The following is a 57,671-nucleotide window of genomic DNA, read 5'->3' as shown; positions in this document are numbered from 1 at the left end:
TGGCCTACTTTGACCCCCATCAGTCCCTCACCCGGGAGGAATTTCTGGTGCTGGCCATGGACGTGACCCAGACCCAGCCCCTGGACGGGGTTTCCACCACCGGCTTTTATGACGATGGAGACATCTCCGCCTGGGCCAAAGGATATGTCTCCGCCGCTGTGATGCAAGGGGCCGGGCTGGGAGAACAAAATGAGGACGGCCAAGTGGTGTTCTCCCCCTCGGACTCCATCACCCAGTTGGAGGCCGCGGTGATGCTGGAAGAGCTTCTGTGCACCACCGACATCCCCATCCACACCACCTCGGTGAGCCAAGAGATTCCCGCCTGGGCCAGCCAGTCGGTGGCCAACCTGGAGGCGCTGGACGTGGTGGCCCCTGGGGCCACGCTCTCCGACACTCTCACCCGGGGGGAAGCCGCCCAGATGCTCTCCGCCGCCCTGGACGTGGTGGGCAGCCGGGAGACCAGCTGGTTTCAATAAGTAGAAGAGCTGGACAGAACCCAAGTTCTGTCCAGCTCTTTCGTCTTAAAATGGCGGTAAATCCCGGCTCTGTTCCACGGCGTCCCCCTCAAAGGGGAACTCCTCAGGAACAGGCTCAGAAGGCTCGGGCACAGCGTCCACCATGTTCTGGCGGTACTGCATCTCCTGCCACTGTTCCTTGGTGATGAGCAGCTGGCGGGGCTTGGAGCCCTCAAAGGGGCCCACCACGCCCTTCTCCTCCATCTGGTCCACCAGGCGGGCGGCTCGGCCGTAGCCCAGCTTCAGGCGGCGCTGGAGCATGGACACCGAGGCCTGTCCCACCTCCAGCACCACGTCGATGGCAGCGGGGAGCAGCTCGTCATAGTCCCCGCCCTGGTTGGGATCGGACCCGCCCACACCCTTGGCGCCCTTCTCCTTCTCCTCGGCGTGCTTTTCGATTTCATGCATCACCGACTCGTCGTACTGGGCGGTACCGCTCTGCTTGATGAAGTCCACCACCTGGGCCACCTCCTCCTCAGAGATAAAGCAGCCCTGGACACGCTGGGGCTTGCCCTGGCCCAGAGGGGCATAGAGCATGTCACCCTTGCCCACCAGCTTCTCGGCACCGGTGGTGTCCAGAATGATGCGGGACTCCAAGCTGGAGGCCACGGCAAAGGCAATGCGGCTGGGGATGTTGGCCTTCATCAGGCCCGTGATGACGTCGGCAGAGGGACGCTGGGTGGCAATGACCAGGTGCATGCCCGAGGCACGGCCCATCTGGGCCACCCGGCAGATGGACTCTTCCACCTCTTTGGCAGCCACCAGCATCAGGTCGGCCAGCTCGTCGATGACCACCACGATCTGGGGCATGGTGTCCCGCCCGCTCTTGCGGGCGTGGTTGTTGTAGGAAGCCAGATCCTTGGCTCCCACCTCAGAGAAAGCCTTGTACCGCTTCATCATCTCGCACACCGCCCATTGCAGAGCACCGGCGGCCTTCTTGGGGTCGGTGACCACGGGGATGAGCAGATGGGGGATGCCGTTGTACACCCCCAACTCCACCATCTTGGGGTCCACCATGATGAGGCGCACCTCGTCGGGGGTGGCCTTGTACAGCAGAGAGATGATGAGGGAGTTGGTGCACACCGACTTACCGGAACCGGTGGTACCGGCAATGAGCATATGGGGCAGCTTGGCGATGTTGCCCACCACACAGTTGCCCCCGATGTCCTTGCCCACGGCAAAGGACACCTTGGAGGGGCTGTCGGTAAAGGCCCGATCACTGATGACGTCCCGAATGGCCACAGGGCTGACCTGGCGGTTGGGCACCTCAATGCCCACGGTGGAAATCTTATCGGGGATGGGGGCCACACGCACCGCGGAGGCGCCCAGAGCCAGGGCGATGTCGTCGGAGAGGTTGGTAATCTTGTTCAGCTTCACGCCCTGCTCCAGCTCCAGCTCGTACCGGGTCACCGAGGGACCCCTGGTGACGTTGACGATATGGGCATCCACGCCGAAGGAGATGAGGGCGTCTTGGAGTCGCTGCTGGTTGGTCTGGAGCTCTCCAGCGGCAGCGGCGGCCATGCCGCTGCCTTCCGCCAGCAGAGACACAGGGGGATAGCGGTACACCCCGGTGTTGCTCTGTTCCATGCCTGCCTCGATCTCCTGGGCCACCTGGGCGTGGGCCTGTTGAGCCTCCTGGCGGGTGACCTTCTCCACCGGGGGCTGGGCCGGTGCGGGGACGGGCTGAGCCACAGCCGGCTCAGGCTCTGGCTCCACCTGGGGTGCGGGGAAAATCTCGGGCAGCTCCTCCTCCACCGCCACCTCACCCGTGGGCTCCTCCGAAACTGCGGCGGGCGGCGTAGGCTCGGATTCCTTCCCCCACAGGTCGAACAGCTTCTTCTTTCGGGGGGCAGGCTGAGGGGCGGGGGTGTCGTCTACGGGAATATCAATGGCGGGTTTCCGCTCCCTTCTCCGAGGGGCGGGCGGCTGAGGCTCCTCATAGGTCTGAGGCTCTTCCGCTTCCTCCTCTTCCCACCGGGCTTGCCGGGCCTCTTCCCGCTCCTCCATCCAGCCCCGCATGTCCTGGTAGAACTCCACCGGGGTGCGGTTGAAGGAGAAGAGCAAGGTGAGCAGAGTCACCACCAGGAGCACCACCATAGCTCCCACCGCACTGAAGGCGTAGCGGAAGGAGATGGCCAGGATGCCACCCAGCACACCGCCGGAGTTGCTGCGCAGACCAGCCATCCACAGCTGGCCCATGAGATTCATCCCCCATGTAAAGCGGTTGCCGCTGAGCATGAGGTGGAGTATAGCCCCGGCCAGCACCGGCAGCAGCAGTGCACAGGTCAGGCGCAGCCGCACCGGGCGGCGGCGGTGAAAGATCAAGATGTAGGCGCACAGCACCAAAATGGGCGGCGCCAGGTAGTAGCCGTAGCCACACAGGCCCCGGAGCAAGTCGCAAAACAGGTCGATGAATGCGGCCTTGACACCAAAGTAGCCAAAAGAGCCAAAGAAGGCCAACACCAGGCATACCACGCCGCCAATCTCTCGGTGGTAGGAAGGAGCGGCAGGGGCCGCCTTCTTTCTGGGCTTGGCGGTGGAGGTCGTCTTCTTTTTGGTACTTTTGGGAGCGGCAGACTTGCTCTGGGTCCGTTTCCCGCCGCTTTTGGTGGTTTTCTTTTGCGTTGAAGCCATAGCTTCCTCCTCACATTAGAGTACGATAAAACTGGCAACCAGGGAAACTACGCCCACGATCCAGCAGTAGTATGCAAAATTGCCGAACTTGCCCTTGCTGGCCAGCAGGCGCACCAGCTGGATGGAGAAATACCCCACCACGCCGGCCACCACCATGCCCGCCAGATAGTTGGGCAGCAAACTGGTGTCCACACCTTCGCCCACGGCTTTGACCACCTTGAGCAAGGTAGCCCCCAGCACCGCAGGCAGGGACAGCAGGAAAGAATAGCGCACGGCAAACTTCCGGTCAAAGCCCAGGAGCATACCGGCGGAAATGGTGCTGCCGGAACGAGAGATGCCGGGGATGGTAGCCACCCCCTGGGCAATGCCCACCAACAGAGCATCCTTCACGGTGGCGGTGCGGGCGTTCTTACGTCCGCCGCCCATGCGGTCGGAGAAAAACAGAATAAAGCCGGTGAGAATGAGCATCACAGACACAGCCGCGGGATAGTTACCCAGCTGCTCCACCACCCCCTCCAAGGGCAGGACCACAAACAGAGGCAGAGTGCCCACGATGACCATCAGCACCAGGCGGCGGGCCGTGGGGGGCCGGGACTCCCGGCTGCCGTGGCCGGAGAACAGAGAGGCGAAGCCGCGGAAGAACTCCACCACCATCTCCACAATGTCCTTCCAGTATACCACGCACACAGCGAGAAGCGTGGCAAAATGCAGCAGGATGTTAAAGAGGTTATCCACCTCTTTCATCCCAAAGAAGTGCTGCAACAGGGTCAAATGCCCGGAACTGGAGATGGGCAGAAATTCCGCCACGCCCTGGACAAAGCCCATAAACATTGACATGAGCAAGGACAAGATTATCACCTCATTTTTCTTGATTGCCCAGGACTGAAATCCGGTGCATCATAGTATATTACCACATCCCATAGTCAAATTCCAGCGTTTTTCTCCCTTCCATCGAAAATCTCGTCAAAATACTTCATATCAATGCAAAAAAGCCAGATGATATTGCATCGTCAAAAAGCCCTCGGCAGAATTTTCCCGCCTAAGGGCGGGAAAATAAATCAAAATCTGTTTTTCCCGGGGACATGCGCATCGGGAAAAACACTTCTCAGCCCGCCAGTGTGGAATCGGATCGCCCTTTGACCCGATTCTGCATGCAGCGGGCTGCATCTCCTCTCAAAAATGCTGGCATTTTTGAGAAGCGTGTCGAACTGGTTCGACACGCGAAATACCCCGGACCGGGAGAACCCGGTCCGGGGTATTTGGTGCAAAGAGATCAGCGGACTCGCTTGCGGGCCGCCGCAACCACAGCCAGGCAAGCAGCACAGACCAAGAGGGTCAGAACGGGCACCATCACCCAGTTCCCATCTCCGGTCTGAGGCACACTCTCCGGCTTCTGGGTGGCATCCGGCTTGTCCGTGGTTTCGGGCTTGTCGGTGGCGTTGGGGGTCTCACCGCTCTCGGTGGTCAGACCACGGATGGCGGTGTCCAACTGAGCCACAGCGGCGTCCACCGTCTTCTGGTCGTCCTCGGTGAGGCTGTTGTCCGCCATCACGGTCTGAGCGTTGGCCAGAGCGGTGCGGAAGGTGGCCACGCTCTCGGCGGTGTAGCCGGACAGGTCCAAGCTCTCAGCCTTGCCGATGAGGTCTTCCAGGATGGACTTGTCCGCCTTGAAACGCTGGGCCAGGATGGCATTGAGCAACACCTGAGCGGCGGGCTGCACGTCCTCCTCCATGGCGTCGCCGTCGGCCATCACGTCCTTGGCAGCCGCCAGGGCGTCCACCAACTCCTGCCAGTGGTCGGCCACATATTTGTCAGCGTTGGCAGTCATGTCCTCCGCCTTGGCAATCAGCTGCTCCAGCGTGGACTTATCCCCCTGGGTGAGGCCCAGGCCCCAGATCCCCTCCAGCAGGGCGTCCCAAGCGGCGTTGACATCCTCCTGAGAGGCGTTTTCATACGCCAGAACCGCCTTGGCATTGGCCAGCGCCTTCTCAAAGGCAGCCTTGGCAGTGTCGGTGACACCCTCGGTGGAGAGCGTCATGGCATAGTCATAGGTCTTTTGCAGCAGGGTCTTGTCCACCTGGCTGGGCTCGGGGGTGGGCTCCGGCGTAGGCTCGGGAGTGGGAGTAGGTGTAGGCTCCACAGGCAGATTCTCCATGGCCTCGGTGAGGGCTGCGGCGCTGTTCTCCACCTCGCTGCGAGTAGCCAAGGGGCTGCCTTGGAGGGCACGGGCCAGCACCACGGCCTCAAACAGCGCCTGCTCCTCCTGGGTGCCCTGGGATGTAAAGGTCAGGCCCTTTTCGGCCACGATTTCCTCGGCCTGGGCCAACAGCGCCTGGAGCTCTGTCTTGTCCACCTGCTCGTAGACCAGCATCTCCTGGAGCTTGTACACACCGCTGGACTGGTTGCCCTGCATCTTCACAAAGCGGGCCTCCACCGCCTGGTCCAGCTTCACGGTCTGGCGGGCGGCGGTGTTGCCGGAGACCACCTTGGCCTCGGTCCAGGTCTCCCCGTCCAGAGAGGTCATGAGCTTGATGTCACGGCCCACGCCGTCGGCTCTCCACTGGAGGTCCACCTGGGAGATGGTGCGCACCTGGCCCAGGTCCACGGTGAGGGAGCTGTCCCCGTGGTCGCCCTGCCAGTAGGAGTAGATCTCCGAAGAGGCATCGTTGTCGCTGGTGAAGGTCTCGCCGTCCACCGCCTTCATGGCGATGCGGGTGCGCTGCACTCCGTTGTCCTGGCCGGAGGCGTCGCTGCTCTGGTAGGAGTCGCCGCCGGCGTAGGCGTCCTGGGCCACGTTCACCAGGCCGTCATCGGTCCCTGCCACCTCCTGGGCAGACAGGGCCTTGTTGTACACCTTCAGGTTGGCCATCTGGCCGTGGAAGTCCTGACCGATCTTCTCCAGGGGCAGCAGCACCGAGGAGTAGAGGGTGGACACCGCATTGGGGGTCACGCCGTCCTGGTCCTGCTTCTGGGACAGGAAGGTCACCAGCTGGCCGTTGACATAGAGTCGGGTGGCCTGGAAGGTGCCCACGATGGTGATGTTCACCGCGGTGCCGTCGGTGGGCACCTGGTAGCCGAAGTCACGGGTGAAGTAGTTCACATCGGCACTGAGGTTGCCGTTGTGTCCTGCCACCTGGATGCGGCCGTCATAGCCGGAGAACAGGGAGGATTCGGCGGTGTTTGCCTCACCGTCCTGGGCGGAGAGCTTCAAATCAAAGGAGACGGTGTAGGGGTAGGACAGGGTCTTCAGCGGGGTCTCCAAGAGGGTGGAGCCGTCGAAGGTGAGCCAGCCGTCCTCCACAGCGCCGCCGGTGAGGGTGGCATCATAGCCGTTGCCGCTGGCGTCATACACCTTATCTCCGTCCTTGGAGACATTCTGGAAGTTGTAGTCCAGCACCAGGGAGCTGGCGCTGTCCACCTCCATGGCAATCTGGGTGCCGGGGCCCTCGGCCAGACGGGCAGAACGCAGCTCGTACTCAGGGAAGGTATCCTCCTCGTCGGTGCCGCCCCAGGTCTTTTCGCTGAGGATGGACACGGTGCGCAGCACCCGCTGGTGGATGTCCTGCTCGGTCATGCCCTCCTGGCTCTGGTCGCCCCAGACCACGCCCTTGGCGCCCACCAGGTTGGGCTCACCCACCAGGGGATTGTTGCCGCCGAACATGGTGGGGTTCCAGTCGTAGAACAGGTACTCGGCGTTGGGCACGTCTCGGTTGGTACGGCCGGGGTTGGCGTACAGGAAGGCGTCCCGGCAGTTGATGACCTGATACCCTTCGGCCACACGCTGGGCGGCCTGGTCATAGGCGGTGCTCCAGATGTCCAGCTGGTAGTCCTCCGCCAGCTCCTGGGCGGTCTTGCCCAGGGCGGTCTGAGCGGTGGCAAAGCTGCCGGTGCTGGCGCCCCACATGCGGATTTTGGTGTCCTCACCCAGGTTGTTCTGGATGGTCTGGCGCATGGTGTCGGCAAACTTGGCAAAGGCATCGTTGGTGGCCTGGTTGTGCACCCAGTACTCATCGGCGCCGATGTGCACCACGTCCGCGTTCACCACCGGGTCCTCCCCACGGGTGTACTCGTCCCACAGGGTGGAGGCAAAGCGCAGGGCCCGCTGGCTGTTGGGGCCGGTCAAGTCCAGCAGCTCCAGCTGCTGGCCCAGGCTGGTGGTGCTGGGGGCCAGCATGGTGCCCCCGGCCAGCCACTCAATGTTGTCCGGGTTCTCAGCGGCGTACTTATTGTACAGCAGGGAGTGACCGGGCATGTCCAGCTCGGTGAGCACATACATGCCCATGTCCTCGCACATCTGGGTCAGCGCCCGCCACTGGTCCTTGGTGTAGGTGGGGTTGCCCTGATAGTCCTCGTTGTTGTTGTAGTAGTCGGAGTTGATGAGATCGGCAGGAATGCCTGCATGCTTGGTCTCCGAGGTAAGGCTGGGGAACTCCTCGCTCTCCAGGCGGTGGAAGCCGGAGTGGGTCTCAAAGGAGGAGGAGCTGATGTTGGCGTTGTCGTTGTCATTGACATGCAGGTGGAACTCGTTCATCTTGTACCACAGCATGATCTTGGCGTAGTCCTGGAGCAGCTCATAGCGGTAGGGGGTACGGGCCACGTCCAGCATGATGCCCCGCACCTCATAGGCGGGATAGTCCCGCATGATGCCCTGGGGAATGGACACATGGTCCTGGGTCTGCCACAGAATCTGCTCGGCGGTAATGGTGCCATACAGGCAACCAGTATAGGTGGGGGCATAAATGTGCAGCCCCTGCTCATTGGTCACCATCAGGTAGCCCTCCTCCCCCAGGTCATAGGCGGCGGGGTCGGTGAGGGACTCCAAATAGATGTCGTGGGGCCCGGTGGGGGCGGTGCCCGTCTCCACCGTCAGGGTGAGGCCGGAGATCTCCTCCACATCGGTCACCAGGTTCTGGGCCACCTTGTCCAGGCCCACATTGGCCTTGTCGTTGAGGATGACCTTGGAGTCGGCGGTGAGGGTAAAGCTGCCCTCATAGCCGTACCACTCCTGGACGGTGGGAATGACCTCTGGCTTGGGGTTGGGGTCGGTCACCGTGGGGAACCACTCAGCGGGATAGTTGGAGGAGTGGTCGGGCACGGTGACGGTGACATTCTTCTGGGCATAGCTGGTCTCGTCTCCCCGGTCGGTAAGGCGCAGCAGCAGCGTCACGTCCCGAGCGCCAATGTTCCACGAGCTGAGGGTGCCGTCATTGGCCACCACGTTCTCCAGTTCGCTGCCCCGCACCACCAGGTCCGCCCCGGAGATGGTGGGCAAAGTGATCTGGGTATCTCCCAGGCTGGGATTGGACACAGTGACTTTATTCAGTTCTCCATCCACGTCCACAGGGGGGTGAACGTCGGGATTGGTGCCCATGAGCGCAACCTCGGCAATGTTCACATTGTTGCCGCCGGGGGCCTGGGCGTTGGTCTTGTGGATGTACAGCCGCACATACCGGCCCAGCTGGGTCTGACCCAGAGCGGGCTGGGACGTGGTGGTGATGGTGTCGGTATAGCTGGCAGGGTCTGCGATGTTCTGCCCCTCTCCGTTGACCAGAGTGGAATTAGCCGAAGCTCGGCTGACATAGGCCACCCGCTGCCAGGAATCGGCATCCTCCGGGGTGTCGGTGGTCTGGAGCTCATATTCCATGGCCCACACCTTGTTGCTGGCATAGGTGATCTTCACGGTCTGAAGCTTCGAGCCGGTGGCTCCCAGGTCCATCTGGAGCCACTGAGGGGTCTGGAGCTCCTGGTCCTTGGAGTTGTCGGTGACCTTGAAGTCCTTCAGGTCCGGGGAGTTCCACTGGGTGGTCTTGGAGCCGTCCACCGCATTGGATGCGGAGGTCCCCTCCACGGCCCCGCTGGCCGTCACCGGGCGGTTGAGGGCCAGGTTCCAGGGCTCCTCGGTGGGTTCTTCCGCCTCTTTGGCATACACCTGAATCTCCCGCAGGCACACGTTGTTGCCGGGAGCGGCGGTGTTCACCTTTTCCACATAGAAGCGCACATACCGCTCCACTGAGGCCCCCTCTGCCAGGGCGGGGGTGGTGTCCGAGGTGATGGTGTCGGTGTTGGCCGCGGAGGCGGGGGTGGTGTTCCCCGTCTCGTCGGCGATGTTCTGGCCGCTGCCGTTTTTCACCGCTCCGTCAAAGGGGGAGCGCTCCACCCGCACCAGGGTGGTCCAGGCGTCCTCTGTCCCGTTGTCCGAAGAGGTCTGAATCTCGTACACCATGGGCCACACCTTCATGTTGTACCACAGCTGAACCCCCGCCACCTCCACGGGCTGGGTCACGCTCTCCCCCAGGTCTACAGTGAGCCATTGGGGGGTCTGAGCGTCCGTGGGAGACGCTCCGCTGGTCTTCATGTCGTCCGAGGCCCACTGATAGGTCTCCTGGGTGATGCCATCCACGGCATAGTGGGCGGTGGACGCCCCCGAGGACACGAACACCGGACTGTCCGGGGTAATCATGGCGGTACCCTCTACGGCACGGGCCGCCGCCTTGGTATCTCCACCTGTGTCTGCCGCAATGGCCTGCAGGGGCAGACTGCTGGCCAGGAAGAGGGCGGACAGCGCCAGGCTGAGCACCTGTTTTTTCTTCATTACCTTCATTTCCTTTCCTCCCTTGTCAAATTTCGCTTCCACTTGTCTGTTTTAGTTTAGCACATTTTACAATAAACGCAAGGTTTTCTTTTCGTTCTCTGTCATTTTGCGGTGGATGTTTCATCCACATACATACAACTTCGGATTTCATTGACACAGGCCCCCAGGTCGGGTATCATTACAGGAAAGGACATGGGACGGTGCGTCTCCCCTGTCCCTGATACTTTTTGGGGTGAATCAACATGAAACAAAAGAAAACACACAACCAGCCGCAGGCGAAGTCTTCGGGCTTTCTCTTCAACTTCATCCTGTTTATGGGCTTCGTATTTGCCGTCAGCGCCGTTGGCATCTTCATCTCCGGCTATTCCAACTTCCAGACCCAGTGGGACCAGACCGAGTGGACCGTTGCCACTGCCCAGGTGGTGGAGGTCACTGACTCCCAGGTGAATGGTACCACGGTGTATGAGGTGGAGTACCAATATGAGGCAGGAGACACCACCTACACCGGCACCGCTCAGCGCTCCAGCGACGATCTCAAGGCCGGGGACTCCCTGACCATCAAATACAATCCCGACAGTCCCGATGCCTCCACTGCCGATTTGACCGTGGACATGGCCTTTATCATTCAGGCCAGCATATCCGCCGTGCTGGCAGTAATCTTCCTCTACGGCCCCTCTCTCTACCAAAAGAAAAAGCAGGGCGGCCCCGTTCGCCGTCTTCCCCTGCGCTAAATGAAAATCCCGCTCTGGATAACCAGAGCGGGATTTTCACTTCTTACGATATTTCTTCATGCGCTTGCGCAGGCAGGCCATGGCATCGGACAGGCCACCCAGGTGGTCAATGAGCCCCAGCTCCACTGCCTGCTGGCCGTAGACGATGCTGCCCATGTCGGCGGCCATCTCCTGGGTGTTGAGCATCAGCTTCTCCAGTCGCTCCCGGGTGATGGAGCTGTTGTGGGTGACAAAGTCCAAAATCCGCTCCTGCACCCGCTGGAAGTAGTGGAAGGTCTGGCTGACCCCGATGACCATCCCGTTGAGCCGCACCGGGTGGATGGTCATGGCCCCGGAGGGCACAATGAAGGACTCCTTGGCGGACACCGCCAAAGGCACCCCGATGGAGTGGCCGCCCCCCAGCACCAGGGACACCGTGGGCTTAGACATCCCGGCGATCATCTCCGCAATGGCCAGCCCCGCCTCGATGTCGCCCCCCATGGTGTTGAGCAGGATGAGCAGCCCGTCCACCTCATCGCTCTCCTCCACCGCTGTGAGCAGGGGCAGCACGTGCTCATACTTGGTGGTCTTGGCCCCCTCCGGGGCCTCCTGGTGCCCCTCGATCTGGCCGATGATGGTGAGGGTCTGAATGGTCCCGCACCCGGTCTTCACCGTGGAGGCCCCCAGCTCGGTGAGCTGTTGCTGCTGTTCCTCCGCAGGCTGTGTTCCCCCGCTGTTATCCTCTTTTTTCATGCAAAAGCACCCCCTTCCCGGATAGTATTTCCAGGAATGGGGTGCTTTATCCAACACACGGCCAAAAAGCCTCGCAGCGTTCGCACCCGCAGGTGCGAAACATCAGAATCCGTTTTTCCCGGGGACATGCGCATCGGGAAAAACACCTCTCAGCCTGCAAGTGTGAGTTTTGCCCGCCCCTGGTGGGCAAAATCTTGCGCGCAGCAGGCTGCAACTTCTCCGTTTAAAAGGCTTTGCCTTTTGAACGGAACTCTTAGCCCTCGTACAGAGCCCGGCAGGCTGCGTAGGTCATGTAGCAGTCCAGCTTGGACACGGTCTCAAAGGGAGAGTGCATGGACAGCACGGGCACGCCGGCGTCCAGGGTGTCGATGTTGCGGTTGGCCATATAGCAGGCCACGGTGCCGCCGCCGCCCTGGTCGGTCTTGCCCAGCTCGGCCATCTGCCACAGCACCCCACGGTCATCCAGCAGGCGGCGGATATAGCCCACAGCTTCAGCGCCAGCGTCGGAGCAGCCGCCCTTACCACGGGCTCCGGTGTACTTGCTCAGACCCACGCCGTAGTTGACGAAGGCGGAGTTGTTGCGCTCATAGACCTCAGCAAAGTTGGGGTCGAAGGCGGCGGTGACGTCGGAGGACAGGCAGAAGGACTTCTCATAGCAGGCCCGCAGAGGCACGTTCTGGCTGTCGCACAGGTCCTCCATGAAGGTATCGAAGAAGGCGGACTGCATGCCGGACACGCCCTCGGAGCCGATCTCCTCCTTGTCAGCCAGCACGCACACGGCGGTACGGCAGGGAGTTCCCTCCAGGTCCAGCATGGCCTTCAGGCCAGCGTAGGCGCACACCCGGTCGTCGTGGCCGTAAGCGCCCAGCAGGGTGCGGTCAAAGCCGATGTCGGTGGCGTTGAAGGCGGGGACCGCCTCGATCTCGGCGGAGATGAAGTCAGCCTCGGTGATGCCGTACTTCTCGTTGAGAATCTGCATCACCGCCAGCTTCACCCGGCCGTCGCCCTCGTCGTCCTTCAGGGGGCGGCTGCCCACCACCAGGTTCAGGCTCTCGGCGGGAATGGCCTCGCCCAGGGGCTTCTTGGACTGGTCCGCACCCAGGTGGGGCAGCAGATCGTTGATGGTGAACTGAGGATCGCCGGGGTTGCCGCCCACGGACACATTCACCACAGAGCCGTCCTTGAGCACCACAACGCCCCGCAGCTCCAGGGGGATGGTCACCCACTGGTACTTGCGGATGCCGCCATAGTAGTGGGTCTTGAGAAAGGCGATCTCGCTGTCCTCATAGAGGGGGGTGGGCTTCAGGTCCAGACGAGGGGCGTCGATGTGGGCAGCCACGATGGACACGCCCTGGTCCAGGGGGGCAGAGCCGATGACAGCCAGGTTGATGCCGCGGCCCCGGTTGACCCGGTAGACCTTCATGCCGGGAACCAGCTCCATGCCCCGCTCCAGGGGCACAAAACCGGCAGCCTCAATGAGCTCCACGGTGTAGTCCACACAGGTGCGCTCGGTCTTGCCCTTGTCCAGGTAGACCTTGTAGCCCTCGCAGTAATCAAAAATGGCGTGCTCGGTGGCCTCGTCCACCTTGTCCCAGCCGTTCTTCTTCTGGTTGAGCAGCTGCTCCCGGAGCAGCTTTCCCTTGTTGTTCTCTTCCATGGGTATAACCTCCTATATGTTTATCTGTGCAATATATGGGCAAACAACGCCGTGGCCTGCTGTTCCAGCTGCCCCGGGTCGTCTCCGTCGTTGTGTAAGGCGTACTGACAGTGGGTTTCGAAAAACTCCGCTGGCTTCTGAGCCTCCACCCGCTTGCGGGCATAGACCTCATCGATGCCGTCCCGGGCCATGATGCGCCCGATGCGGGTCTCCGCCTTGGCCACCACCGCCACGGTGATGTGGCAGATGTCCGCCACTCCGCTCTCAATGAGGGCTATGGCATCCACCACCGCCACCTGCTTTCCCTCCGCCTGGGCCTGGTCCAAACGGCGCTGGATTTCCAGCTGGATATAGCGGTGGGTGATGGCGTTCAAATCCTCCAGGGCCTGGGAGTCCCCAAACACCCTGGCCCCCAACTGCTTTCGAAGCAGCACCCCCTGGTCATCGTAGATGTCCGGGCCGAACCGCTCTTGCAGCGCCTGGCGCATGGGCTGACTGGACACGGTGAGGTCATGGTAGATGGCGTCGGCGTCCAACACAGCCGCCCCCATGCCCTCCAGCACGTGGAGCACGGTGGTCTTGCCCGCCCCTGTGGGCCCGGTGAGGCCAATGATGGTGAAGCTCATCCCTCCACCTCACATCCCAGGGCCTGCTCAATGGCCTCGCGGCTCAGGCCGCCCTGGCGGAGGATGCGGAAGGGTTTTACAGTCAGGTTCACAATGGTGGACTCCACCCCCACCGAGCAGGGGCCGCCGTCCAGCACAGCCCCAATGCGGCCGTCTAGCTGTTCCAGCACCTGCTGGGCGTTCTTGGGGCTGGGGTGTCCGGAGATGTTGGCGGAAGGACAGGCCAGCGGATGGCCCAGCGCCCGGATAACCCCCAGGGTGTCCGGGTGGTCGGGGCAGCGCACCCCCTGGGTTGCACCTCCGGCGGGAACGATGGAGGGCAGGGTGCCCTTGCCCCACAAAATCATGGTCAGAGGACCTGGCCAGAAAGCTTTGGCCAAGATATAGGCCTCAGTGGGAATGTCCCGGCACACCCCTTCCACCATGTCCATGCCGTCCACCAGCACGTTCAGGGGCTTCTCCTCCGGGCGGCCCTTGGCCTCATAGTTGGCCCGCACCGACTCCTCGATGTAGGCGTCCGAGGCCAGTCCGTACACCGTCTCGGTGGGCACCGCCACCAGCTCCCCCGCTGCCAACAGCTGGGCAGCCTTGGCCACCTCGTGGGGGGCCAGGGTCTGGGTCTCAGGACGGCCCAGCACCAGGGAGAGCAGCTGTCCGGGCCGCTCCACCAAGTGGTGGGCCCCCTCCTGCTCCAGCTCGGCACGGCTGCGGAAGCCCCACAGCACCCCACAGGTGTCCAGCGAGCCGTTTTTCCCGGTACGGATGTCCACGTTGCTGTCCCCCACAAAGAGGGTGGTGTCTGGCTTGGCTCCCATCTGCTCCATGAGGGCATAGAGCAAGGTGGGGTCGGGCTTGGTGGGCTGGTCGGGCAGGGCTCCTTGGATGTGGGTGAACACCCCGGGGTAGTACCGCTCCATCACCGCCCCAGCCAGAGAGTGGGCCTTGTTGGTGAGCACGCCGATGCCCACCCCCGCCTGCTTCAAAGCGTCCAGCACCTGGGCCATCCCCCAGTAGGGGGCGGTGAAGTCCTCTTTGTGGGCCCCGTAGTACTCCATAAACTGGGCCAGAGCCTCCTCCAGCTCCTGCTGGGATGTGCCTTGGGGGGCAAACCGCTCCACCAGCTTGGGGATGCCGTTGCCCACCTTGGTCTTGTAGGCCTCCACGGTGTGGGTGGGCCAGCCCCGCTGGATGCACACCCAGTTTCCGGCGTTGGCCAGGTCGTCAATGGTGTTGAGGAGGGTTCCATCTAAGTCAAAAATCACATGGGTATACATTTGTCTAGCCCTCTCCTTGTTTCAGCCGCTGGGCCCGGTCGGCGGTGATGAGCCCGTCGATGATCTCGTCCAGATCTCCGTCCATGACAGCGTCCAATTTGTATATGGTCAGCCCGATGCGGTGCTCGGTGAGCCGCCCCTGGGGGAAGTTGTAGGTGCGGATGCGCTCGTTGCGCATGCCCGAGCCCACCTGGCTGCGCCGCTGGTCTCCGTATTCCTCCGAAATGCGCTGCTGCTCCTGGTCGTAGAGCATGGAGGCCAAAATGCGCATGGCCTTCTCCCGGTTCTGGAACTGGCTGCGCTCCTGCTGGCACTCCACCACCGTGCCCGTGGGCTTGTGGATGAGGCGCACCGCCGAAGAGGTCTTGTTCACGTGCTGACCTCCGGCACCGGAGGCCCGGTAGACCTGCATTTCCACATCGGCGGGATTAAGCTGCACGTCCACCTGCTCCATTTCCGGCAGCACCGCCACGGTGGCGGTGGAGGTGTGCACCCGGCCCCCGGATTCCGTCTCCGGCACCCGCTGCACCCGGTGCACGCCACTCTCAAATTTCAGACGGGAGTAGGCCCCGTCCCCGGAGATGGTCAGAGAGATGTCCTTGACGCCTCCCAATTCGGTCTCGCTGACGCTGTTGACCTCCACCTTCCACCCCCGCTTCTCCGCGTACATGGTGTACATGCGGGTGAGGGAGTGGGCAAAGAGGGCGGACTCTTCCCCGCCCACCCCGGCCCGAATCTCCACAATGACATTTTTGTCGTCGTTGGGGTCCCGGGGCAGCAGCAGCTCCCGGATGAGCTGCTCCAGGCGCTCCAGTTCTTCCTTGGCTTGGGCCATTTCCTCCTGGGCCAGGTCCTTCAAGTCCGGATCGGAGAGCAGTTCCTCCGCTCCCGCCAGGTCCTCCCCTGCCTTGCACCAGCTGCGGTAGGCGGTGACCAGGGGCTCCAGCTCCCGCTGCTCCTTGTTGAGCCGGGACACCAGGTCCGGGTCTTCATAGGTCTCGTTGGCAGCCAGACGGGCCTCAATCTCCCCGTACCGCTGCTCAATGCCTCTGAGTTTGTCCGTCATGTTCTCACCCCTTGGCCTCTTCCAGCTGGGCAGCCAGAGTCTCCCACTGGGTATACAGGTGGGCCAGTTCGTCCTCCAGGCGGCTGCGCTCCTCGTAGAGCTCCTGGGCCTTGAGGTAGTCGCTGGCGGCGGCCTCCAGCTCGCTCGTGAGCTCGTCCAGGCGGATTTCCGCCTTTTCCACCGCCCGCTCGGCACTCCGCACCTGCTTTTCCAGCTCCTTGGTGCCGCCGGAACGGCGGGGCCTCTCCTCCGCCTTGGGCTTTTCCGGCTGCACCTGGGCCTTGGCGGCGTTTTTCAGCTGGGCCTGCCGCTCCCGCCAGGCCCGGAACTCCCCGTAGGTGCCCCGGAAGTCCTGGATCTTGCCGTCTTCCAGCATCCACACACGGGTGGCAAACTTCTCGATAAAATAGCGGTCGTGGGAGACAAAGAGCAGGTTGCCCCCGTACTCCGCCACCGCCTCCTCCATCCACTCCCGGGAGTCAATGTCCAGGTGGTTGGTGGGCTCGTCCAGCACCAGGAGGTTGATTTTGCTGTCCATGAGCATGCACAGCCGCAGCCGGGACTGCTCACCGCCGGACAGGGTGGACACGGACTTAAACACGTCGTCCCCCCGGAATCGGAAGGAGGCCAGACGGTCCCGGGCCTCCTGGGTGGTGCAGTTCTGGGCATAGAGCATGGTGTCCACTAAGTTGCGCTCCGGGTGATCGAAGTGGATGATCTGGGGCAGGTACCCCACCCGGATGGAGGGGCCCAGGTAGATGCTGCCCTGGTCCGGGGCCTCCTCCTCCATGAGGATTTTCAGGAAGGTGGACTTTCCAGTGCCGTTGTCTCCCAACAGGGCGATGCGCTCGCCCCCCGCCACCTCCAGATTCAAATCCGAGAAGAGGGTGCGGTCCCCGAAGCGCTTGGACAGCCCGGTGACCACCATGGCCTCGTCTCCGTGGAACTCCCGCTCCCCAAACCGGGTGGTCATCTTCTTCTCCCGGGTGGGCTTGGCGGTGGTGTTCATGCGCTCAATGCGCCGCTCCATGTTGATGGCCCGCTTGTACTGCTTATCGTTGCCCTGGAAGGCCCACAGGCGCATCTGCTGTGCGGCCTGCTCCAACTGGGCGATCTTGGCCTGCTCCTTCTCATACTGGCGCAGCCGCTCCTGGTACCGCCGCTCCTTCTCCTCCACGTAGAAGGTGTAGTTGCCGGAGTACAACTCCGCTTTGCCGTCCTGAAGCTCCACCACCCGGCGCACCACCTTGTCCAGGAACCATCGGTCGTGGGAGATGGCCAGGACGGTGCCGGGGAAGTGCTCCAGATACTCCTCCAGCCATTCGGTGGCGTTGAGGTCCAAGTGGTTGGTGGGCTCGTCCAGCAGGAGGATATCCGTATCCTCCAAGATGAGACGGGCCAGGTTGATGCGGGTCTTCTCGCCGCCGGACAGGGCGGAAAAGAGCCGTCCTCGCATATCCTGGTCAATGGCCAGGCCGTTGCACACCTTGTTGAGCTGAGTCTTGGTGTGGTACCCTCCCCCTGCCTCAAAGGCGGCGGTGAGCTTGTCGTAGCGCTCCATGACGCTCTGGGTGGGATGGTCCCCCATCTTCATCCCCAGCTCGGCCAGCTCCCGCTCGATGTTGTGCAGGCGTTCAAAGGCGGTGTCCAGCACGTCCTCCACGGTGTACCCCTCGGGGTAGACGGGAATCTGGGAGATGAGGCCCACCCGCTTACCGGGGGCGATGGTAACAGTGCCCTCGTCCGCCTCCACCTCGCCGGTGATAATGCGGAAGATGGTGGTCTTGCCGGCGCCGTTGCGGCCCAGCAGGCCCACCCGCTCCCCGGTATCCACCTGGAGGGAAAACCCGTCCAGGATTTTTCTGCCCACTTCAAATTCTTTGACCAGGCCGGTCAACTGTATATCAATCATTCCGTTCTCCTCGTCCACCGGCCTCTAACCCAGTCGTTACTTCTGGGTCTGGGCCGTCAGATAGTCTACAATCTTCTCAAAAGCCATGGACCGGGAGGCCTTGACCAGGATGGTCACCCCCGCCCGGATTTCCCGGCTCAGTGCCTCCTTGGCCTCCTCCAGGTCATGGAAATAGGAGACCTGCTCCTGGCTCATGCCCGCCTGGACGGCTCCCTGGGCCATGTGCTTGGCCAGATCGCCAATGGCGATGAGCCGCTCCACTCCGGCCTGGGCGAAGTAGCCGCCCACCGCCTGGTGGAACATGGCGCTATTGGCGCCCAGCTCCTTCATGTCTCCCACCACGGCCACACGGCGACGGTCCTTGGCGTCGCCCAGCACGGCGGCAGCTGCCCGCATGGACTGGGGATTGGCGTTGTAGGCGTCGTTCAAAATCACCACGTCCCCAGGGCAGTTGACCACATTCATCCGCATCTTGGTGGGAAGGAAGGCCCGGATGCCCCGGGTGATCTCGTCGGCCTCCATGCCGAACAGCTCGCCCACCGCGGTGGCCATGAGGGTGGGATAGATCATATGGGTGCCCAGGGCGGGGATATCCGCCTGGAACTTGCTGTGGGGGGTCTTCACCTGGCAGGAGATGTGGCTGGCTCCGTCGCTGTCAATGTCAAAGGCGGTGTAGTCCAGCCCCTCCCCGCTGCCCACCATGTAGGTGGTCTGGGGCAGCTTGCCCTTGAGGGTGGAGAGCATGGGGTCGTCCCCGTTGAGAATGGCGGTGCCATCCGCCTTGAGATGGTTGAAGATTTCACACTTGGCGGCAAAGATGGCCTCCCGGCTGCCCAGGTTCTCAATGTGGGAGTCCCCCACATTGGTGATGAGGGCCACATCTGGCTCCACCAGCTCACTGAGGTAGTCGATCTCCCCGGCGTGGTCCATGCCCATCTCCAACACACAGATCTGGTGGGTGTGGTCCAGGCGCAGCAGGGTGAGGGGCAGGCCGATGTCATTGTTGAAGTTGCCCTCGGTTTTCAGCACCTTGTACTTGGCCCCCAGCACCGCCGCCACCATGTCCTTGGTGGTGGTCTTGCCCACCGAACCGGTCACCGCCACAAAGGGGATGTGGAACATCTCCTTATAGTACCGGGCCAGGTCCCGCAGGGCCCGCTGGGTGGAACGCACCTTGATGTAGAACTTCCCCGGCAGGTAGCTCTCCCGCTCCCGAGCGGTGATGCATCCCACCGCCCCCTGCTCCAGGGCGCTGTTGATGAAGGAGTGGCCGTCAAACCGCTCCCCCTCCAGAGGAAGGAACAGGCAGCCCTGGGGGACACTGCGGCTGTCGGTACACACCTCGGTGACCGTCTGATTCAGGTCGGCCTCCCCTCCGATGAGGGTGCCGCCCACTGCCTGGAGTAGCTGCGCCAATGTCAAAGCTTCCATCTCTTCTTCTCCTTTACTGGTCCTCAGTGTCCCGCCTTGCGGGCCTGCAAGGATGCCTCAATGATGCGCTCGCACAAGGTGCCGTAGTCGATGCCCACCACAGCCGCCTCCTGGGGCAGCAGGCTGGTGGGAGTCATGCCGGGCAGGGTGTTGATCTCCAAGAACCAGGGGGTGCCATCCTCGGTGACAATGAAGTCCGCCCGGGAGTACACCGCCAAGCCCACCCCGTGGAACACCTTCAAAGCGGCCTCGGCCAGCCGCTGCTCCCACTGCTGGGGAATCTGGGCGGGACAGATCTCGTCCGCCGCCCCGGGCTGGTACTTGTTCTCATAGTCATAGAATCCCTCTTTGGGGATGATCTCAATGGAGGGAAGGGCCTTTCCTTCCAGAATGCCCACCTGGATTTCCCGGCCGGACACATACTGCTCCACCACACAGCGGCCGCCCAGCTCCAGCCCCTCTTCCAGAGCAGCCTGCAGCTCCTCCTTGGTGCGGGGGATGGACACGCCGATGGAAGAGCCGTAGTCCACGGGCTTGACCACGCAGGGCACTTCCAGACGCTCCACCAGGCCGGGGATGTCCGCTGCGGTATAGTCCACCAGCTCCCAGCTGGGGGTCTGCACCCCCAGAGGGGCCACGATGCGCTTGGTCAGGTCCTTATCCATGGCGATGGCAGAGCCCAGGTAGTTGGACCCGGTGTAGGGGATGCCCATGAGGTCCAGAGCGGCCTGCACCCGGCCGTCCTCGCCACAGGCCCCGTGGAGGGCCAGGAATACCACGTCCGCCTGAGCGCACAGCTCCAGCACTCCGGGGCCAAACTGGCTGGCGCCCCCGTCGGTGCGAGAGGCCTTTACCTGCTCCAGGTCGGGGGCCACCCGGCCCACCCGGGTCAGCTCCTCATCCAGAGGTGCGTCAAACAGGGTCTCCACCGGGGCGTGGGTGCCCAGGAACATATCCACAAAGGCCACCTGGTGCCCCCGCTGGCGCAGGGCGGTACACACCTTGCAGCCGCTGGACAGCGAGACATTCCGCTCCGGGCTCAGTCCGCCCGCCAATACCACAATCTTCATGACCATTCTCCTTTATCGGTGGAATCACTCCATGGAACATTCGGTCCCTACAAAGCATTCACTCTTCTCTTCATAGGTATGACTCCCAGGCCTCGTTTATCCCGGGGATACCCACATTAGCAAATTATTATATCACTTTGCCCCGGTCCAGGCAAGAGGTGGGTTTTCCTGAGAAAAAGAAAAACGGACATGACCTTGGTCATGTCCGTTTGGCAGCGGATGAAGGATTCGAACCCTCACGAACAGAGTCAGAGTCTGGTGTGCTACCATTACACTAATCCGCTATGTTTGTTCGTTTGTCTTGCGTTTTGTTTTGCGCCGCTCGCTTGAGCCTTGCTTAGTATAGCACGTATATGAAAAATGTCAACCCCCTTTTTTCGATTTTTTGAAAAAAATTTTGTGCCCCCCAAATTGGGGGGCACAGGACACTCGTTAGGCATAGAAGGAGTGGCCGCCAATGGTGGCCACATAGGCACGGTTCCGGGAGGCATAGCAGTCCAGGCCTGCCCGGTTGAAGAACAGCGCGTTATCCAGCACCACCGCTCCGTCCAGCACCAGCTTGGCAGCCACCACGCTCTCCCAGTTGGGGTCGCGGTGGATGGAGCCGCTGGAGGCAGGGCTAAACTGATTCTTCTGGAAAATCACGCCCTCCACCGTGTTGGGGAACTTGTAGCTGGCCACGCGGTTCATCACCACGTTGCCCACTGCAATCTTCCCCGCCATAGGTTGATTGCCGCTCTCCGAATAGATGATGTGGGAGAGCCAATAGAGATCATTGCTGTTGTAATAGGCACTGCCAGGGGTGATATAGCCCTGGCCCTCCTGGGTGTACAGGCGGATGTACCCGGTGGCATCGTCCCGAACCAGCTTCAGGTTCAGAATCTCAGCCAGGGTATCCACGGGAATCGCCAGATCCCCGTTCAGGTTCACCACACCCTGGTCCAGATAGAGATAGCGGTCGTTGGCCACCACATAACAGGCGCCGTCGTACACCGACATCTGCAGAGTCTCCTGGGTCGCCGGGTCGGTGGCGGACACAGACACACCGCCGTCCACCTGCTCCACCACAGCCTGGGGCTGGGCGGCGGCCAGGAAAGATTTCACGGTTACGTAACACTCTCCCCCGATCATCTCACGCCCCACGTTCAACAGTGCGACGGAGTCAAGATACAGGCCAATGCCCTGGGGGTGCTGGATGTTCTCTGCGGCCTGCCGGGCCACGATCGCCTCGGCAGAAACCACGGCCATCAGTTCATCTGCGCTGCCCAGCTGCTCGACGACAGCGGGCTCAGAAACCTGAGGCTGAACTGCTTTACTGGGCTGGATCAATGTGCATGCCATGAGTGTCGCCAGCATTGCGCTGGTCACCTTCACATTCATTCAATCGCTCCTTGTTTCAATTTGTTGTCAAATTGTAACCGTATTGTAACCCATTTTAAACCGCTTTGCAACCCTTTTGCTCCGTCATTTTGACTAAACATCTCGCCCCTTTCAGGCAGCATACACACAGTTCATCTAAATTTTGACCATATTTTCCCGTTTTTGTGCGTTTTGCACACAAAAATATAGAGAACGATTTTCCGGGTCAGGACCCGCTCCAGGCTGGTCTCGAGCCACAAAACGAAACGGTGGAAGCAGCCAAGAAAAGACTGCTTCCACCAGGGGCCCCGTTCCGTTCCATCCCGGTGACCTTTGAGGTAGTCCGTGTCGAAAAAAAGGAAAACCCCGAACGTAAAACGTTCGGGGTTTTGGCGGAGTGGGAGGGATTCGAACCCTCGGACGGTTTTTGGCCGTCACACGATTTCCAATCGTGCTCGTTATGACCTCTTCGATACCACTCCGTGTGGCCTCTGTCGGGTCAACGAAGGTCATTATACCAGATTCTCCGCCAATGTCAACACCTTTTTTCAAATTCTTTTTATTTTTTCTTCAGCCACTCGTTTAGGGTGCGCAGCACCACCGGAGACAGCAGCAACAGGGTGGCCAGATTGGGGATGGCCAACAGGCCATTACACAGGTCCACCAGCTCCCACACCGCCGCCAGGTCTCCCACAGCCCCCGCCACCACACACAGGGGGAACACCACATGGTACACCCCCAACACCAGGGGCGACTTGGTGAGGGTCTCCACCCCCCGACGCCCGTAGTAGCCCGCCCCCACCAGAGACGTGAAGGCAAAGAGGGTCAGGCTCACCGTCACCATCCACTCCCCTGCCTTTCCCCACAGAGAGGCAAAGGCGGAAGCGGCCAGGTTGCTGCCCAGCATTTCCCGGGGAATCTCCCCGGCGGCTATCATCTCCTGGGCCGCCAGCGGGTCATACACCCCAGACGTAAGGATGACCAGGGATGTCACCGTGCAAATGACCAGGGTGGCAAAGAACACCTCGAAGATGCCCCACATCCCCTGCTTGCCTGGGTGCTCCACCTGGGCGCAGGCGTGGGCCATGGCGGACATTCCCACCCCGGCCTCGTTGCTAAACACGCCTCGGGCCACACCGTAACGCAGGGCAAGGCCTATGGAGTAGCCCCCCACCACTGCCTTGGGGGCAAAGGCATAGGTGACAATCTGCTCCATCACCTGGGGGAGCTTCTGGGCGTTGACGGCAATCACCCCTACCCCGCCGCCGATGAAGATCACCGCCATCACCGGCACCAGTAGCTGGCTGAGCCGGGACACCCGGCGGATGCCCCCCATGAGCACCACCGACACCACCACTGCCAGCACCACTCCTACCACTTTCGGGGAAAGCCCCACGGACCGCTCCAGCGCGGTGGCGATGGAATTGGCCTGGGCCAGGTTGCCCCCCACCAGAGTCTCTGCCACGCACAGCAGAGCATACACACCCCCCAGCCACCGCAGTTTCAGTCCCAGTTGGATGTAGGTCATGGGCCCGCCCCGCCACTGGCCCTTCTCGTCCTTCTCCCGGTATTGAATGGCCAGGATTTTCTCTGCGCACCCGGTCATCATCCCCAGCAGGGCGGACATCCACATCCAAAACACTGTCCCCGGACCGCCGAAGAAGATGGCCGCCGCCACCCCTGCCACCGAGCCGGTGCCGATGGTGGCCGCCAAGGCCGTGGACAGAGCTTGCAGCTGGGTGACGCCCCCCTGCTCCGCCTTTTGCCGTTGAAACAGTGCCCCCACCGTGTGCTTCCACCACACCGGCAGACCGAAGATCTGGAAGAACCCTGTGCGCAGGGAGTAGTACAGCCCCACCGCCAGAAAGCCCACCAACAGCGGACCGCCCCAGAGCACACCGCTGATTTGGGATAAAAAAGCCATGTCCACACACCTCCTATCCAAGAAGGTATGCGGACATGGTATCCATTATGAAATTAGTGATTACGCCACGCCACGTCTGTGGGACAGGTCGGCGTACCGCTCCACCGGGCGCTGCATGAGCCGGATGATGATAAACTGTACCGGAGCCATCACTGCAGCCTGCACCACACGGGCGCCCGCCACGGCCCAATAGGGGTTATCCGTGAGCATGTGTCCCCACAGGGCCGCCAGGAAGATTCCAATGACCACGTGGTTGAACACCAGTGCCAGGGCCAGCTGCCACCACTTTCTCCGTCCCTCTTTCAGGGCCATACCCAGAGCCACACCGTGGAGGGCATTATTTAAGGTGTAGCCGGGAAAATAGGGCCCGATGGGAAAGAGGATGGCGCCCAGCAGGTCCGCCAAGGCTCCCATGACGCCGCCCCAGACCGGGCCAAACAGGGCGCCGCAAACCGCCAGAGGCACAAAGGCAAAGCTAAACTTGGTGATGGGGGTGGCGATGGAGAAGAAGCGGGACAGCACCACCTCCATGGCCAGCAAAACGGCCACTTGGGCCAAGATCAGAACCGAAAACTTTTTATTCATGACAAATCTCCCTTTTTCGACAATACACAGGTGCGAATCTCTCCCACAGAGTACAGAGAGCCCAGGGCGCACACCAGCCCGTCCGCTCCAGCCAGTTCCATGGCTCGCTCCACCCCCTGGGAGATGGAGGCGGCAGCATAGGCGGGGGTTCCATAGGCAGACAGCTCTCGGGCCAGGGTCTCCGCGTCCAGGGCCCGGGGGCTGGGGGGCGTGATGGTGACAAAGGCCTGGGCCAACGGGGCCACCAGCTCACACAGCCCTGTCCGGTCCTTGTCCTCCAGCACTCCCATGAGGAGCACCGGGGCTTTTCCCGGGAAATAGCGCTTGAGGTTGTCCGCCACGGTGGCGGCGCACTGGGGGTTGTGCCCCCCGTCCACCACAAACCAGGGGTTACGGGACAGGACTTCAAATCGGCCAGGCCAGCGCACCCGCTCCAGCCCCTGGGCCAAAGCCTGGGCCGAGACGGGATACTTGGCGGAAATGGCCTCCAGAGTTGCGAGCACCACAGCGCCGTTGTGGCGCTGGTTGTCCCCCAGCAGAGGGACAAAGAGGGACTGCCCCTTCCAGCTCCACCACTGCCCCTCCGGGCTCTCCCGGTTCAGGACCACATCCTGGGCGTGGGCAATGGTGAGGGAGGCCCCGTGGGCCTGACAGACCTCACGCACCACCTGGGTGACGCTCTCCTTCTGCTCATAGAGGATGACGGGGCAACCATCTTTGATAACCGCCGCCTTCTCGGCGGCAATGGCCTCCACGGTATTGCCCAGCTGGGCGGTGTGGTCCAGGCCGATGTTGGTGATGACCACCGCCTGTGGGGCGGGGATGACATTGGTGGAGTCCAGGCGGCCACCCATTCCGGCCTCCAGCACCACGATGTCACAGCCCCGGCGACGGAAGAACTCCAGGGCCACACAGGTGACCAGCTCAAACTCGGTGGGGTGCTCCTCCATTTGGTCGGCCAGCTCTCCCACCCAGGACGTGATGGCGGCCAGTTCATCTCCCGTAATCTCCTCTCCGTTCACCGTCATCCGCTCTTCAAAGTGGTGGATGTAGGGGGAAGTGTACAGGCCTGTGGTGTAGCCAGCGGCGGTGAGCACCGAGGCCAGCATGGCCGCCGTGGAGCCCTTACCGTTGGTGCCCACAATGTGAATAAACTGGAGCTTCTGCTCCGGGTTGCCCATGGCAGCCAGCAGCTGCCGGGTACGAGAAAGGCCGGGGCGGCTGCCCAGCCAGGAAAAGGAGTGGATATACTCCACTGCCTGTGCCCCTGTGGTCAGGGGCGGGTGTTTGTCCATAAAAATACCTCCTTTGCACGGGCAGCCCGGAAACGGGAACGCCGCACAAAGGAGGGACAATGGCTCCGCTATGCGGCAGCGGGATGCGGTGGGCACACTGCAAGCCTGGGGGGATTTCCCCTCGTGCTATTCGTCCGGCGGACAACTCCCCGTCCCGCCGGCACTGTCTCCCCCATCAGGGGAAGCACAACACGTGCGCACCTACTCTGCCTGTTTGACTGTCAGTGTACTCCTATCCTGACGAAATTGCAAGAGAAAAAACCGACCCCCGCCCTGGGGGCGGGAGTCGGTGAAATGGCTCAGCGATCGGAGACTTGACTGTCAATGTGGGCATCAATCTGGCGGGTGAACTCCAGCGCCGCATTGTGGCCCATCTTCTTATTACGGTTGTTCATGGCCGCCACCTCCAGGATGACCGCCAGATTCCGTCCCGGCTTGACGGGGATGGTGAGGGTGGGCAGCTGCACACCCATCAGCTCGGTGAAAAATTCGTCAGCACCCAGGCGGTCGTACATGGCCCCGTCCTGCCAGTTCTCCAGCTTCACCAGCATGTCGATGTTGGTCTCGAACTTGACGGCGGACATACCGAACAGACGGCGCACATCCACCACACCGATGCCTCGCAGCTCCATATAGTGGCGGATGAGCTCGGGGGCGGTGCCCACCAGGCGGTTGTTGAAGCCCCGGCGAATTTCCACCGCATCGTCGGCAATGAGGCGGTGGCCACGCTTGATGAGCTCAATGGCGGTCTCGCTCTTGCCCACGCCGGACTCGCCCATGAGCAGCACGCCCTCGCCGTACACCTCCACCAGCACGCCGTGGCGGGTGATGGTGGGAGACAGCGCCACCCGCAGGTAGGCGATGAGGGTGCTCATGAAATCCGCCGTATTCTCCTTGGTGCGCAACAGAACCTGGTCGTACTTCTTGGCCGACCCCATGCACTCCGGGTACGGCTCCAGGCCCCGGGCGATAATCACCGCCGGGGTGTGATAGGAAAACAGCTGGTCAAAGCGCTCCATGCGCTCCTCTGCCGTGCGCTCCTGCAAGTAAGACCACTCCACCAGGCCCAGCAGCTGCATACGCTCCCGGTCAAAGTAGTCGAAATAACCCGTCATCTGGAGGCCGGGACGGTTCACGTCCTGGATGGAGATTTGGCGGTCCCGGTAGCCCTCCGGGCCGTACAGCACCTCAAGATGAAACTGGTCAATGATGGTGCCCAAACGAATGGTAGGCCCTTTTCCCATGATTTCACGCCCTTTCCTCGCGTTTTGTTCCTTTATTTTACCACAAAGCCCCAACGAAAAAAATACTTCTTTTTGAAAAATGCCCCTTGATTTTCTCTTAAGTTTCTGGTAAGATATCGTAGTTATCGTATGAATGTAATTCCAACCAGCGAGGAGGTTTGTAGATATGGCCAAATGTGAGTTTTGTGGTAAGGGCGTGAACTTCGGCATCCAGGTTTCTCACTCCCACCGCCGCTCCAACCGTCCCTGGAAGCCCAACGTCAAGCGCGTTAAGGCTGTGGTGGACGGCACCCCCAAGCACGTCTATGTGTGCACCCGCTGCCTCCGTTCCGGCAAGGTCACCCGTGCTGTGTAATTCCATACACTCATGACTCAAAGCCCTGTACCGCATGGTACAGGGCTTTCGTCGTTGTATGGGTAATGTGTCAGCGGGGATATCTCTGGAGCATCTCCGCTTTGAGCTGCTCCCAGAGCCCAATGGACTTTTGAGTTGTACCAAAAAATTCATTGTCCTTCACCTGGGTGTACGGAACATAGGTGTTCGTATCCGTTGAAGGTTGAATCGCTACATTTTCCTTGTAATCATAGGAAAATATAGGAGAAACATAGAAATCACAAACTTTCTCCCCACTACCATTAGAAGTATCCCAGACTTCATCATAGCAGCTGTAGACCGGGAGCGGGGAATCCAGTATTTCCATTTTCTTCTCCAAAAATACTAGGTACTCCCGGCCCACTTCTAAAATATTAATAAAGTTTCGCTCGATACTCTTGACAGAACGAACAACCACTCTCCATCCATCGGCATACAAATAGAACTCCTGCCCCTCCCCTATACCTTCTCCAGCGTAAATATGGGTCACCTTTACTTTCTGCTGGTTGATTCCATGCATAATTTCCAGGTCTCCCAGTACCTCAACTCGTAAAATATATGGCGCTTGGGGCAAGTATTCCTTCATTAGAGCACAGTTTGTTTCCCAAAGTTCTTCTGGTATCTCTCCTACTTGGAAATATTCCTGCCAGTTCTCTTGGGCGGTATAGTCTGTAATAGAGGATCTGGTGACCCCAGCGCACACGATGGAAGCCACCATCAAGGCTGCCAGAGGCAACAGCACCCACCGCATTTTCATCCCACGCCCTCCTCTCTCAGCCTGCCACTGGCCAAGCAATACACCTGGTCAGAGAGCAGACGGATGTCCTCATAGTTGTGGCTGGCCAAGAGCACCAGAGCCCCCCGCTCCTTCTCCTGGGTGATGATGTCCCGTACCTGGGCTACCGCCTCGCTGTCCAGGGCGTTGGTGGGCTCGTCCAGCATGAGCACGTCCGGCTTCTCCATGATGGCCTGGGCGATGGCCAGTCGCTGTTTCATGCCCAGAGAGTATTTCCCGTAGGTGCGCTTGTCATCGGGATTCAACCCCACCCGCTCCAGCACCACCCGCAAGTCCTCCTGGGTGCACTTCTTTCGGATATTGGCCAGATAGCGCAGATTTTCTAACCCTGTGAGATTTGGGTATAGTCCCACATTCTCCAGCACGATACCCAGGTTAGGCAGTACCGCAAAGTCTCGTTTCAGCACCTGGTCTCCCCACCGCACGGTCCCGGAGGTGAGGCCCATAAGACCGGACAGGGCCCGGAACAGCATGGTCTTGCCCGAGCCGTTGCGGCCCACAAAACCGTATACCTTGCCGCTGTGGAGCTCCAGGCTCACATCGTGTAGAATCTCCCGGCCTCGAATGGTCTTGGAGATGTGTTCTGCGGTCAAAATCATCCTATACCCCTCCCGTCTCAAGGTTGGACACCAGAATGTCCTTGTTCTGAATTACCATCAGACCCAGCACCACCACGGCCGCCAAGCTCAATACCAGCAGCAGCAGGGAACCGGACACGGTGAGCACATGGCCGTATTCCGCAGGCAAAGCACCCTCTAAACCAAAAGCACCGCCACTTTGCCACCCCAGCACTAGCCGGGAAATGGGGTCCAGTAGCAGCAGCCTGGCCAAAGCGGGGTCGGTAGGCTCCAGCTTCGCCCCCGTGCACAGCGCCGCAAGCATGCCCGCCTGGAGCGCAAACATCACCAGAAATCCAGCGCTGCTCCCCCAGATGAGGGCCAGCAGGTTCACCCCCAAGGCCATAGTGAAGGTCCACAAAGTGAAGAGGAGCACATGTATTCCCATCAGAATCCACCCTTCCGTGGTCCACACCACGTCCCAGCGCAGAGCAGCCACCAGAAGGGTAGCACCCTGGAGAAAGACCTGGAGCACCAAAAGCCCCTTGCACATCCCCCACAACTCCGTGAAATACCACTTCACTCGGTTGGTAGTACGAGAGAAGACGTACACGCTGGCCACGCAGAACTGGCGGTACAGCTGGATACCCCCGTAGAACTGGTAAAGAAAGAAGGGAAGCAACAAGATGCCAAATTCTAGACCTTCTCTATAATTAAGTCCCATCGTGAATGTTCCTCGTGAGCCTGAAAGTTGTAACACCAAGATATGGAGGGGAATTGCCCCCTCCATAGGGTTGATACGAGCACAGCTCAGAAATATTCCGCACACCGCCGCCATAACCATATACCATCCATAGGTGCGCAGCCTCATCATAATTGATCCCTCCTGCTGGCCCAGAACATTCCACCTACTGTCACGAGCACAATCAGCACCAAGGCCACGGAGAATACCACAAAATTCTTCTGCGCCTCCTCATGCAACATAAAAAAGGTATACCATACATATGAGGCAGTTTTCCTTCTAAGCAGCATTGGAGCATAAGCACTGAGATTGAGAAGAAGAAACGAGGGGAGCAGTACGGTGATGCGGTATTTTACGCGGTACAGTGCGGACACCGCCACACTAAAGGCCCCCATCAACCCGGAAAAAAGGCCAAAGATCAGTGTTTTCACCACCGCATACAGGTACGGAGACCGGACGAACAAATCAGAAAACAGATACTGCCGCACCACGGCAATATAATTTTCTTCATAGGCATCCCCGTACACAAAATCCCCAGCAGGCTTGGCGGAAAAAGCGATGACATGGAGGAGGATTTCTAACAAGAAGGGAAGGGTAAACACCACCGCGGTCACGACAAAGGCGGAGAGAATCTTACTGAAGTAGTACGCTCCACTGCCCACGCGGGTGATCATCAGTACATGCTCCTGGGTCCCCCGCTCCTTGGCCAGGACAAACCCTGCCGGACACACCACCAATAGGGGATATAATTGAAGCAATATCATGGTTAAATCCGCACTGTATGAAACATGGTTCCAACTCAACAGCCCCATCTTGGTGGTGTGAGCCAACTCCAAAACATCACTTCCCCAGAACTCTCGGCAATTGGTCACAAAGTTGGCCAGTACCAGCAGCATCAGGACACAAAAGATCAGCACCGACTCCTTCTGTCGCAGCAGGAAGGCGATTTGTGACCGTGTCGTACGAATCATAAGATTTCTCCTCTCTCCATCCTAACTATCTATTTCATTCATCACCTGACCATTTCTTTTCAAAAACTCCTTGCCTACCATCCCCAATAACTTACATTGGCAATGGCCGCCGACTCAGAATTTCCACGAAATTGGAAGGAAACAGAGTATACATCTAAATATCCATTCAACAACTCCATGGATACGTAGCCCTTCCCTTCTTCAAGCACATACTCTTTTTTTTCAGTTATCGGTTCCTTCATTCCATTGACAACTCTGCAACGAATTTTCGTAAAAGTATCCCAATTCGCCTTGGGCGGCTCTACGCTATTACAGCGAGCTTTGACCTCTTTGTTCTTTTGACTGCGCTCTGCACCATAAATCTTTGTCCAAACCATATGTGCAGGTATCTCTATGTCATGGGTATATACCGTACTTGCTGCACATGGCAAAATGGTCACCGCAGCCATAGCCAATCCCAACAGACCTGTCACGAGTTTTCCAGCTTTTTTCATGATTATTCCTCCTTACTTTATTTGATGTGTGTGAATATTACTTTGTGACTGCCGCATCGCTGGAACGCTGCGCCTCCCTCCTTTCATAATAAAGTTGCGGCACATCGCAGGGTTACCACATTCTGTAAAAAGGTCGCTCTGAAACTAAGCAAACTCTCTCTGACTTTCCTTTGTCTATATCATGTCGCATGGTGGGCAATCCTGACACAAAATTTTGGATATTTTTAAAATTTTTATAGAAATTGATTGAGCACCCGTCATGCATCATCCATGTTATTAAGTTACTTGTACAAAAAAGGAGTCAGAACAACTCTTTTAGCTGTTCTGGCTCCCTTTTTGTTCTCAGTTTTGACTTCTGCGAAATTTAGTACGGCGCAGTCACTTTCTGGGTCTGCACATTTCTCGTGTCATAATCGCTGTTGCTGCCAGCACACAGGGTGACCTTTGCATAGTAGGTGGTGCCGGGCACCCCGTTGTATGTATAGGTCACGATGTGAGCAAGACTACTTTTGGGGGAGAGCAGCCCATTAGATGTGGATCCCTGTATGGTGGTCACATGATCGCCATTAGCCTGATAAATCTCAATTTTTAAAACTCCAATTTTGGGTACCGCCCACTTGGCTCTGATATTACATTCAATATCAATCTGTCCACGTTTTTCCCCTTGATACGAAGAAACGGAATACCATGCAACATAATCACTGGCACGGGTCTGAGCATGGGCCTGCGTCCCCACACTGCAAATCAGTACAGCAGATACGAACAACATAAGCAATAGCCTACATCTTCTCATCTTATTCCACCGCCTCTATAGATTCATAGATTTTTATTACCGACTCCTCTGATATGTCGCCGGAAATGGAGCAAATCACGTTCTGATATTGAAGTAGTGACTGCTCATCTCCACCGTTTGTATAAAAGTACACGGTCGCCCCGTTGGATAGCCGTTGCTCCCGAACGGGGGCATCGTCCTTCTCGAAGGTTGCATATTGCATCTTCTCTAAACCATCATAGACATCCACAGACAGGTAGAAGGCTGGCAAATTCTCTCCGCTAAACAGTATGATATCTGTGGACTGGTCCCGCAACTCGTAGGTCTGAACATCTTCCACAGCATATCCTTCGGGAATCCAGGTAGGCAGATAGTCGTCGAACTCCATGCCCTCCAGCTCCTCTTGACCCTCCATCCAGCTGGAGGAAGGGACGTCCCCCTGGTACGTAAAGCGGAAGGTTTCTTCCGACCATTGGACGATAACGCCCCACAGGTCCAGTCCGGCGGCCTGAGCCACAAGCATCGTGGCAAATAGGGTACAAATGACAGCGGCCACCACAGCCACCCTTCTGGGAAGCCGCCGCAGAGAACGCCGTTTTCGAGGGGATTCCTCTTCGTGCTGCTCCAGCTGGGGCGTGCTGTCATACAGGGACTGCCCCTCCCCCTCCGGCGTGCAGTATTCCTCTTGGAACCGTCTCCAAGCCCGGTCCACCTCCTGAGCCCGGTCCGGCTGTGGGTGCTCTCTGCTGGAAATGATGCGCAAGGCATAGAGGATGCACTCTTCATCCAAATCTTCCGTGTAACAATCGGTGCGAATCAACTCTTTCAGCGTCTCTGTGTCCAACAACTCTAATTCCCGATATTTCGTTGGTACGGGTTGATTCTCCACACGAAGCACCTCCCTTCACTTCTATCATGTACGAGCCTGCTCCATCCTGACATACTTTTTCATTCTTTTTTTCGGTGTCTGTGCTCGGGAAATTCTGTGAGCAATTTTTCTCGAATTCGGGACAAACGCTTGGCGCTGGCCCATACCGTCAGGCCGTATTTCTCGGCCAACTGGGCATGAGAGTAGTTTTTTAACGTGGCATCCACAAGGAAAGAGACTTCCTCTTCTTCCAAGACTTTGCGCAGCCGCTGAAAAAGAGGCTGTTCCTCCTTTTCCATTACCAGCTGTTCCACAGATTCCCCCGAAGGAATTACCGTCAAATCCAGACACTCCACCAGGTATTTCCGGTGACGGCTCTGGGTCCTGGAATAATTACATATCTTGAACTTCAGAGTCTTGATCAGCCATCGTTCTGGATACGGGTGTTCCAGAAGACAGTCAACCTGATTGGTGGCCTCGTGGAAGGTATCCTGCACCATATCTTCCGCCAAATCAGGGTTGCCCAGACATGTATTTGCATAGGCCATCAGATCGTGATAGCATTTGCAGAAGAGGTCTTCCAAAAAGTTGTCTTGAGCCGGTTCCATCACATCACCTCCCTGAGCACCATAGTCATTCCCATGCATTGTAACATAACGGGCATAATTTGTAAATTTTGTATTTCAAGCTAAAAAAGTGCAGGGGGATGTCTCCATCCCTCTGCACTGCATTTTTATGGAATTTTACAGCCAGATCTCTTCCAGCTCCAGCTCGGAGCGGCGCTCCCGCACCATGAGCTGGCCCAGAATTACATGGGGGTCCTTGCCCTCATAGAGCACCTGATAGGCGCCCTCGGCGATGGGCATTTCCACGCCCATCTTGTGGGCCAGTTGGCGGGCGGAGGCCGCGGCATAATAGCCCTCCACCACCGTACCGTCCTTGCCACCCACGGCCTCAGCCACAGGCGTGCCCTTGCCGATGGCAATGCCCGCCCGGCAGTTACGGGAGTGCATGGAGGTACAGGTGACAATGAGGTCGCCCAGGCCGGACAGCCCGGCAAAGGTCTCCTTGTTGGCCCCCATGGCCACACCCAGGCGGGCCATCTCGGTGAGGGCCCGAGTCATGATGAGGGCCTTGGTGTTGTCTCCGTAGCCCATGCCCACACAGCAGCCGGTGCACAGGGCCACCACGTTTTTCAGGGCCGCCCCGATCTCCACCCCCAGAATGTCCGGGGAGGTGTACAGGCGCATGTTGCGGTTCATAAAGATGTCCTGAGCCAACAGCGCCGCATCCTTGTTCTCCGAGGCCACCACCACACCTGTAGGCAGCCCACGGGCCACCTCTTCGGCGTGGGAGGGACCGGAGAGCACCACCACAGGGCAGTTGGGAATCTCCTCCTCAATGACCTGGTGGAGCAGCAGACAGCTGTCTTTTTCAATGCCCTTGGCCACGCTCACCAGCACAGTGCCCGCCTTGAGATAGGGGGCAATCTGCTTGGAGGTGGCACGCACGGCAAAGGAGGGGGTGGCCAGGACCACCACTTGGCTTTGGGTCAGGACGTTCAGGTCACAGGTCAGCTCCAGCTCCTGGGGCAACTTCACCCCAGGGAGCACGGGATTCTCCCGGCTCTCCTGCATCTCTTGGCATTTCTCCGCTCGGCGGCACCACATGGACACCTGGTGTCCATTTTCCAGCAGCACCAGAGCCAGGGCCGTTCCCCAGCCGCCGCTGCCTACCACGGTGATGTTCATGCCTCACCCTCCTGAAGCTTCTTCTCTTCCTGGTCGTCGGACACTTCCTCAGATGCTTCCTCCTGTGTGGAAGATTCCTCCTCCTGCTCGGAGGTCTCCTCTTCCGCTTGGTCGGCATGTTCTTCCTCGGCAGAGGCCTGATCGGCGGGAGTCTCAGGCTCACCCTGCTCCTCCATCGTCTCCCCTATCTCTTCCGAGGGGACAGGCGCTTCCGGTTCCGCCTCCGCTTCCTTTTTCTTGTGCAGGGTGAACTTGGACTCGGTGCCCTGGACGATGCGCACCATATTGCCCCGGTGTTTCCACAAAATCAGGCCGCCGATGATGACCGCCAGCACGGTGATGAGCTCATCCTGGTAGACAAACCAGGTGACAAAGGGGAAGGACAGGCCGGCCCAGCAGGAGCCCAGGGACACATACCGGGTGGCAATGGCCAGGATGAGGAAGCCGCCCCACACCACCAGAGCCACCCGCCAGTCTATCATCAGGGCGATGGTGCCGCCGGACAGAATGCCCTTGCCGCCCCGGAACTGGAAGGTCACAGGGAACATGTGGCCCAGCAGGCAGAACATGCCCGCCCAGTACTTACTCAAGGTGATGAGCTCAGGGGAGATGGAGCCTGCAATCCACATGGCAAATAGCACCGCCACCACCGCCTTGACGGCGTCCGAGAGGATGACCACCAGGGTCAAGGGGCCGCCGAAGGTGCGGTAGAAGTTGGTCAGACCTGCGTTTCCGCTGCCGTGGTTGCGCACGTCGTCCCGGAGGATGTACCGGGACACCACCACGGCCCCGTTGAAGCAGCCCAAAAAGTAGGCCAGCACTGCAATGCCCACCGCCGCCAGGGCCAGCCAGCCCCCGGACACATGGGCAGAGTCCAACACATAGTTCAGCACGACTTACTCCTCCTTATCACCCTTTTGCCGGATGGTGATGCGCACCGGAGTGCCCACCAGTCCGAAGGTGGCACGAATTTGGTTCTCGATATAACGCTGATAGGAAAAGTGGAACAGCTTGGCATCGTTGCAGAAAATGACGAAGTGGGGAGGCTTGACGCCCACCTGAGTCATATAGTAGATCTTCAGGCGGCGGCCCTTGTCCGTGGGCGGCTGCACCCGGGTCTGGGCATCGGCCAGCACCGAGTTGAGCACACCGGTGGGGATGCGCATGGTGGCCTGGTTGACCACGTTCTGGATGACCTGGAACAGGCGGTCCACCCGCTGGCCCGTCATGGCGGAGATAAACAGGATGGGCGCGTAGGTCATATAGGACAGATCCCGGCGCACCTCGTCCTCCATGCGCTTCATGGTCTTGTCGTCCTTCTCAATGGCGTCCCACTTGTTGACCACGATGATACAGGCCTTGCCCGCCTCGTGGGCCAGGCCCGCTACCTTGGTGTCCTGCTCGGTGACACCCTCTTGGGCGTCGATCATAATGAGGCACACATCGCTGCGCTCAATGGCCATGGTGGCCCGGAGCACCGAGAACTTCTCGATGCGGTCGTCCACCTTGGACTTCTTGCGCATACCGGCGGTGTCGATGATGAGATACTTGCCCGTCTCGTTTTCAAAGTAGCTGTCCACGGCATCTCGGGTGGTACCCGCCACGTTGGAGACGATAACCCGCTCCTGGCCCAGAATCCGGTTGGTGAGGGAGGACTTACCCACGTTGGGCTTGCCGATGATGGCCACTTTCACCACATCGTCGTCCTCCTCTTCGTCCTCCTCGGGGGGGAAGTAGGACAGGCAGGCGTCCAGCAGATCGCCGGTGCCGTGGCCGTGGACGGCGGAGATGGGATAGGGGTCACCCAGACCCAGGTTATAGAACTCGTAGATGTCCGGGTTGGTGGGTCCGGTGGAGTCCATCTTGTTCACCGCCAGAATCACCGGCTTCTTGGCGCGCTGGAGCATACCAGCCACCTCCTGGTCGGCGGCGGTCATGCCGGTGCGGATGTCGCAGACAAAGATGATCACCGTGGCCGACTCAATGGCAATCTCCGCCTGGAGACGCATAAAGGACAGAATCTCGTTGTCGGTGCCGGGCTCAATGCCGCCGGTGTCCACCAGATCGAAGGTGCGGCCCAGCCACTCGGCCTGGGCGTAGAGGCGGTCGCGGGTGACGCCGGGGGTGTCTTCCACGATGGACAGGCGCTTTCCCGTCAGCTTATTAAACAGCATGGACTTACCCACGTTGGGGCGGCCCACAATGGCCACCAATGGTCTCGCCATGAAAATCCCTCCTTACTCGAAAAGATCAGATTATTTTATATTGTTAACAGTCAGTATATCAAACTTCACAGACTATGAAAAGCAAATTTTGACAAAACCAGGCTTTTCAGCCCTTTCACCAGAAAAGTACGTAAAAGAGGCTGTCGCAAAGCGCACTTTGCAACAGCCTCTTTTTCATCACAGGCGATCACTCGCTCACAGTAACCTCACGACCATTGTAGGTCATGCAGTTCTTGCAGACGCGGTGAGGCAGGCGGACAGCACCGCACTTGGGGCAGGTGTTGACACCGGGAGTCTCCAGCTTCCACACGGAGCTGCGACGCTTGTTTCTGCGCTGCTTGGATACTTTACTCTTAGGGACGGCCATTTTGACACCTCCTTATCGGTCAATGTCCGCAGACATAACATTACAAATCATCCGTCCTGACCCAACAGCTGGGCTAGCTTGGACAGACGGGGATCAATCTCCTTCTTGCAACGGCAAGGCTCATGGTTCAGGTCTGCACCGCAGCCCGGACACAGCCCCTTGCAGTCTGGAGAGCAGAGATTCTTCGTGTCCATATTCAGGAGGAACACGTCACCCAGCAACTCCTCCAGATCCAGCTGCATCTCCCCATCCAGCAAAATGATATCATCATTTTCCTCGTCTTCCAATTCGGTAGCCAGCATGGACTCAAAGTCCACCGTCTTCTCCTTGGAAAAGGGTTGGGCACAGCGGTCGCAAATGAGGGACAGGGTGGTTGCCATGCTGGCCTGGAGCAACAGCACCCCCGCCATATTCCGCACTCTGCCTTCCACAGTGACAGGTTGGGATACAGGGTGGTCTCCGTTCCACTCCAGCTGAGTTAGGTCCATCTGGAAGGAAAACGGAAGGGTGGCGCCCGGCTGACGGGCAATTTGCTTCAAATCCAGTTTCATCGGCACACCTCGCATAACGACACAAATGGTATTATACTCAAGAGTCTCCCACTTGTCAAATGGTTTCTTGATTTTTTCTCTCTTTTTTTTCACCAAAAATCATGGTACACTGGTGGCAGTATCTTGACAGTCCAGGAGTGATGGTGATTGAAGGAATTTACCATTGGAAAAAATGACGCCGGGCAGCGGTTGGACCGCTGGCTGGCCAAGACCGTGCCCCTCCTCCCCGCCCCGTTGGCTCAGAAGTACATCCGCCTCAAACGGGTCAAGCGCAACGGCAAGGGCTCCAAGCGGGACGTGCGCCTGGAAGTGGGGGACGTATTACAATTATACATCAACGACGAATTTTTTCAAACCCCAAATCGGGAAAATGCGTTTCTCTCCGTGTTCAAGCCCCAGCTGGACATTGTGTATGAGGACGAGCACATTCTCCTTTTAAACAAGCGCCCGGGTATGGTGGTGCACCCCGATGACCAGGAGCGGGTGAATACCCTGCTGACCCACATTCAGGCCTACCTCTACCAGAAGAAGGAGTGGTCCCCCTACTGGGAGAACTCCTTTGCCCCCGCCCTTTGTAACCGCATTGACCGCAACACCGGCGGGCTGGTCATTGCCGCCAAGACCGCCGAGGCGCTGCGCATCATGAACCAGAAGATCAAGGACCGGGAGCTCACCAAGCTGTACCTGTGTGTTATCCGGGGAGAGATGCGCCCCCGGAAGGGGGAACTGAAGGGCTTTATCCTCAAGGATGAGAACAAGGCCCAGGTGAAGGTGTACGACCACCCGGTCCCCGGGGGCAAGACCGCCCTTACCTTATATAATACCCTGGCAACCGAGGGCGGGCTGTCCCTGGTAGAGTGCGATCTCATCACCGGGCGCACCCACCAGATCCGGGCCCAGTTTGCCGCCGCCGGGCACCCCCTGCTGGGGGACGGCAAGTACGGCCGCGAGCGGGACAACCGTCCGTTTGGCCGCAGCTATCAGGCCCTGTACTCCTACAAGCTGCGCTTTGAGTTTACCACTGACGGAGGATGCCTTTCCCATCTCAACGGCATGGAGTGGACAGTGCGGGACATTGACTTTGTCCCCCAGTATTTCCCCAAATTTTCCGCTCAATGGTCGCCCCAGGATTGAGTTTCCACATTCCGCCATTCACCCCCACAGGCCGCCCCTTGGGCGGCCTGTTTTTTGACCGGAAATGGGGCTGTTTTTTTCAAAACAATGATTGACATTTCTCCATCGACATAATATAGTGTAACTCGCTATCCGTGAAACCCCGGGCCCAAATTGGGCTGTCCGCTGGAGGGCACTGGCCGGGACAAATATCGAGGGAGCTGACATTTTAGAAACAACCATAGAAATGAGGGAGGACACATGTCCAAGGAGCTGATCCGCCTGAAAGACTGCGTCATGGCCTACGACGATGGCGTGGTATTGGACCACATCAACCTGTATATCAATGATAAAGAGTTCCTCACGCTGCTGGGTCCCAGTGGGTGCGGCAAGACAACCACGCTTCGTATCATCGGCGGGTTTCTTACGCCTACCTCTGGGGATGTTTTATTTGACGGCGTGAGGATTAATCATGTCCCGCCCCACAAGCGGGAAGTGAATACCGTATTCCAGAAATACGCCCTGTTTCCCCACCTGAATGTGTATGAAAACGTGGCCTTTGGCCTGCGCTTGGGCAAAACCGTCACCAATGTGGTAAACGGAAAGTCCACCGCCAAGAAGGTGAAGATTCCCGAAAAGGAGATTCACCAGCGGGTGATGGAAATGCTGGAGATCGTCAATCTCAAGGGCTTTGAAAAGCGCTCCATCTCCGCCCTCTCCGGCGGCCAGCAGCAGCGGGTGGCCATCGCCCGGGCCCTGGTCAACCAGCCCAAGGTGCTGCTGTTGGACGAGCCCCTGGGCGCTCTGGACATGCGCCTGCGCAAGGACATGCAAAACGAGCTCAAGCGCATCCAGCAGGAGATGGGCATCACCTTCATCTACGTCACCCACGACCAGGAGGAAGCTCTGGCCATGAGCGACACCGTGGTGGTCATGGACGGCGGCCGCATCCAGCAGATCGGCACCCCGGAGGACATCTACAACGAGCCCAAAAACGCCTTCGTGGCCGACTTCATCGGGGAGTCCAACATCATCGACGGCATCATGCGGGCCGACGAGGTGGTGGAGATCTTCAACCGGAAGTTCCGCTGCCTGGACAAGGGCTTTGACAAGGACGAGCCGGTGGACGTGGTCATCCGCCCCGAGGATGTGGACATTGTGGCGGAGAACCAGGGCCAGCTCAAGGGCACCGTTACCTCTGTGACCTTTAAGGGCGTCCACTACGACACCATCGTGGACTTCTATGGCTTTAAGTGGCTCATTCAGACCACTGAATACCACCCCGTGGGCACCGTTATCGGCATCCACCTGGACCCCGACTGCATCCACGTGATGAAAAAGAGCGAGTACTCCGGCATGTTTGGAGACTACTCCTCCTACTCCGAGGAATACGAAGAGATCGGCGATGCGGACTATGAGCCCGAGGAGGAGGAGAACGGGCATGAAGAATAAGCGTTCCCTCCTAGCCATCCCCTATGTGGGATGGATGGCCTTCTTTGTGGTGGCCCCCATCATCATGGTGGTGATCTACGCCTTCACCACCGCCGACTTCTCCTTTACCGGGGAGAACTTCACCCGCATGGGCACCTTTACGGTGATTTTCACCCGCTCTTTCAAGCTGGCCATCATCGCCACCTTGGTGTGTCTGCTCATTGGCTATCCCCTGTCCTATGCCATGGCCAAAGAGGGCAAGAGCTTCCAGCGGGTGGCCATGCTCCTCATCATGCTGCCCATGTGGGTCAACTTCCTGCTGCGCACCTACTCCATGATGTCCATCATGGAAAACAACGGTCTCATCAACCAGTTTTTTGCTGCCATTGGCCTGTTTGATCTCATCAACAACCTCTTTGGCACGGACATTCACTATTTCAAGATGATCGGCACCCAGGGGGCTGTGGTGGTGGGTATGGTGTACAACTATCTGCCCTTTATGGTGCTGCCCATCTATTCCACCCTCATCAAAATGGACAACACCCTGCTGGAGGCCGCCCAGGACCTGGGGGCCGACACCGCCACGGTGTTCCGCAAGGTCATCCTGCCCCTGTCCCTGCCCGGCATCCTCTCCGGCGTGACCATGGTGTTTGTCCCCTCTGTGTCCACCTTCGCCATCTCCCGGCTGTTGGGCGGCGGCATCCAGATGCTGCTGGGCGACCTCATTGAACAGCAGTTCTTGGGCGGGGCCTACAACCCCCACCTGGGCTCGGCCATCGCCCTGGTGATGATGGTCATTGTGGTGGCCTGTATGTGGATTATGAATCGCTTCGGTGAGGGCGAAGAACAGGCGGTGATGCTATGAGTCTGAACAAGAAAAACAGCCTGGGCAACCGCATCCTCATCGGTGTGGTGTTCTTCTTCCTCTATGCCCCCATTTTGCTGCTCATTTTCTATTCCTTCAACGCCGCAGACTCCAGCGTGGTGTGGAAGGGCTTCTCCCTGCGGTGGTATGCCAAGCTGTTCCAAAATCAGCTGATCATCAAGAGCGTGTACAACACCCTGCTGGTGTCGGTGCTGGCCACCCTCATTGCCACGGTGGTGGGCACCCTCAGCGCCATTGGCCTGTACTCCATGCGCCGGAAGTTCCGGGAGCCCCTGCTCACCATCAACAACATCCCCATGATGAACGCCGACATCGTCACCGGCGTGGCCATGTGCCTGTTCTTTGTGGCTGCCCTCAGCGGCTGGAACTACCTGGCCTCCCACTATCGGCTCATCATTGACCTCTTCGGCACCCAGTACCGGGTCACCTTCCACCAGCTATCCCTGGGCTTTGGTACCCTGCTCATCGCCCATATCACCTTTAACATCCCCTATGTCATTCTCTCCGTGGCCCCCAAGCTGCGGCAGATGGACAAAAACCTGGTGGACGCCGCCCAGGACCTGGGCTGCACCTGGCCCCAGGCCTTCTTTAAGGTGATTTTGCCGGAGATCATGCCTGGCATTGTCTCCGGTGCCCTCATCGCCTTCACCATGAGTGTGGACGACTTCGTCATCTCCTACTTCACCGCCGGCTCCTCCACCTCTACCCTGGCCATGCAGATCTACTCCATGACCAAAAAGGGTGTCACCCCGGAGATCAACGCCGTGTCCACCATCCTCTTCGGGGTGGTGCTGGTGCTGCTGATCATCGTCAACGTCCGGGAAATTCGGGCAGAGAAGGCCGCCGCCAAGCGGGTCTATTGATTTTCATCGAGGAGGAATGAACCTTTGAAAAAGCTAGCCATTGCGGCTCTGGCCTGTGTGCTGGTGGGCGGCTTCTGCTTCTCCGCCTGTACCATTGAGCGCATTGACCCCGAGGCCGACACCAACACCGGCAAGCGGGTGCTCAACGTGTGCAACTGGGGCGAATATATCGACGAGGACCTTATCGCCCAGTTCCAGGAGGAGACGGGCATCACCGTCAACTACCAGACCGCCGAGAGCAACGAGTCCCTGTACTCCCTGCTGAAAAACGGCGGCGCCAACTACGACGTCATCTGCCCCTCCGACTATATGATCTCCCAGCTCATTGAGGAGGACATGCTCCAGCCTCTGAACTACGACAACATCCCCAACTACTCCTACATTGGGGACCAGTTCAAGAACCTGGCCTTTGACCCCAACAACGAGTACACCGTGCCCTACACCTGGGGCACTCTGGGCATCATCTACAATAAGACCATGGTGGACGGCGAGATCACCAGCTGGTCCTCCCTGTACGATGACGCCAATCGTGGCAACGTGCTTCTCATCAACAACTCCCGGGACGCCTTTGGCAACGCCCTCATCTACCTGGGCTACTCGGTAAACACCACCAACGAAGATGAGATTCGTCAGGCTTACGACCTCATTGCCGACGCCACCCGCCGGGGCGTCTTCCAGGGCAAGGTGATGGACGAGGTGTTCAACAAGATGGAGCAGGGCAACGCCGCCATCGCCACCTACTACGCCGGCGACTACCTGTCCATGTATGAGAACAACTCCGACCTGGCCTACGTCATCCCCGAGGAGGGGGCCAACTGGTTTGTGGACGCCTGGTGCATTCTGAAAAATGCTCAGCATGTGTCTGAGGCGGAGGAGTGGATCAACTTCATGGCCTCCACCAACGCCTCTCTGGTCAATATGGACTATATCTGGTACGCCTCTCCCAACACCGAAGCACTGGAGAAGTACCCCGAGTACTACAAGGAGACCTACGGTGAGGAGCTGGACCCTGAACTCTACGAGATCATGGCCCCCTCTGCCGATGTGCTGAAAAAGTGCGAGAACTACGTGGTGCTCCCCCAGGAGACCCGCGATCTGTACAACGATCTGTGGATTCAGCTGGGCCTTTAAGCTTCCCATAGAAGTCCATGGACTTCTATGGGAGGAGGCTTGCATGTGGGGTGGAACTCGATTTCTGACGAAAAAGTCATTCCACCCCACATGAGAAGTGTCATTTCCCCGGCACATGTCCGTGGAAATGACGCAATTTAGATTTTTTCGTCACCTGTGGGTGACGGAACTCTGCGAGGCCCCGAGCCAAGCAAAGTGCTCTTGATTTGGGCGGCGTCCGTTGGCGCCGCTCTTTTCTCTTGTCAAGAGAGTAAATTTCGGGTACACTGTGTCCAGACAACACAAAGGAGGAATCCCCATGTCCATTGAAGTCGGCCTCAAGGGCCGTTTTGAGTCCGTGGTCACCCCGGAGAAAACCGCCACTGCGGTGGGCTCCGGTCTGGTGCCCGTCTTTGCCACCCCCTATATGGTGGCCATGATGGAAAACGCCGCCTCGGACTCCCTCATCCCCTGCCTGGCTCCCGGTGAGAGCTCTGTGGGCACCCACCTGAACATCGCCCACTCCTCCGCCACCCCTGTGGGTATGAAGGTGTGGGCGGAGAGCGTGGTCACCGCTGTGGAGGGCCGCAAGGTCACCTTCGAGGTCCACGCCTACGATGAGCGGGGTGAGATCGGCTCCGGCGTCCACGAGCGCTTCATCATCCACGCAGAGAAGTTTATGGCCAAGACCCAGAGCAAACTGGAGGGCTAACCCCACGCGGCGCCGCAAAGGTACCCCTTTTGCGGCGCCGTTTTTTTCTTGACTTTCTCCTACGTTTGTGCTAGGATAACCCTACCCCCCAGGGGGGTGTTATTCCAACACAAGGAGGGATGCGTCATGATGGCTGATGCCAAAACCGTGACTCGCCTATTGAAAACCGCCCGAGGACAACTGGACGGAATTTTAACCATGATTGAAGAGGACCGCTACTGTATGGACATCTCCCAGCAACTGTTAGCGGTGGATGCCCTGGTGCGCCGGGCCAACAAGGAAGTGCTTACCGCCCACCTGAAACACTGTGTGGAGCAGGCGGACACCCCCCAGGAGCGAGCCCAAAAGGTGGACGAGCTGGTGGCCGCGCTGGGCAAGCTGCTGTAAAGGAGGCCCCACCATGAAACAGAAGTTTTCCGTCACCGGCATGACCTGCGCCGCCTGCTCTGCCCATGTGGAAAAGGCGGTGAAGGGTCTGGCGGGCGTCCAGGAGGTGCAGGTGAACCTGTTGGGCAACTCCATGTCGGTGATCTATAAAGAGCCCCTGACCGCCCAGCAGATTTGCGAGGCAGTGGCCAAGGCCGGATACGGGGCCACGGTGATGGGGGAAACAGCCGCCCCCACTCCCGCTCCTGTATCCAACGCCCAGAAGTCCTTGAAGGTGCGCTTTATCTCCTCCCTGGTCTTCCTCCTCCCCCTGTTCTACCTGTCCATGGGACACATGATGGGCTGGCCCATACCCCACTTTTTCCACGGCACCCAAAACGCCATGGTGTATGCCCTCACCCTCTTCTTGCTCACCCTGCCCCCGCTGATCATCAACCGGGCTTATTTTGTAAACGGCTTCCGCTCCCTCTGGCATCGGGCCCCCAATATGGACTCCCTCATCGCCGTGGGTTCCTCCGCCGCTGTGCTCTACGGCATTGTGGCCCTGTACGCCATCGGCTGGGGGCTGGGCCACGGGGACACCGCCCTGGTGGAGCGGTACGCCATGGACCTGTACTTTGAGTCGGCGGCTATGATTGTCACCCTCATCACCCTGGGCAAGTTCCTGGAAGCCCGCTCCAAGGGCAAGACCGGCCAGGCCATTGCCCGGCTCATGGACTTGAGTCCCAAGACCACCACCGTGCTGCGGGACGGTCAAGAGGTGACCATCCCCACCCAGGAGGTGCAGGTGGGGGACCTGCTCCTCATTCGCCCCGGCTCCGCCCTCCCCGTGGATGGGGTGGTGGTGTCTGGGGTGTCCAGCGTGGACGAGTCCCCCCTCACCGGGGAGTCCATCCCGGTGGACAAGGGAGAGGGGGACCGGGTGATGTCCGGCTGTCTCAACGGCGCCGGCGTGCTCACCGTCCGGGCCACCCAGGTGGGCCAGGACACCACCCTGTCCCAGATGATCGCCCTGGTGGAGGAGGCCGCCTCCTCCAAGGCCCCCATCTCCCGGCTGGCCGACCGGGTGGCGGGTATCTTCGTCCCCGTGGTCATGGGCATTGCCCTGGTCACCGCCCTGGTGTGGCTGGTGAGCGGCCACACCGTGGCCCAGGCCCTCACCTCTGCCGTGGCGGTGCTGGTGATCTCCTGTCCCTGTGCCCTGGGGCTGGCCACCCCTGTGGCTATTATGGTGGGCACCGGAGTAGGCGCTCAGAACGGCATTCTCATCAAGTCTGCCCAGGCCCTGGAGCAGCTGGGCAAGGTGTCCTGCATCGTGCTGGACAAGACAGGCACCATCACCCAGGGCAAGCCCCAGGTGACGGGTGTGTACCCGGTGGGCCAGCTGTCCGAAAGCCAACTGCTCACCCTCGCCGCCAGCCTGGAGCACCCCTCCCAGCACCCCCTGGGCCAGGCCATTGTGGCCCACGCCCAGGCTCAAAACCTGTCTCTCCAGGAGGTGACGGACTTCCAGGCCGTCCACGGTAAGGGCGTGACCGGAACCCTCCAGGGGCTCCCCTTCCTGGCGGGCAACCAGGCCATGATGGAAGAGGCAGGGGTAGACCTGTCTCCCGTGGCCCAGCGCACCCAGGATCTCACGGAAAAGGGCCACACTCCCCTGTACTTCGCCCAGGGCACTACCCTGGTGGGGGTCATCGGGGTGGCGGACACCGTGAAGCCCACCAGCGCCCAGGCAGTGTCTGAACTGCGGAAGTTAGGCCTGGAGGTGGTGATGCTCACCGGAGACCATCCCGCCACCGCTCAGGCCATCGCCCAGGAGGTGGGCGTGTCTCAGGTCATCGCCCAGGTACTGCCCACCCAGAAGGAGGGCCACATCGCCCAGCTGCAAGCCCAGGGCCACCGGGTGGCCATGGTGGGTGACGGCATCAACGATGCCCCCGCCCTAGCTCGAGCCGAGGTAGGCATTGCCATTGGGGCGGGCTCAGACATTGCTCTGGACTCCGCCGACCTGGTACTGATGAAGAGCGACCTGCTGGACGCCGTCACCGCCGTGCGGCTATCCCGGGCCACCCTGCGCAACATCAAGGAAAACCTGTTCTGGGCCTTCTGCTACAACGCCATCTGCATCCCCGTGGCCGCCGGGGTGTTCTATCCCCTGTTCCATCTCCAGCTCTCCCCCATGCTGGCCTCGGCTGCCATGAGCCTGAGCTCGGTGTGCGTGGTCACCAACGCCCTGCGGCTGCGCCGCTTCCGCCCCACCAAATCGAATACCCCAGCGGTGTGCAAGAACACCTGCTGTGAATTGAAAGGAGAAGAACCTACCATGACTCAAACCATCCACATCCAGGGCATGATGTGCCCCCACTGCGTGAGCCACGTCACCCAGGCTCTAAACGCCATCCCCGGCGTGTCCGCCCAGGTGGATCTGGAAAGCGGCACCGCCACCGTCACCGGAGACGTGTCCGCTGACACCCTCAAGGCCGCCGTGGAGGGGGCCGGATATCAGGTCACCGCCATCGACTGACCTCACAACACCGAGAAGAGCCGCCCCTGTGTGGGCGGCTCTTCTCCTATCTTAACTCTTTCTTGATAAAATCCTAACGGTTTGACACCTTTTTATTTCCGACACAATCTGCTACAATATTCCTATCTTTTCCCAGGAGGTGGGAAGTTGTGAACCCACGTATCAAACAGGCCCTGTTGTGGCTTGTCACCATAGCTCTGTTGGGCGGCTGCGTCTACGCCCTGTACGCCACTGGCTTTTTCCAGACCCTCCATTCCAGGTCGGCCATGGAGGCCTATATTGCCCAGTTCTCCCCCTGGTCCCACCTGATGTACTTTGTCATTCAGCTCATTTCGGTGATTGTCGCCCCCATCCCCAGCAACATCACCGCTCTGGTGGGGTCTGTGATGTTTGGATTCTGGCCCGCCTTTCTCCTCACCTGGGGGGCGGTGGTGCTGGGCTCTGTCATCGTCTTTCTCCTGGCCCGGGTGCTGGGCCACAAGTTTGTCCACCAGTTTGTCAGTGAGAAAGTGTCCGGCAAGTATTTGGATGTCATCCAGCGCAAGCGGGATGTGTTCCTCTTTCTGGCCTTTCTCTTTCCCTTCTTCCCCGACGACCTGCTGTGTATTCTGGCAGGGCTCACCGACCTGAGCCTGAAACGATTCCTCATCCTCTGCCTGGTGGCCCGGCCCTGGGGGCTGCTGGTGGCCTGCGGCGTGGGTGACTCCGCCCTCTCCATTCCACCCTGGGCCATGGTCCTCATGGGCCTGGTGGGGCTGGCGGTGTTTCTCGTGGCCCTGCGATACGGAGACAAGGTGGAACAAGCCATTTTACAGCGCATGAACAAAGACTAAAAACTTCCCGCCCGGCGGTGCCGGACGGGACGTTTTCTTGTTACCAAACGAGAGTTGCAAAGTAGTCGTCGGGGGTCTCCGCCCGGCGCATCAGCTCCACCGAGCCGTCCCGCTTGAGCAGCAGTTCCGCCGAGCGCAGCTTGCCGTTGTACTGGTAGCCCATGGCAAAGCCGTGGGCCCCGGTGTCGTGGATGACCAGAATGTCACCCTTGTCGATCTGGGGCAGAGCGCGGTCAATGGCAAACTTATCGCTGTTTTCACACAGGGAGCCCACCACGTCGTAGACGTGGTCACAGGGGGCGTCCTCCTTGCCCAGCACGGTGATATGATGGTAAGCACCGTAGATGGCGGGGCGCATCAGGTTGGCGGCACAGGCGTCCACCCCGATGTACTCCTTGTAGATGTGCTTTTCGTGGACGGCTGTGGTGACCAGGTGCCCATAGGGGGCCAGCATGAAGCGGCCCAGCTCGGTGCACAGAGAGATGTCTCCCATGCCAGCGGGCACCAAGATCTCCTCGTAGGCTTTCCGCACCCCCTCGCCGATGATGGCGATGTCGTTGGCGGGCTGCTCCGGGCGGTAGGGCACGCCTACGCCGCCGGACAGGTTGAGGAAGGTGATGTGGCACCCGGTGTCCCGCTGCAGCTCCACGGCCAGCTCGAAGAGCACCCGGGCCAGAGCGGGATAGTAGTCGTTGGACAGGGTGTTGGAGGCCAGGAAGGCGTGGATGCCGAAGTTCTTGGCCCCCAGCTCCTTCAGGCGGGTGAACGCCTGCTTCATCTGCTCCTTGGTCATGCCGTACTTGGCGTCCCCCGGCTTGTCCATGACCTGGAAGCCCTCCTTGCTCTCCCCCAGGGTGAAGGTGCCGCCGGGATTGTAGCGGCAGGAGATGGTCTCAGGGACACAGCCCAGGGTGTCATAGAGGAAGTCCACGTGGGTCAGGTCGTCCAGGTTGATGATGGCCCCCAGCTTGTGGGCGTAGCGGAACTCCTCGGCGGGGGTCTCGTTGGAGGAGAACATGATCTCATGGCCGGTAAAGCCACAGCGCTCTGCCATCATCAGCTCGGTGAGGGAGGAGCAGTCCACGCCACAGCCCTGGGCGTGGAGCAACTTCAAAATGCCGGGGGTGGGGGTGGCTTTCACGGCGAAATATTCCTTAAAGCCGGGATTCCAGGAGAAAGCCTGGTACAGCTTCTTGGCATTGTCTTCAATCCCCGCCTGGTCGTAGATGTGGAACGGGGTGGGATAGGTCTCACGAATCTCCTTGGCCTGAGCCAGGGTGAGGAACGGTTTCTTCATGGTTTTCTCTCCTTTGATGCGGCTGACGCTCCCCTTTGAACGAGACCGCAGATATATCACGCTTTATCATACTAAAAGGATAGAATTTTGTCAACCATGAGAAATTCCCCACTTCCCCTCAATTTGGTCTCAACTCCCTCCACAGGCGGTAGATGCGGACGGCCAGCAGGACCAGGCAGTACACAAACGCCCCGATGGCTACAATGAGGATGAAGTCCCGGGTGGCGCAATAGGACACCGTGGTGAAGCCCAACACAATGAGGTGTCCTACCCCATAGGCGGGGGGCAGCAGTAGGGCCCGCCCCACCCATTGCCGGACCTTGGGCTTCTTCTTCGCTGCGCACCACACCACCAGGAGCACCACAAACACCCCCGCCGCCAGGAACAGATAGTAGCCCAGCACCAGCCGAGGCAGGGTCTCCATCCCCCCATCCGGGTGTTCCCCATACACCAATACGTCCCCCTGCCCGTTGTTCTGGGCGTAGTACACCAGCACCGGGCGGTCGGTGTGGGGGGCAATGGTGAGGGTGCGGACGCCTGAGTGGGAAAACCACTGGTCCCAGGGAGAGGTCCACGCCTGAATGGAATAGCTCTCGCTCTGGTTGTCCGGCTCCTGGGTGCCCAGGCTCTCCACCTGGCACTGGGTCACCGCTTGGTCAAAGGTGATGGTGAGGCTGCCGTCCGCCTGCTCTGTCACCTCCAGCAACTGGGCCGTATAGGGGACATAGCGGGGCGCAGAGAGGATGGCAAAGGCGGACAAGAGTATCACCAGCACAAATCCACCCGCCAACAAGGCAGTCTGTATTCGCTTGAGCAGTAGTTTCTTCTGGAGTCGCCGCAGCGGGGCCTCAGGGCGCGCTTCCTGGGTGGGCGGGGTTACGTCCGGGGGCTGGCGCAGGCTCTGGACCTCCGCCTGGCACGTCTCGCAGCTTTTCAAATGCTCCCCCACAAACGCCGCCGTCTCTGGGCTGACCATGTCCTCCACATACAGGGGGAGCAGGTCTCGGACGATGCTGCATTCCTGTTTCATGTTTCGTTCTCCTCCAATCGTTGTCTGACCATGGCTTTGGCCCGGTGATAGGTGACACAGGCCCAGTTGTGGGTCTTTCCAAACATCTGGCCAATCTCCTTGAAGCTCAACTCGGCAAACACCCGCCACAGAAACACCTCTTTGTAGGGGTCGGGCAGCTGGTGGAGCACCTTGCGGATGCGCATGGCCTGGTCCCGCCGCTCACACAGCTGTTCCGGGGAGTCTCCCTCCTCCGGCAGTTCTAATAGGTCGGCCTCATCCAGCGGGTGGGTGCGTTTTTGACCTTTCACGTAGGTCAGGTAGCAGTTTTTCCCGATCTGACACAGCCACACCCGCACCTCGCAGGCGCCCCGGAAGCTTTGGATGCCCTGCATCGCCTTAAAAAAGGTCTGGCTGGTGAGCTCCTCTGCCACGTGTGGGTCCCCGGACAGGCGCAGCAGATACCGGTACACGTCATTAAAGTAGGTCCGGTAGATCTCTTCAAACTCGGTCACGCCACCACCTCCTTCCACCCATAAGACTGGGGAGTGGGGGAAATCTTACAACACTTCCCCGAAAAATTTTTGCTGCAAAATACAGCGGCGTCCGGCCAGGTGAGCCGGACGCCGCGGGTGATTGATTGGAACGCTGCTTAGTAACGGCCAAAGTCGCCAGCGCGGCCCTCGGTGACGTCGGCACCGAAGGTGTAGTCCTTGCCGGGGAGGATGGCGTTGAGGGCGATGCCCGCAACGGCGGCCAGCGCCAGGTTGGTGAGGGTGATGTGCACCTCACCGATGGCAAAGGTGATGCCATTGGTGAAGCCCAGACCGCACACCAGAATGACGGCGGCAATGATGAGGTTGCGGGAGTTGGTGAAGTCCACTCGGTTCTCCACCACGTTACGCACGCCGATGGCGGAGATCATACCGTAGAGGATGAAGGACACGCCGCCGATGATGGCGGTGGGGATGGAGTTGACCACAGCGGCGAAGGCGGGGCTGAAGGACAGCACCACGGCGTAGATGGCAGCCAGACGCACCACCCGGGGGTCGTGGACCCGGGAGAGCACCAGCACGCCGGTGTTCTCACCGTAGGTGGTGTTGGCGGGGCCGCCAAACAGGCCGGAGAGCGAGGTGGCGATACCGTCACCGATGAGGGTACGGTGCAGGCCGGGGTCGGACAGGAAGTTCTTGCCCACGGTGGCGGAGATGGCGGACATATCGCCGATGTGCTCCATCATGGCGGCAATGGCGATGGGGGCCATGACGAAGATGGAGGTCAAGTCAAACTTGGCGATAACAAAGGGCTGGAGACCCACCAGGTTGGCGCCAACCACACCGGAATAGTCGATGAGGGGCACCACGTTGCCAGCGGCGTCCACGGCGGTAGCGCCAAAGGAGTTGGCGATCACGGCCACGATATAGGAGCCCACCACACCCAGGAGGATGGGGATGATCTTAATCATGCCCTTGCCCCAGATGTTGGCCACCACGATGATGGCCATGGCCACAATGGCCAGCCACCAGCAGGTGGAGGCGTTGGACACGGCGGAGGGGGCCAGGTTCAGGCCGATGAGGATGATGATGGGGCCGGTGACCACAGGGGGCAGGAAGCGCATGACCTTCTGCACACCTACCAGCTTGATGATACCGGCCAGAACCACATACAGCAGGCCGGCCACCACGATGCCTCCCAGGGCGTACTGGAGCTTCTCGGCGGCGGCCATGTCGGCGTACTTGCCAGCGGTCAGCTCACTGACAGCCTGGAAACCGCCCAGGAAGGCGAAGGAGGAGCCCAGGAAGGCGGGCACCTTCAGCTTGGTACACAGGTGGAAAAACAGGGTGCCGATACCGGCAAAAAACAGGGTAGTCTGAATGGACAGGGGCAGGCCGTAGGAGTTGCTCACCAGCATGGGCACCAGCACGGTGGCCCCGAACATGGCGAACATGTGCTGCAAGCCCAAAATCAGCATCTTGGGCCAGCCCAGGACACGGGCGTCCTGAATGGGCGCTTGATGGTTGTTCACGTTATTCTCTCCTTTTCTCTCATGTTCTCACAGAAAAAAAGACAATCACCTGAACAAGGTAATTGTCTCATATAGGACGATGGAACGGCCACACCAAACACTGATTCGCCTTCATCTGTGCCAGCATGTCCATTCCCTCCCTTCTGTCTCGACTTTGTATCATATCAGATTGGAGGTCAAATGGCAATACAAAATAATTTCCATCCACCCGGTGTGGGGCGGGAATCTTCCCGCCCCACACCCTTGGGATTATGCCTTGTTTTTCTTGATTTGGCCGTATTTATACAGCGCAATCATGGCGTTGACTGCCTGCTCTGCCGTGGGATAGGCGGGGATGCCGTGGTCCCGCAGCTTCATGATGGCCTCTTGGCACTCCTCGCCGCCTTGACACTCCATGATAAAAGGCTTGCCCAAGTGCTTGTAGGTCTCGTGGATCTGAATGACCACATCCGTGACCGCAGGCACATCGGTGACGGCAGTGGGACAGATGGAGCCCAGAATACCGTGCACGTTGGGGTCTCGGATGGCCTGGGTGAAGGCGCCCTTGTACTGGATGGGAGAGGCGGTGCCCGAGATGTCCACAGGATTCAGAGGTGAGCCAAACATGGGCATATAGGCCCGGATGCGTCCGGCCAGACCCGGGGAGATCTCAGACAGTTCATGGAGGGGCAGGCCGCAGCGCTCGAAGTGGTCACAGCTGAGCAGACCGGAGCCGCCGCCGTTGGTAATCATCACGATGTGGTCTCCCTTGGGGGTGGGCTGCATGCCCAGAGCCAGGGACACGTCCAGGAACTCCTGCCAGGTGGTAGCCCGGATGGCACCCGCCCGCTCAAAGATCTCGTCATAGAAAGCGTCGGTGGTCCCGGCGTTCTCACTGGCGGTGTGGGCAAAGGCCGCCTTCTCGCCGATCTTGGAGCCGCCCACCTTGATGGTGACAATGGGCTTATCCACATGCTTGCAGGCGTCCACAAAAGCCTCGGGGCTGTCCAGGCCCTCGATGTAGATGGCCAGACACCTGGTGTTGGGGTCCCGCCCGGCATAGGCCACGAACTCGCAGAAGTCCACGTCCGCCTTGTTGCCCAGGCCCACAAAGAAGCTCATGCCGAAGTGGTCCTTCTGGGAGGTACCCAGAGCGGCCAGCAGATTGGCCCCCGACTGGGAGATCATGGCCACAGGGCCCTTGATGGGCAGATAGGGAATGAAGCCACAGTTGAAGTTCAGATAGGGGCTGCCCATGCCCACCAAGTTGGGGCCGATGAGGGGCAGCTGGTTGTCCCGGCAGTACTGGGTGAGCTGATTTTGCAGCTCGCCTCGACCGATCTCCTTAAAGGCGCTGGTAGCGATGACCACGATCTTCACCTTTTTGGCCACGCAGTCCTCCAGCACGGATTTGACAATGTGGGCTGGTACGGCGACGAACACCAAATCCACATCATAGGGAATGTCTTTGACGGTGGGGTAAGCGGGCAGGCCCTGCACCACGTTGCTTCTTGGGTTGACGGGGTACAGTTCTCCTTTGTAGCCCCAGCGGCGCAGCTCCTCAATGACCTTATAGCCCACCTTGGTGGGGTATCGGCTGGCGCCCACTACGGCGATGGACCGGGGATTCAGGGCATATTGCAGGTTCTCAATGACATATTCTCTGGCGCGCTCTACCTTCATGTCATTTCACCTCCTCATGATTGGAAAACTGGCACTTGACGCAGCTTTGAGCGGTGCGGTCCTGGAGAAAGTCGTCGGTGAAGACGCACTCCTCCCAATAGCCGTTCTGGTCGTCCAAGCGGGCCACCCAGCGGCGGAACTGCCGGGGCGAGTCCGCCACCTTCACCTCCTCAATTTCTCCATAGCTCTCCAGCTTGGCCCGCAGGGCCTCGGGGTCGGTGAGCTGATTAAAGGAGCTGAGCATCACGTCATAGAAGGAATCGGAGAACTCCCAGATGTTGTTGAACTCAGGCATGTCGCTGAGCTCGTCCACCAGCTGGGCTTTCCGGTAGCTGGGCACATTCTGGAACATGCGCACCAGGTACATCTTCATGGACAGGCCCAAGCGCATGTGGTTGATGTAGATCATGGGCACAGCGATACGGCGCTTGTCGCAAATCTCCACAAAGTCCGCCTTCATCTGGGCCCCATCCAGGCCGCTGAGCCGCTCCAGCACGTCATAGTCGAACATGTCTCCCACGGAAGCGGTGTTGTTGATGGCGTCGATGATGGCGAAGTCCGTCTTGTCCAGGACATCCTGGACCTCCAGCAGTTTATCCACCTGCTCCTGGCCCCAGATGAACTTGCGGTAGCCCTCCCCATGGGCGTCCCACATGTTCACGTTGGACTCCCGCACGTCCCGGCGGATGGGGCACAGGTGGACGTACTCCACCTCCGGCATATCCCGCCAGGGTCCGATGACGTCGCTGAGCAGGTTATCCAGCACCCGCATGTGGTTTCCGTTGAAGTAGTCGAAGTCGCCGTTGGTCTCGTATCCGGTGCAGATGTCGTCCTTGTTCTGGAACCACTCGGACAGCTTGGCCTTCACCGCCGGGTCGGTGCCATCCTTGAGCTTCACCACCCAGTAGTACAGGCCCCAGCCATACACCGCCACCGCCGGATTGTACACGAACATAATGGCGTGCTGGTCATACATCCGCTTGATTCTCTCCCCCACTTCCGCAGCCGGAATTCCAACTTTGTCCGAAATGTACTTCAAATTGAACACCTCGGGATAGTTCTGATAGAAGGACTTGGCCACGTTGTAGGCACTAAACTCTGCGCTGTCTGTGCTGACAATCCCCGGTTCTGTAAACCCAATGCCTCTGGGCGCATACCAGTACTCACGCATCCACGCCTGATGCTGGTCGGAACCAAGGGTGTAGTGATTGTTTGACATACCGATCCTCCTCGTGTTGAAATTTTGACCTGTTTTCTACGGCAACCAGCCCATGGCTGGGTCATCTTCTGTGGGGGCTGCGAGGATGAGAGAGTCATGTGCCGCCTGTCTTCTCTTGTCAGTTTAGCACAATCATCTTTAATATTCAAGTATCGTTCCCGGTATAGTGCACAATCTCTAAATACCCCTTGACACGTAATACTATACATGGCATAGTATTACGTGAAGGGAGGTATTCCATGGATATTCAGTTAAAGCGAGGACTGCTGGACGTGTGTGTGCTGGCGGCCATCAAAAACGAGGATTCCTACGGCTATCAGATCATCAAAGACATGAAGCCCTATGTGGAGATCTCTGAGTCCACCCTGTACCCCATTTTACGACGTTTAGAAGGGGCCCAGCTGCTGACGGTACGAAAGGCCGAGCACAACGGCAGACTGCGCAAGTACTACCACATCACCCCCCAGGGGCTCCAGCGTCTGGAGGATTTCAAAGCCGAGTGGAACGAGATCATATCCATCTATCAGTTCGTCACAAGAGAGGATGAAAGCCATGAATAAACAAGAATTTCTCGCTGCCCTCCAGGCAGGTCTGAACGGATTGCCACGAGGGGATATTCAGCACTGGGTGGAGTTCTACCGGGAGATGGTAGAAGACCGCATGGAGGACGGTATGTCTGAAGAGGAGGCGGTAGCCGCTCTGGGTCCGGTCCGGGACCTCGTAGCTCAGATTCTCTCAGAAACCCCGCTGCCCCGACTAGTCCACGAAAAAGTCAAGCCCAAACGCCCCATGAAGGCATGGGAAATTATTCTGCTGGTGCTGGGGTCCCCCGTGTGGGTTCCTCTGGCCTGCGCCGCTGTGCTGGTCCTTCTGGCGGGGTATGCTGTTCTCTGGGCCTGTATCATCACTCTGTACGCCGTAGACCTCACCGCTGCGCTGGGTGGTCTGGCAGGTCTGGTGGGTTCTCTGCTGTTGGCCTCCTCCGGGGAGTTGGCCGCCAGAGTCTTCCTGCTGGGTGCCGGTCTGGCATGTCTGGGCCTGGCTGTGCTCCTGTTTTTCGTCTTCAACCAGATTTCTGTCTGGATTCTGCGCCTGAGTAAAAAGGCCCTTCTGGCCCTCAAATTCCGCTTTGTACAAAAGGAGGCTGTATGATGAGACGCTCCAAAAAAATTGCCATTCTCACCGCATGTGCCCTCATCATCGTGGGCTTTGTTCTGGCCCTGAGCGCCTTGATCGTGATGAAATTCGACCTGTCTCGGCTGAACACCCTGGACTACCACACCGCCACCTATCCGATCCAGGAGTCCTTTTCCGCCATCCAGGTGGATGTCACCGACTGTGACGTACAGCTTCTCCCCTCCCAGGATGGCACCTGCCGGGTGGAGTGCCCCGAGAGCCGGACCTCTCACTATGCTGTAGAGGTCAAGCAGGGCGTCCTCACCGTGTCTCAAAACGATACAGGTGCCTGGTACCATCACGTGGGTATCTACATGGGCCCCGTGGAGCTGACCATCTATCTGCCCCAGGACCAATATGAGCGCCTGTCCGTGGACTCTCTCAGCGGCACGGTCTCTGTGCCAGACAACTTTTCCTTCGATAACCTCCAGGTGTATACCACCAGTGGGTCGGTATACCTGGCTGCACAGGTGACGGAGGAGGCATGTGTGGACACGGTAAGCGGCGAGCTGGAACTCACCGGGACTCAGCCCCAGGCTCTTCGCCTACAATCCACCAGCGGAAATGTAACTCTCACCGACTGCGATGCTAAAGCCATCCACATTGAGACCATCAGCGGAAACGTGTCCGCCGCGCTGACCTCTTCCAAGACCTTCTCGGTTCAAACCGTCAGCGGTGATGTGCGTACCCCTCAGGGCACCACTGGAGATCTGTGCGAAATCTCCACCGTCAGCGGAAATGTCACCTGCACCATCCAATAAACGCATCAAGGCCCCACGGCAAACGCCGTGGGACCTTCCCTTCTTATTCTTGTACGCCTTGTATCAGTCGGGTGCGCAGAGCGGAATACCGCCGGGTCTGGCGGTCGTTTTTCACCATCTTCTCCAAGAGCTCCGGGCTGCCCACCAGAATGAACAGCTCCTTGGCCCGGGTGATGGCGGTGTACAGCACGCCACGGGCCAACAGCGTGGACGGCACGTCCTGGAGGGCCAGAATCACCGCCCGGTATTCGCTGCCCTGGGACTTATGTACCGTCACGGCATAGGCGGGCTCCAGCTCGCCCAGCAGCTCCGGGGGATAGGCCACCAGGCGGCCATCAAAGGAGACGGTGACGCCACCGGCATCCACCTGCAAGATCTCCCCGATGTCCCCGTTGAACACCCCCAGGTCCTTCTCCCCCGTCTCCGGGTTCTCCCAGAACAGGTCGTAGTTGTTCTTCACCTGCATCACTCGGTCCCCCTCCCGGAAGATGTAGGGACCGAAGGCCCGCTCCCCTTTCCCATCCTGGGCGGGGTTCAATGCCTGCTGCAAGGCACGGTTCAAAGCGGCGGTGCCTGCCTCCCGGCGGCGTGTGGGGGACAGCACCTGAATCTGGCTGGGGGGAATACCCATGTTCTGGGGCAGCCGCCGCTGGCACAGCTCCACAATGGTGTCCACCGTGCGCACCGCGTCCCCCCGCTTCATGCAGAAGAAATCTTTGCTGTGGTTGGTCAAGTCGGGCATGACCCCTTGGTTGACCCCGTGGGCGTTCATGACAATGGCGCTCTCCTGGGCCTGGCGGAAAATCTCGGTAAGGGCCACCCCCGGCACCACATGGCTGCGCAGCAGGTGGTCCAGCACGTTGCCCGGACCCACGGAGGGCAGCTGGTCCGGGTCACCCACCAGCACCAGGCGGCAGTCCCCCCGCATGGCGGCCAGCAGGGCGGACATCAGGGACATGTCCACCATGGAGGTCTCGTCCACAATGACAGCATCCACCCCCAGGGGGTCGTCCTGGTTCTTGGTAAAGGCCAGCTGTCCGGTGTAGGGGTCCATCTTGGTCTCCAACAGCCGGTGGATGGTGTAGGCATCCTGTCCACAGGTCTCGCTCATGCGCTTGGCGGCTCGTCCCGTCGGAGCGGCCAGAGCAGTCTCCAGCCCCAGGTGGTCAAAGAGGGCCAGCACTCCCCGCAGAGAAGTGGTCTTGCCAGTACCCGGACCGCCGGTGAGGAGCATCACCTGGCGGCTTGCCGCCAGCTCCACAGCGTCCCGCTGTTGCTGGGCGTAGGTAATGCCCTGGCGGCGCTGGATGTCCTCCAGCAGCTGGTCCAGGTTGTGGGGCGGGGTGAGTTCCATGGTGCACATCTCGCTCAGGCGCATGGCCACATAGCACTCCGCCCCGTACAGCCCCGCTAAGTAGCAGGCGGTGACTCCGGCGATGCCCTCCCGCACCACCTCACCTCGCTGGATGAGGGCTTCCAGCCCGGTGTCCAGGCACTCCCCCTCCACGCCGATGAGGGCGCCTGTGGCGGCCAGCAGCTTGTCCTGGG

At 59.6% G+C, this 57,671-nt stretch carries 51 protein-coding genes, 2 tRNA genes and 1 riboswitch (2 of these 54 cut by a window edge); of the genes, 15 read left to right on the top strand and 38 right to left on the bottom strand.

What is annotated here, in order from left to right:
- Positions 1-476 carry the 3' end of an Ig-like domain-containing protein gene (locus B5F22_RS02125; RefSeq protein ID WP_087390285.1) on the top strand. Its footprint begins 484 nt before the window's first position, so the window shows 476 of its 960 coding nt (coding positions 485-960); its start codon lies beyond the left edge, outside the window; its stop codon occupies positions 474-476.
- Positions 477-521: 45 nt separating this feature from the next.
- Here B5F22_RS02125 and B5F22_RS02120 read toward each other — a convergent pair whose 3' ends face one another.
- The 3 genes from B5F22_RS02120 to B5F22_RS02110 form a co-directional block, all read right to left on the bottom strand.
- On the bottom strand, positions 522-3,149 hold the full coding sequence (locus B5F22_RS02120; RefSeq protein WP_087390282.1) for a DNA translocase FtsK: 2,628 nt from the start codon (positions 3,147-3,149) through the stop codon (positions 522-524).
- A 15-nt stretch (positions 3,150-3,164) separates the two neighbouring features.
- Positions 3,165-3,986, bottom strand: coding sequence for an undecaprenyl-diphosphate phosphatase (locus B5F22_RS02115; RefSeq protein ID WP_087390625.1), 822 nt, complete (start codon positions 3,984-3,986; stop codon positions 3,165-3,167).
- A 436-nt stretch (positions 3,987-4,422) separates the two neighbouring features.
- The gene (locus B5F22_RS02110) at positions 4,423-9,750 is read right to left on the bottom strand and encodes a family 20 glycosylhydrolase (RefSeq protein ID WP_087390279.1); all 5,328 of its coding nucleotides are present in this window, start codon (positions 9,748-9,750) and stop codon (positions 4,423-4,425) included.
- Between the two features lie 233 nt (positions 9,751-9,983).
- Here B5F22_RS02110 and B5F22_RS02105 point away from each other — a divergent pair, with 233 nt between their 5' ends.
- Positions 9,984-10,472: a DUF3592 domain-containing protein gene (locus B5F22_RS02105; protein ID WP_087390274.1), complete on the top strand. Its 489-nt coding sequence runs from the start codon at positions 9,984-9,986 to the stop codon at positions 10,470-10,472.
- 36 nt (positions 10,473-10,508) lie between these two features.
- On the opposite strand, the gene B5F22_RS02100 is transcribed toward B5F22_RS02105, so the two are convergent.
- From B5F22_RS02100 to hprK, 15 genes are all read right to left on the bottom strand, one after another.
- Positions 10,509-11,204: an ATP-dependent Clp protease proteolytic subunit gene (locus B5F22_RS02100; protein ID WP_087369699.1), complete on the bottom strand. Its 696-nt coding sequence runs from the start codon at positions 11,202-11,204 to the stop codon at positions 10,509-10,511.
- Positions 11,205-11,457: 253 nt separating this feature from the next.
- Positions 11,458-12,861 (bottom strand): aminopeptidase, encoded by a 1,404-nt coding sequence (locus B5F22_RS02095; RefSeq protein WP_087228903.1) that lies wholly within the window; start codon positions 12,859-12,861, stop codon positions 11,458-11,460.
- Positions 12,862-12,881: 20 nt separating this feature from the next.
- Complete coding sequence (gene coaE / locus B5F22_RS02090) at positions 12,882-13,487, bottom strand: dephospho-CoA kinase (RefSeq protein WP_087390271.1); 606 nt, start codon at positions 13,485-13,487, stop codon at positions 12,882-12,884.
- Complete coding sequence (locus B5F22_RS11930; protein ID WP_143482156.1) at positions 13,484-14,761, bottom strand: L-threonylcarbamoyladenylate synthase; 1,278 nt, start codon at positions 14,759-14,761, stop codon at positions 13,484-13,486. The genes coaE and B5F22_RS11930 overlap by 4 nt, the downstream gene beginning before the upstream one ends.
- A gap of 4 nt (positions 14,762-14,765) precedes the next feature.
- Positions 14,766-15,827 carry a peptide chain release factor 1 gene (prfA, locus tag B5F22_RS02080; protein WP_087390268.1) on the bottom strand — a complete coding sequence of 354 codons (1,062 nt, stop codon included), beginning with the start codon at positions 15,825-15,827 and terminating at the stop codon, positions 14,766-14,768.
- Between the two features lie 4 nt (positions 15,828-15,831).
- The gene (gene abc-f / locus B5F22_RS02075; protein ID WP_087390265.1) at positions 15,832-17,739 is read right to left on the bottom strand and encodes a ribosomal protection-like ABC-F family protein; all 1,908 of its coding nucleotides are present in this window, start codon (positions 17,737-17,739) and stop codon (positions 15,832-15,834) included.
- 36 nt (positions 17,740-17,775) lie between these two features.
- Entirely contained in the window at positions 17,776-19,170 is a 1,395-nt protein-coding gene (gene murF, locus B5F22_RS02070; protein ID WP_087228918.1) for a UDP-N-acetylmuramoyl-tripeptide--D-alanyl-D-alanine ligase, read from the bottom strand.
- Between the two features lie 23 nt (positions 19,171-19,193).
- On the bottom strand, positions 19,194-20,240 hold the full coding sequence (locus B5F22_RS02065) for a D-alanine--D-alanine ligase (protein WP_087390262.1): 1,047 nt from the start codon (positions 20,238-20,240) through the stop codon (positions 19,194-19,196).
- 210 nt (positions 20,241-20,450) lie between these two features.
- Positions 20,451-20,524 (bottom strand) — tRNA-Gln (locus B5F22_RS02060).
- A gap of 148 nt (positions 20,525-20,672) precedes the next feature.
- A complete protein-coding gene (locus tag B5F22_RS02055) occupies positions 20,673-21,581 on the bottom strand; it encodes a cell wall hydrolase (RefSeq protein WP_158096578.1) in 909 nt (302 codons plus the stop codon).
- Between the two features lie 408 nt (positions 21,582-21,989).
- Positions 21,990-22,081, bottom strand: a tRNA-Ser gene (locus B5F22_RS02050).
- Between the two features lie 77 nt (positions 22,082-22,158).
- Positions 22,159-23,523 (bottom strand): sodium:alanine symporter family protein, encoded by a 1,365-nt coding sequence (locus tag B5F22_RS02045; protein WP_087390259.1) that lies wholly within the window; start codon positions 23,521-23,523, stop codon positions 22,159-22,161.
- Between the two features lie 60 nt (positions 23,524-23,583).
- The gene (locus B5F22_RS02040; RefSeq protein ID WP_087369685.1) at positions 23,584-24,108 is read right to left on the bottom strand and encodes a folate family ECF transporter S component; all 525 of its coding nucleotides are present in this window, start codon (positions 24,106-24,108) and stop codon (positions 23,584-23,586) included.
- Positions 24,105-25,403, bottom strand: coding sequence for a folylpolyglutamate synthase/dihydrofolate synthase family protein (locus B5F22_RS02035; RefSeq protein WP_087390256.1), 1,299 nt, complete (start codon positions 25,401-25,403; stop codon positions 24,105-24,107). Before B5F22_RS02035 ends, B5F22_RS02040 begins: the two co-directional genes overlap by 4 nt.
- A gap of 74 nt (positions 25,404-25,477) precedes the next feature.
- Positions 25,478-25,614, bottom strand: a riboswitch (THF riboswitch).
- A gap of 88 nt (positions 25,615-25,702) precedes the next feature.
- Positions 25,703-26,647 (bottom strand): HPr(Ser) kinase/phosphatase, encoded by a 945-nt coding sequence (gene hprK, locus B5F22_RS02030; protein WP_087390253.1) that lies wholly within the window; start codon positions 26,645-26,647, stop codon positions 25,703-25,705.
- Positions 26,648-26,813: 166 nt separating this feature from the next.
- Here hprK and rpmB point away from each other — a divergent pair, with 166 nt between their 5' ends.
- On the top strand, positions 26,814-27,002 hold the full coding sequence (gene rpmB, locus B5F22_RS02025) for a 50S ribosomal protein L28 (RefSeq protein WP_087228945.1): 189 nt from the start codon (positions 26,814-26,816) through the stop codon (positions 27,000-27,002).
- Between the two features lie 70 nt (positions 27,003-27,072).
- Here the strand turns inward: rpmB and B5F22_RS02020 are convergent, their stop codons facing one another.
- The 13 genes from B5F22_RS02020 to B5F22_RS01960 all read right to left on the bottom strand — a co-directional run bounded on the left by B5F22_RS02020 (position 27,073) and on the right by B5F22_RS01960 (position 37,114).
- Positions 27,073-27,777, bottom strand: a complete 705-nt coding sequence (locus tag B5F22_RS02020; protein ID WP_087390250.1) for a hypothetical protein — start codon at positions 27,775-27,777, stop codon at positions 27,073-27,075.
- A complete protein-coding gene (locus tag B5F22_RS02015; RefSeq protein WP_087390247.1) occupies positions 27,774-28,415 on the bottom strand; it encodes an ABC transporter ATP-binding protein in 642 nt (213 codons plus the stop codon). Before B5F22_RS02015 ends, B5F22_RS02020 begins: the two co-directional genes overlap by 4 nt.
- Position 28,416: 1 nt before the next feature.
- Positions 28,417-29,097 carry a hypothetical protein gene (locus B5F22_RS02010; protein WP_143482155.1) on the bottom strand — a complete coding sequence of 227 codons (681 nt, stop codon included), beginning with the start codon at positions 29,095-29,097 and terminating at the stop codon, positions 28,417-28,419.
- Positions 29,098-29,243: 146 nt separating this feature from the next.
- A complete protein-coding gene (locus B5F22_RS02005; protein ID WP_087390240.1) occupies positions 29,244-30,086 on the bottom strand; it encodes a hypothetical protein in 843 nt (280 codons plus the stop codon).
- Positions 30,087-30,160: 74 nt separating this feature from the next.
- Entirely contained in the window at positions 30,161-30,580 is a 420-nt protein-coding gene (locus B5F22_RS02000) for a hypothetical protein (RefSeq protein WP_087390237.1), read from the bottom strand.
- Positions 30,581-30,944: 364 nt separating this feature from the next.
- Entirely contained in the window at positions 30,945-31,349 is a 405-nt protein-coding gene (locus B5F22_RS12205) for a hypothetical protein (RefSeq protein ID WP_158096577.1), read from the bottom strand.
- Between the two features lie 25 nt (positions 31,350-31,374).
- Entirely contained in the window at positions 31,375-32,241 is an 867-nt protein-coding gene (locus B5F22_RS01990) for a DUF4367 domain-containing protein (protein ID WP_087390231.1), read from the bottom strand.
- 59 nt (positions 32,242-32,300) lie between these two features.
- The gene (locus tag B5F22_RS01985) at positions 32,301-32,828 is read right to left on the bottom strand and encodes a sigma-70 family RNA polymerase sigma factor (protein WP_242955042.1); all 528 of its coding nucleotides are present in this window, start codon (positions 32,826-32,828) and stop codon (positions 32,301-32,303) included.
- A gap of 135 nt (positions 32,829-32,963) precedes the next feature.
- A complete protein-coding gene (locus B5F22_RS01980; RefSeq protein WP_087390225.1) occupies positions 32,964-33,971 on the bottom strand; it encodes an NAD(P)H-dependent glycerol-3-phosphate dehydrogenase in 1,008 nt (335 codons plus the stop codon).
- Entirely contained in the window at positions 33,968-34,864 is an 897-nt protein-coding gene (locus B5F22_RS01975) for a glycerol-3-phosphate acyltransferase (RefSeq protein WP_087390219.1), read from the bottom strand. Before B5F22_RS01975 ends, B5F22_RS01980 begins: the two co-directional genes overlap by 4 nt.
- Positions 34,865-34,867: 3 nt before the next feature.
- Positions 34,868-36,196: a ribosome biogenesis GTPase Der gene (der, locus tag B5F22_RS01970; protein WP_087390216.1), complete on the bottom strand. Its 1,329-nt coding sequence runs from the start codon at positions 36,194-36,196 to the stop codon at positions 34,868-34,870.
- A 187-nt stretch (positions 36,197-36,383) separates the two neighbouring features.
- Positions 36,384-36,563 carry a 50S ribosomal protein L32 gene (rpmF, locus tag B5F22_RS01965; RefSeq protein ID WP_087228973.1) on the bottom strand — a complete coding sequence of 60 codons (180 nt, stop codon included), beginning with the start codon at positions 36,561-36,563 and terminating at the stop codon, positions 36,384-36,386.
- 47 nt (positions 36,564-36,610) lie between these two features.
- Positions 36,611-37,114, bottom strand: a complete 504-nt coding sequence (locus B5F22_RS01960; RefSeq protein ID WP_087228977.1) for a DUF177 domain-containing protein — start codon at positions 37,112-37,114, stop codon at positions 36,611-36,613.
- Positions 37,115-37,261: 147 nt separating this feature from the next.
- Between B5F22_RS01960 and B5F22_RS01955 the strand changes: the two genes are divergently transcribed.
- From B5F22_RS01955 to B5F22_RS01915, 9 genes are all read left to right on the top strand, one after another.
- The gene (locus B5F22_RS01955) at positions 37,262-38,248 is read left to right on the top strand and encodes an RluA family pseudouridine synthase (protein ID WP_087390213.1); all 987 of its coding nucleotides are present in this window, start codon (positions 37,262-37,264) and stop codon (positions 38,246-38,248) included.
- Between the two features lie 240 nt (positions 38,249-38,488).
- On the top strand, positions 38,489-39,679 hold the full coding sequence (locus tag B5F22_RS01950) for an ABC transporter ATP-binding protein (protein WP_087228983.1): 1,191 nt from the start codon (positions 38,489-38,491) through the stop codon (positions 39,677-39,679).
- Positions 39,669-40,523 (top strand): ABC transporter permease, encoded by an 855-nt coding sequence (locus B5F22_RS01945; protein WP_087228986.1) that lies wholly within the window; start codon positions 39,669-39,671, stop codon positions 40,521-40,523. Before B5F22_RS01950 ends, B5F22_RS01945 begins: the two co-directional genes overlap by 11 nt.
- Positions 40,520-41,407, top strand: a complete 888-nt coding sequence (locus B5F22_RS01940; protein ID WP_087228990.1) for an ABC transporter permease — start codon at positions 40,520-40,522, stop codon at positions 41,405-41,407. Before B5F22_RS01945 ends, B5F22_RS01940 begins: the two co-directional genes overlap by 4 nt.
- A 24-nt stretch (positions 41,408-41,431) precedes the next feature.
- Positions 41,432-42,538 carry an ABC transporter substrate-binding protein gene (locus B5F22_RS01935; RefSeq protein WP_087390210.1) on the top strand — a complete coding sequence of 369 codons (1,107 nt, stop codon included), beginning with the start codon at positions 41,432-41,434 and terminating at the stop codon, positions 42,536-42,538.
- 298 nt (positions 42,539-42,836) lie between these two features.
- Complete coding sequence (locus B5F22_RS01930; protein WP_087369666.1) at positions 42,837-43,229, top strand: thioesterase family protein; 393 nt, start codon at positions 42,837-42,839, stop codon at positions 43,227-43,229.
- A gap of 126 nt (positions 43,230-43,355) precedes the next feature.
- Entirely contained in the window at positions 43,356-43,616 is a 261-nt protein-coding gene (locus B5F22_RS01925) for a metal-sensing transcriptional repressor (protein WP_087229000.1), read from the top strand.
- Positions 43,617-43,629: 13 nt separating this feature from the next.
- Positions 43,630-46,140: a heavy metal translocating P-type ATPase gene (locus tag B5F22_RS01920; protein ID WP_087390207.1), complete on the top strand. Its 2,511-nt coding sequence runs from the start codon at positions 43,630-43,632 to the stop codon at positions 46,138-46,140.
- A gap of 149 nt (positions 46,141-46,289) precedes the next feature.
- Entirely contained in the window at positions 46,290-46,973 is a 684-nt protein-coding gene (locus B5F22_RS01915; protein ID WP_242955033.1) for a VTT domain-containing protein, read from the top strand.
- A 40-nt stretch (positions 46,974-47,013) separates the two neighbouring features.
- Here the strand turns inward: B5F22_RS01915 and B5F22_RS01910 are convergent, their stop codons facing one another.
- The 6 genes from B5F22_RS01910 to B5F22_RS01885 all read right to left on the bottom strand — a co-directional run bounded on the left by B5F22_RS01910 (position 47,014) and on the right by B5F22_RS01885 (position 54,186).
- Positions 47,014-48,270 carry a diaminopimelate decarboxylase gene (locus tag B5F22_RS01910; protein WP_087390204.1) on the bottom strand — a complete coding sequence of 419 codons (1,257 nt, stop codon included), beginning with the start codon at positions 48,268-48,270 and terminating at the stop codon, positions 47,014-47,016.
- 118 nt (positions 48,271-48,388) lie between these two features.
- On the bottom strand, positions 48,389-49,300 hold the full coding sequence (locus tag B5F22_RS01905; RefSeq protein ID WP_087390201.1) for a zf-HC2 domain-containing protein: 912 nt from the start codon (positions 49,298-49,300) through the stop codon (positions 48,389-48,391).
- Positions 49,297-49,794 carry a sigma-70 family RNA polymerase sigma factor gene (locus tag B5F22_RS01900; protein ID WP_087390198.1) on the bottom strand — a complete coding sequence of 166 codons (498 nt, stop codon included), beginning with the start codon at positions 49,792-49,794 and terminating at the stop codon, positions 49,297-49,299. The genes B5F22_RS01905 and B5F22_RS01900 overlap by 4 nt, the downstream gene beginning before the upstream one ends.
- Positions 49,795-49,931: 137 nt before the next feature.
- Complete coding sequence (locus tag B5F22_RS01895; RefSeq protein WP_087390619.1) at positions 49,932-51,251, bottom strand: uracil-xanthine permease family protein; 1,320 nt, start codon at positions 51,249-51,251, stop codon at positions 49,932-49,934.
- Between the two features lie 303 nt (positions 51,252-51,554).
- A complete protein-coding gene (locus B5F22_RS01890; RefSeq protein ID WP_087390196.1) occupies positions 51,555-52,967 on the bottom strand; it encodes a CoA-binding protein in 1,413 nt (470 codons plus the stop codon).
- A gap of 1 nt (position 52,968) precedes the next feature.
- Positions 52,969-54,186 carry an AsnC family transcriptional regulator gene (locus B5F22_RS01885; RefSeq protein ID WP_087390194.1) on the bottom strand — a complete coding sequence of 406 codons (1,218 nt, stop codon included), beginning with the start codon at positions 54,184-54,186 and terminating at the stop codon, positions 52,969-52,971.
- A gap of 239 nt (positions 54,187-54,425) precedes the next feature.
- On the opposite strand from B5F22_RS01885, the gene B5F22_RS01880 reads away from it, so the two are divergent.
- Genes B5F22_RS01880 through B5F22_RS01870 form a run of 3 tightly spaced genes read left to right on the top strand, consistent with a single transcriptional unit; the run spans position 54,426 to position 56,123 of the window.
- On the top strand, positions 54,426-54,746 hold the full coding sequence (locus B5F22_RS01880; RefSeq protein ID WP_087390191.1) for a PadR family transcriptional regulator: 321 nt from the start codon (positions 54,426-54,428) through the stop codon (positions 54,744-54,746).
- Positions 54,739-55,338: a DUF1700 domain-containing protein gene (locus tag B5F22_RS01875; protein ID WP_158096575.1), complete on the top strand. Its 600-nt coding sequence runs from the start codon at positions 54,739-54,741 to the stop codon at positions 55,336-55,338. Before B5F22_RS01880 ends, B5F22_RS01875 begins: the two co-directional genes overlap by 8 nt.
- Positions 55,338-56,123 carry a DUF4097 family beta strand repeat-containing protein gene (locus B5F22_RS01870; protein WP_158096574.1) on the top strand — a complete coding sequence of 262 codons (786 nt, stop codon included), beginning with the start codon at positions 55,338-55,340 and terminating at the stop codon, positions 56,121-56,123. The genes B5F22_RS01875 and B5F22_RS01870 overlap by 1 nt, the downstream gene beginning before the upstream one ends.
- Before the next feature lie 43 nt (positions 56,124-56,166).
- On the opposite strand, the gene B5F22_RS01865 is transcribed toward B5F22_RS01870, so the two are convergent.
- Positions 56,167-57,671, bottom strand: the 3' portion of a protein-coding gene (locus B5F22_RS01865) for an ATP-dependent RecD-like DNA helicase (RefSeq protein WP_087390184.1). 715 nt of this gene lie beyond the right edge of the window; 1,505 of the gene's 2,220 nt are visible here — the last part of the coding sequence; the start codon falls outside the window, past its right edge — the gene reads right to left on this strand; it ends in the stop codon at positions 56,167-56,169.

This window comes from Pseudoflavonifractor sp. An187 (genome assembly GCF_002160275.1).
Taxonomy (GTDB): domain Bacteria; phylum Bacillota; class Clostridia; order Oscillospirales; family Oscillospiraceae; genus Enterenecus; species Enterenecus faecium.
The sequence above is the reverse complement of the archived record's forward strand: the minus strand, read 5'-3'. Positions and strand labels throughout refer to the sequence as shown.

Coding starts and splice junctions, on each gene's coding strand:
- B5F22_RS02020 (WP_087390250.1), bottom strand. CDS start 27,777: ATGAAAATGCGGTGGGTGCTGTTGCCTCTGGCAGCCTTGATGGTGGCT.
- B5F22_RS02065 (WP_087390262.1), bottom strand. CDS start 20,240: ATGAAGATTGTGGTATTGGCGGGCGGACTGAGCCCGGAGCGGAATGTC.
- B5F22_RS02120 (WP_087390282.1), bottom strand. CDS start 3,149: ATGGCTTCAACGCAAAAGAAAACCACCAAAAGCGGCGGGAAACGGACC.
- B5F22_RS01930 (WP_087369666.1), top strand. CDS start 42,837: ATGTCCATTGAAGTCGGCCTCAAGGGCCGTTTTGAGTCCGTGGTCACC.
- B5F22_RS01905 (WP_087390201.1), bottom strand. CDS start 49,300: ATGAAACAGGAATGCAGCATCGTCCGAGACCTGCTCCCCCTGTATGTG.
- B5F22_RS02000 (WP_087390237.1), bottom strand. CDS start 30,580: ATGAAAAAAGCTGGAAAACTCGTGACAGGTCTGTTGGGATTGGCTATG.
- B5F22_RS02105 (WP_087390274.1), top strand. CDS start 9,984: ATGAAACAAAAGAAAACACACAACCAGCCGCAGGCGAAGTCTTCGGGC.
- B5F22_RS01985 (WP_242955042.1), bottom strand. CDS start 32,828: ATGGAACCGGCTCAAGACAACTTTTTGGAAGACCTCTTCTGCAAATGC.
- B5F22_RS02110 (WP_087390279.1), bottom strand. CDS start 9,750: ATGAAGGTAATGAAGAAAAAACAGGTGCTCAGCCTGGCGCTGTCCGCC.
- B5F22_RS01875 (WP_158096575.1), top strand. CDS start 54,739: ATGAATAAACAAGAATTTCTCGCTGCCCTCCAGGCAGGTCTGAACGGA.
- murF (WP_087228918.1), bottom strand. CDS start 19,170: ATGGAAGCTTTGACATTGGCGCAGCTACTCCAGGCAGTGGGCGGCACC.
- abc-f (WP_087390265.1), bottom strand. CDS start 17,739: ATGATTGATATACAGTTGACCGGCCTGGTCAAAGAATTTGAAGTGGGC.
- rpmF (WP_087228973.1), bottom strand. CDS start 36,563: ATGGCCGTCCCTAAGAGTAAAGTATCCAAGCAGCGCAGAAACAAGCGT.
- B5F22_RS02045 (WP_087390259.1), bottom strand. CDS start 23,523: ATGGCTTTTTTATCCCAAATCAGCGGTGTGCTCTGGGGCGGTCCGCTG.
- B5F22_RS02055 (WP_158096578.1), bottom strand. CDS start 21,581: ATGGCATGCACATTGATCCAGCCCAGTAAAGCAGTTCAGCCTCAGGTT.
- B5F22_RS01980 (WP_087390225.1), bottom strand. CDS start 33,971: ATGAACATCACCGTGGTAGGCAGCGGCGGCTGGGGAACGGCCCTGGCT.
- hprK (WP_087390253.1), bottom strand. CDS start 26,647: ATGGGAAAAGGGCCTACCATTCGTTTGGGCACCATCATTGACCAGTTT.
- B5F22_RS02040 (WP_087369685.1), bottom strand. CDS start 24,108: ATGAATAAAAAGTTTTCGGTTCTGATCTTGGCCCAAGTGGCCGTTTTG.
- B5F22_RS01890 (WP_087390196.1), bottom strand. CDS start 52,967: ATGAAGGTAGAGCGCGCCAGAGAATATGTCATTGAGAACCTGCAATAT.
- B5F22_RS02010 (WP_143482155.1), bottom strand. CDS start 29,097: ATGGGACTTAATTATAGAGAAGGTCTAGAATTTGGCATCTTGTTGCTT.
- B5F22_RS01920 (WP_087390207.1), top strand. CDS start 43,630: ATGAAACAGAAGTTTTCCGTCACCGGCATGACCTGCGCCGCCTGCTCT.
- B5F22_RS02100 (WP_087369699.1), bottom strand. CDS start 11,204: ATGAAAAAAGAGGATAACAGCGGGGGAACACAGCCTGCGGAGGAACAG.
- B5F22_RS01945 (WP_087228986.1), top strand. CDS start 39,669: ATGAAGAATAAGCGTTCCCTCCTAGCCATCCCCTATGTGGGATGGATG.
- B5F22_RS02005 (WP_087390240.1), bottom strand. CDS start 30,086: ATGATTCGTACGACACGGTCACAAATCGCCTTCCTGCTGCGACAGAAG.
- coaE (WP_087390271.1), bottom strand. CDS start 13,487: ATGAGCTTCACCATCATTGGCCTCACCGGGCCCACAGGGGCGGGCAAG.
- B5F22_RS01895 (WP_087390619.1), bottom strand. CDS start 51,251: ATGCTGATTTTGGGCTTGCAGCACATGTTCGCCATGTTCGGGGCCACC.
- B5F22_RS01940 (WP_087228990.1), top strand. CDS start 40,520: ATGAGTCTGAACAAGAAAAACAGCCTGGGCAACCGCATCCTCATCGGT.
- B5F22_RS02015 (WP_087390247.1), bottom strand. CDS start 28,415: ATGATTTTGACCGCAGAACACATCTCCAAGACCATTCGAGGCCGGGAG.
- B5F22_RS12205 (WP_158096577.1), bottom strand. CDS start 31,349: ATGTTGTTCGTATCTGCTGTACTGATTTGCAGTGTGGGGACGCAGGCC.
- B5F22_RS01925 (WP_087229000.1), top strand. CDS start 43,356: ATGATGGCTGATGCCAAAACCGTGACTCGCCTATTGAAAACCGCCCGA.
- rpmB (WP_087228945.1), top strand. CDS start 26,814: ATGGCCAAATGTGAGTTTTGTGGTAAGGGCGTGAACTTCGGCATCCAG.
- B5F22_RS01870 (WP_158096574.1), top strand. CDS start 55,338: ATGAGACGCTCCAAAAAAATTGCCATTCTCACCGCATGTGCCCTCATC.
- B5F22_RS02115 (WP_087390625.1), bottom strand. CDS start 3,986: ATGTCAATGTTTATGGGCTTTGTCCAGGGCGTGGCGGAATTTCTGCCC.
- prfA (WP_087390268.1), bottom strand. CDS start 15,827: ATGACGGACAAACTCAGAGGCATTGAGCAGCGGTACGGGGAGATTGAG.
- B5F22_RS11930 (WP_143482156.1), bottom strand. CDS start 14,761: ATGTATACCCATGTGATTTTTGACTTAGATGGAACCCTCCTCAACACC.
- B5F22_RS01885 (WP_087390194.1), bottom strand. CDS start 54,186: ATGTCAAACAATCACTACACCCTTGGTTCCGACCAGCATCAGGCGTGG.
- B5F22_RS01950 (WP_087228983.1), top strand. CDS start 38,489: ATGTCCAAGGAGCTGATCCGCCTGAAAGACTGCGTCATGGCCTACGAC.
- B5F22_RS02035 (WP_087390256.1), bottom strand. CDS start 25,403: ATGGACAAACACCCGCCCCTGACCACAGGGGCACAGGCAGTGGAGTAT.
- der (WP_087390216.1), bottom strand. CDS start 36,196: ATGGCGAGACCATTGGTGGCCATTGTGGGCCGCCCCAACGTGGGTAAG.
- B5F22_RS01880 (WP_087390191.1), top strand. CDS start 54,426: ATGGATATTCAGTTAAAGCGAGGACTGCTGGACGTGTGTGTGCTGGCG.
- B5F22_RS01960 (WP_087228977.1), bottom strand. CDS start 37,114: ATGAAACTGGATTTGAAGCAAATTGCCCGTCAGCCGGGCGCCACCCTT.
- B5F22_RS01910 (WP_087390204.1), bottom strand. CDS start 48,270: ATGAAGAAACCGTTCCTCACCCTGGCTCAGGCCAAGGAGATTCGTGAG.
- B5F22_RS02095 (WP_087228903.1), bottom strand. CDS start 12,861: ATGGAAGAGAACAACAAGGGAAAGCTGCTCCGGGAGCAGCTGCTCAAC.